Here is a 55,873-nt window from a genome sequence, read left to right as displayed (position 1 = left end):
TGAAGCGCACGTTCCGCATCGCCGCGACCGTGGCGGGCCTGATTGAACGCAACAGCCGTCAGGGGCGCAAATCTGGGCGGCAGGCCACGTTTTCTAGTGACATTCTTTATGACACCTTGGCCAAATACGACCCCGATCATCTGATGCTGCGCATCACCCGCGAAGAAGCCATGCGCGGGTTGGTCGACTTTGGTCGCATCGAAGACATGTTGCAGCGAACAAAGGGGCAAGTCGATCATATCGTCGTTAACCGCATCACGCCGCTCGCGGCGCCGTTGTTTTTGGAACCGGGGCGCATTCCGGTATTTGGCGAAGGGCGTGACAAACTCCTGCAGGACAAAGCTGCGGCTTTGATGCGCGAGGCCGGCTTATCCGATCTCTAAGACAACTGGACGCGCTCGTGCATTTCGGGCAGGCACGGTGACATGTCGGATTTTGCGTTCACCCTAAGCGACGCTGACTTTGTCGCGCGATCAGATGGCACCCTGTGGTGGCCAAGCAAACGGTTGCTGTGCGTCTCTGATTTGCATCTGGGGAAATCCGAACGGATTGCGCGGCGCGGTGGCACGCTCTTGCCCCCTTATGAGACCCGCGAGACCCTTTGGCGACTAGACGCCGCGATAACGGCCACTGACCCGTCTTGCGTTATTTGTTTGGGTGACAGCTTTGATGATTTGACTGCGGCGGAAAACGTTTCTGACGACGCACGTAAAACGCTCACTCAGCTGCAAGCGGGTCGGGATTGGATATGGATCGAAGGCAACCATGATGCGGGGCCTGTGGACATTGGCGGCACCCATCGCGGAGAGGTCGTTGTAGACGGGATCACATTTCGCCACATAACCGACAAAGCGACGCGGGGCGAGATTTCGGGGCACTACCACCCCAAAGCAGGGCTTTCCGGTCTATCACAACGCGCTTGTTTTCTGTTGGACAAGACGAAACTGATCCTGCCCGCGTTCGGCGCTTATACGGGCGGGCTCTCAGTTCGAGATCCAGTTTTATCGGGGCTATTTGACCCGACAGGGCTGGCGATTTTGACCGGAAAAACAGCACTAGCTGTGCCGATCTCGGCTTGCCTCAAGCGCTGAGTTTTCCGGCATTCACAAGGTTGGACCGATATTTGGGCCCAACCGGAAGCTTCGAGCCGCACGGCAAATTCACATGCTCTCGCCCGTCATCGACCACGACCCCTTCAATCTGCGCAAGAGCGACCCAATGGGAGCGATGCACGCAAATCCCCGGCTCGACGTTGATGTCCGCGATCGCATCTCGGAACCTCATCAGCTCACGATATTCTTGATGGTCTGTCGTCTTGATCACGATGTGATGGTTGTCAGAACTGACCCGCTCTATACGCACACCTTGAGGGGCATTGATACGATCCAGTAACCGATCCCGTTCTATTGTTGGGCGTTTGAATTTCGGTTGGATGAGACGGCGTACGCCAATCGCTCCCACGCCAATTGTAAACGCAACGGTGCTAATGAAGACCCAGCTGATCTCACGCGCATCCCCAGCCCAAAGTATCCTATTGGTCAAAATCACGGCCGGCCCCATAAACGTCGACAACGATATGACGACCGCTATGTCCTCTAACCAAGCAGGGTTGTTTTTGATGATGAGCCGCCAGAAGATACGAAAGCAAATCGAAACGAATATCGAAACGGCTATAACCCCGCCCCAATAGCCAACCCGTTGCCCTAATGAGAGAGCCTCGAAGGTTCCAAAAGGGCCGGAAACCGAGACAACAACCGTCAACATCAGCCAGATGACCAGAAGCACCGGTGAAGCCACTTCTTTTACAGTCGCAACGACATCATTTTTTCGAAACTGCACCCAAAGTCCCCCCCAGAGACCCCAACACCACCGAGAATCAAACTCGGTTCATAGGAGGCTACACAAAGGACAGGTCGTGGGGAAGTCTTAGGCGGTCAAACCGACTGGTTCGGGCAAATTATTTGCGCGGCAACAAGCGGTTAGCGTGTTGGCCAGCAGGCAAGCGATTGTCATCGGCCCAACGCCACCCGGAACGGGTGTGATGGCGCCCGCTACGGCCGCACAGCTGTCATAATCAGCATCGCCAACCAATCTTGTTCCACCTTCGGGTTTTTCAATGCGGTTGATGCCCACATCGATCACAGTCGCACCAGGTTTGATCCAGTCGCCCTGCACCATTTGAGGGCGACCAACAGCGGCAACCACGATGTCGGCTTGACGCACGACCGCAGGCAAATCTTTGGTCCGAGAATGGGCAATGGTGACGGTACAGCTATCGCCCAGCAACAACTGCGCCATAGGTTTACCAACAATATTGGACCGACCAATCACAACCGCATTCATGCCGGACAGGCTGCCATGATGATCCCGCAGCATCATCAGAGATCCCAGTGGTGTGCACGGCACCATAGATTTTTGTCCGGTGCCCAAAAGGCCAACGTTTGAGATATGAAACCCGTCCACATCCTTTGCTGGGTCGATCGAATTGATCACCAAATCACTGTTAAGATGGCCCGGCAACGGCAGCTGCACCAGAATACCGTGGATCGTCGGGTCTTCATTGAGGCTGTTCACAACCGCGAGCAACTCAGCTTCCGATACAGTGGCATCAAGACGGTGCTCTACCGACTTCATGCCAACTTCGACTGTCATCTTGCCTTTGGATTTAACGTAAACTTGGCTCGCGGGGTCTTCGCCCACCAACACAACAGCCAATCCTGGCGTAATGCCGTGTTCGGATTTCAATTTGGCGACGTGATCACCTACTTGGCCGCGTACATTGGCTGCAAAGGCTTTGCCGTCGATTATTGTAGCTGTCATTTCAATCCCTCAATGTTATCCCGAATGGGAAGGTGGGCGGGGCGCCTTTGGCATCCGCCAAATAGCGACGTCCCACCTTTTACGTGTTAGAACAAGCCTTCAATTTGGCCATCATCGTTCAAGTGAATATTTTCCGCAGATGGCACCCGCGGCAACCCTGGCATCGTCATGATTTCACCGCACACAACGACAACGAATCCAGCACCCGCGCTCAAGCGCACTTCACGAACCGGAACCGAGAACCCCGTAGGAGCCCCACGCAAAGTCGGATCAGTCGAGAACGAATACTGGGTCTTTGCCATGCAAACCGGCAGATCGCCGTAACCCTGTTCTTCCCACAGCTTCAGCTGATCGCGGATCTTCTGATCCATCAGGGCTTCGTCAGCGCGGTAAATGCGCTTGCAGACAGTCTGAACCTTATCAGCCAAAGACATTTCATCACGGTAAAGCGGAGCGAACTGGCTGATGCCGCTGTCCGCAATTTCTGCAACGCGCGTCGCCAATGCTTCGGACCCTTTGGACCCATGTTCCCAGTGTTGGGACAAGATCGCTTCGGCCCCTTGTGTTGCAACATAATCCTTTACGGCCTGCACTTCGGCATCTGTGTCGGTCACGAAGTGGTTGATCGCTACCACAACAGGCACGCCAAATGATTTCAGGTTGCCGATGTGACGTCCAAGGTTGGCGCAACCATTCTCAACTGCGACAACGTTCTCGGCCCCCAGATCGCCTTTGGCGACACCACCGTTCATCTTCATCGCACGCACCGTCGCGACCAGCACTACGCAATCAGGGGAAAGTCCTGCTTTGCGGCATTTGATGTTCAGGAACTTTTCGGCACCAAGGTCAGCGCCAAAGCCCGCTTCCGTGACCACATAATCAGCCGTCTTCAGCGCGGTGGTCGTGGCAATAACCGAATTACAGCCATGGGCGATATTGGCGAACGGGCCGCCATGCACGAAGGCCGGATTGTTTTCCAGCGTCTGCACAAGGTTCGGCTGCATCGCGTCTTTCAGCAACACAGTCATCGCGCCGTCCGCCTTGATGTCGCGTGCAAAAACAGGGCTGCGGTCACGGCGATAGGCCACGATCATATCGCCCAATCGTTTTTCAAGGTCTTTCAAATCTTTGGACAGACACAGGATCGCCATCACTTCGGATGCCACTGTAATGTCAAAACCTGCTTCACGCGGGAACCCGTTGGCGACCCCACCCAAAGACGCCGTGATCTGACGCAACGCACGATCGTTCATGTCAACGACACGGCGCCATACAACGCGGCGTACGTCGATTTCCAGCTCGTTCCCCCAATAGATATGGTTGTCGATCATCGCGCTCAGCAGCGAATGCGCCGAGGTGATCGCGTGGAAATCACCCGTAAAGTGAAGGTTCATGTCTTCCATCGGAACGATCTGTGCGTAGCCGCCTCCCGCGGCGCCACCTTTCATCCCGAAGTTTGGCCCAAGCGAGGCTTCGCGAATACAAACCGCAGCCTTCTTGCCGATACGGTTCAGGCCATCCCCAAGACCCACCGTCGTCGTTGTCTTCCCCTCGCCTGCTGGCGTCGGGTTGATTGCAGTGACAAGGATCAGCTTACCGTTTTCATTTTTCTGGACGCCGTTGATAAAGGCTTGGCTGACCTTTGCTTTGTCGTGCCCATAAGGCAAAAGATCATCGCTCCCGATGCCAAGTTTCGCACCAATCTCTTGGATTGGCTTTTTGTTCGCTTCCCGTGCGATCTCGATATCGGTTTTATACGCCACTTCAACTTCTCCCTAATGAGCAAAATTGCCCGTCTTATTCCTGCGCCAGTAAGCACGTCGATACCCAAGCAGCCCAACGCAGTTACGACATTTTGGATACCGGAATCGTCGGGCTGGCGGTCACAGGAAAATTTATTCAGCAAAAAACCTTATGGGACAAATGAAATCGTGAAATTTTGGGATTTTTTTTCACGGCCGCATTTCAGTGGCCTTTATACCCTTCTGCGGGTGTAACTGGTTAAGGGGCCCAAACAGGTTGATCTGGGACGTGCAGCGTCAAGATATCACCAAGTGCGATACGGCCTTCAGCGGCGACCCAAGCCGTGACGCCGCGCCGGTTCTTTGCTGCGGGCTTGAACCCCTTAGCAAGGTCCCCATGATCCAGCACCAGTGATTTAGCTGGGAATTGGCAAGGACGATTTTCCATATCAACCGTCACAGTTGCCCCGCTCGCGGCCTGCAACCGTGACGACGGCGGCACATGGCTGAAATCAGGGATTCCCTTCACGACAATTGACGCCCCCATCCGAACCGGATCAACCGCATCAACACCCATTTCCTTGGCGATCTGATCAAGTTCTTCTTGGCTTACAATGCTGAGCTGGCGTTCGTTCTTGATCGGGGTGCCGCGCTCATACTGTGATTTCACGCGACTACAACTTGGTCGCGTAAGCCCCGCGTGAAATGCGCCTGCGACGCCCTCAAATGTCAGCTCAAGGTTTTCTCGGGCTGGGGCGGTCAACTCATCACGGTCGCCATTCATAACGGCCCCGAGCCAGACGATCTCCGCAGTGAAATGGGTGGGTTTTAACGCAGGCATGGCAGGTCTCCTTTAGGGAGGAGAGTGCCGCCAGTTACCGACGGGTTCAAGCGACCATCTGTGATATCTTGTATGATGCATCGAAATGAAAAACCCCGCAGGCGTGTTGGCCTGCGGGGTTTAGATCGTGTTTCTTATGTCGCTTCCGGTTCAAGGTCTGGATCGGGCGACTTTGGCTTGCGCGGCTTGGTCTTTGGAACCGCAGTCACCGAACTGCCTGATGTTGGCGGCACGTCTGTGCCATCATCACTGTCATCACTGGGCAATTCACCTGCCATCACGCGATTGATCTCAGCACCCGTCAGAGTTTCGTATTCCAGCAAACCTTGGGCCAGACGTTCGAACTCATCGTTCTTGTCTTTCAGGATGCTCAGCGCACGTTGGTAGCCTGCCTCGATGAAGTCTTTCACTTCTTCTTCGATCAACCCCTTGGTTTCGGCTGAGACCGAGAAACCACCCGTGCTGCCAGAGTATCCCTCATGGGCCTCGGCATAATCAATGTTGCCGACCTTATCAGACATGCCCCAACGCATGATCATCGCGCGGGCCAATTGGCTGGCCTGTTGAATGTCACCTGCAGGACCGTTGGAGACTTGGTCTTCACCGTATTTGATAACCTCAGCCGCTTTGCCAGCCATCGTCATCGCAAGACGTTGGTGGCACTCGTCGCGGAACATGTTGAGGCGATCCATTTCGGGCAAAGACATCACCATGCCCAACGCACCGCCACGTGGAATGATCGTCGCCTTATAGACCGGATCACATTTCGGTAGCGAGATGCCAACAATCGCGTGGCCCGCTTCGTGATAGGCCGTCATTTCTTTTTGTGCGTCGGTCATAATCATGGAGCGGCGCTCGGCCCCCATCATGATCTTATCCTTGGCGGATTCGAAATCAGCCATCGCTACGAAACGCCGACCAATACGGGCCGCGGTCAGTGCTGCTTCGTTCACAAGGTTCGCCAGATCGGCACCAGAAAATCCGGGGGAGCCACGGGCAATAATGCGCAGATCAACGTCAGGGCCAAGCGGCACTTTACGCGCATGCACGCCGAGAATTTTTTCACGGCCTTTGATGTCTGGGTTGCCGACAGTAACCTGACGGTCAAAACGGCCCGGGCGCAACAGGGCTGGGTCAAGCACGTCTTTACGGTTGGTGGCCGCGATGATGATGACGCCTTCGTTGGCTTCAAAACCATCCATCTCAACCAGCAGTTGGTTCAACGTCTGTTCGCGTTCGTCGTTACCGCCGCCCATGCCGACACCACGGGCACGGCCCACGGCGTCAATCTCGTCGATGAAGATGATGCAGGGCGCGTTTTTCTTGGCCTGCTCGAACATGTCACGCACACGGGATGCACCGACACCCACAAACATTTCCACGAAATCAGAACCGGAAATAGTAAAGAACGGCACACCCGCCTCGCCCGCGATGGCGCGTGCCAGCAGGGTTTTACCCGTTCCCGGAGGACCCACCAAAAGCGCGCCTTTAGGGATCTTGCCGCCGAGACGCGAAAATTTCTGCGGATTGCGCAGGAATTCTACGATTTCTTCGAGCTCTTCCTTGGCTTCATCAATGCCGGCGACATCATCAAACGTCACGCGACCTGCTTTTTCAGTCAGCATCTTGGCTTTGGATTTACCAAAACCCATAGCCCCGCCTTTACCGCCGCCTTGCATGCGGTTCATGAAATAGATCCAGACCCCGATCAGCAGCAGGAACGGAAGAAGACCCACAAGGAATGTTGCAACGCCAGATTGCTCTTGCGCCTCCGCAGACATGGGCACACCTTTTTCGATCAACAGGCTCGTGACTTCGGCATCTTCCGGAAGGATCACAACGTAAGTGCGACCGTCGGCGCCCCGATACGTCAGGTTTTCACCGTCAATACGCGCTTCGGCGACGGCGCCGGCATCAACTGCCTGCACAAACTCTGAATAGCTCTTCTCGTTGGTTTGCGTACTGCTTTGGGTGTTCCCAAAAAGGTTAAACAGCGAAATAACAAGAACGAATAGCACGACCCAAAAGGCCAGATTGCGTGCGTTGCCCAAGGCGACACTCCTTTAGAAAATCATTTGGCTCACAAATCCTAAGATTTAGTGAGCACTTGCCTAAGATAGACCCTTAGCTGCCGAGTTCAACGGGAAAGCAGTAAAGACGTGAAATCCGCGACAATGCGCGCGATAAATCCGTTATTGAGGCCCGCAACAGGGGCCGAAATAAGGGTTTCACCCTCAAATACGGCAGGACTAGCCATGAGAGATGCCCGAGGTAGCCCCGTTTCACGCCAATCAGGCACGTCCTTAATGTGTTCACCCAACGCACCGACGGTCAATTCCCCCATGTTAGGGGTCTCTGATTCCTCGCTCACAAGCCACCGCGCGTCCCACAAGAGGCCAAGCGTCCGATTGCGCCACTCAATCGTCGGTTCCGTCGCCTTAACCTCGCGCGCAAACCGCAAGGCACCTTCTTCTTTGCTAACAATACAGCCGCCAACCGTGTGACGGTCCTGCTTCGTCAAAGCCACGTCCAGATTGATCAACGCGCTTTCCCTTGGGGCATAGCCATTGCCATTGATGTATCGCACCGCCGCAAGCCGCAAGCGGCGTTCCACATCGGGGTGCACGGGCGGGCGTGGCCGGGATTGGATCAAAACATCGCCGCGATCCACAATGACCAGCCGCCGCGCCTCTTCGCATGTGTAGCCTTGAATTGCGCTTTTGGCAGACGCCAACGCCGCTGCTGTCGATTTCAAACTCTCGATATCAATGCCAAGCGGTTCAAGAGCCGCCAAAATCTGACGCGCTTTGGGACGGGTTTGCGTTAAATCTTCGTTGCTGGGGTCATCGACCCAAGACACATCATGACGCCGCAGGTAGTTCCGCAATTCTTCGCGGGTTTGTTGCCACAGAGGCCGTACAAATATCGAACGATGAAGGCTAAAGACAGGCGGCATCGCAGCCAGCCCATCCAGTCCCGCCTTGCGCCCTAAGCGCATCAGGAATGTTTCAGCCACATCATTGGCCGTATGCCCTAAAGCAATCGTTTCAGTGCCGTTGTCCCACGCCCAATCGGACAAAAGTTGATACCGCGCATCCCGCGCGGCGGCTTGCACGTTTCCGGTGGCCTTTGTGCCATCCCAGTTCAGAATACTGTGGGGAATTTGATGTTCTTCGCAAAACGCCCCGACAAAAGCCGCCTCGTCAGCGGCGGCGGCCCGCAATCCGTGATCCACAGTCGCCGCGATAACCGGAACACCCGTTTGCTCTGACCAGCGCATATAAAGATGCAGCAACGCCATCGAATCCCCGCCGCCGGACACGGCGATGGCGACCTTATCGGGCTGCTCTCCAATGAGGATCGTATCAATAAAATGCAGCAAAGCAGCATCTTCGCCCTGCGTCATCAACCAGTCTTGGTCTAACCGCACCCGAGCGTCGCCATCGCGTTTTGTGCTTCACCAACCTCTGGTGTTCCGGGGAAGCGCACGTTGACTTCGCCCAATGTAACGCAAGCATCTTGTGTCTGGCCCAAGGCCCCGAGCGTTACGCCCAGTTTCATCAATGCAGCGGGCGCTATGGACCCTTCGGGATTGCCCGAAAACGCTGAAAGATAGGCGCGGGCGGCATTGCTCGTCTCGCCCAAGTTCTCAAATGCTTGGCCACGCAGGAAATGCGCGTCAGCGGCTACTGGGCTACCGGGGTAATTCTCATTGAAGGACGCAAGGAGGTCAGCGGCGCCGCGAAAGTCACCGGAGGCGAGCGCCTCCTGCGCCCGCGTGAAATCCTCTTGCTCGGCCACGGCCAAAGACGGCGCATTCGTCACAGGCGTTTCAACGACGGGCGCAGTCGGCTCAACGTCTACGCCACCAAGGCTGGGTGTTTCACCAAGCGCACCGATGTCACAGCCTGCTTCAAGTTCGCACAGGCGGAATTCCAGATCGCCAATGCGATTGGTCCCATCGCGCGTCAGACGCGTGATGCGGAACTCTAGCTCTTCGGTTTTTGAGGTCAGACGTGTGAGTTCGGCCTCGATGGAGTTAAGACGGTCCAAAGGGGTCGCGCCCGCCGTGCCCTGCCCTGATTGGCCGGAAGCCACCAGTTCATTGCGCAATCCCGTCACATCAACATAAAGCGTTGTCAGCTCCGCACGGATGTCAGCCAATGTCTGATCTTGCGCAAAGGCCGCGCTGGACATCAGTCCGGCGGGTGCGGCCAGTGCCAAACACAAAGAAATCGTTCTCAGCATGTCTTCCCCCAAGAAGAGTTTAGCTACCTTGGCCGATCGAAATGATCGTCACGGCACGACGGTTCTGCGCATAACAGCTTTCGTCCGAACAAACAGCCAACGGGCGTTCTTTACCGTAAGATACGGTGCGGACGCGGCTGGAGGCCAGACCTTTCGAGATCAGGTATTCCCGCACAGCATTGGCGCGGCGTGCACCGAGCGCAAGGTTGTATTCACGTGTGCCCTGTTCGTCAGCGTGGCCTTCGATCACGGCAAGGTAGTCGGAATTTGTTGCCAACCATCCGGCCTGACCATCCAAGGTTGCACGGCCTTGGGCCGTCAGTGTGGATGTATCGACTTCAAACAACACACGGTCGCCGATGGTTTGGCTGAAATACTGTGGGCTGGCAGGGTTATTGGCCCCCGTCAGTGCTGTCTGGTCGATGCCTGTGTTCGCTGCGGCCATGTTCTGGGCGTTCAGATCAACGGCGTCCGCATTGTCGAAGCGGTCCGCGTTCGTACAAGCGCCAAGCGCAAGTGTCCCGACCAGTAGAATGGCTTTGGTAAGATGTGTCATGGGTCTGTCCCGTTTTTATTATATGCTCGTTTGGGGCTATCGTAACACGCCCGACTTGAATTGAGAATCGCGAATGCGTGATCTGCGAGTTTACTGCTGCAACGGCCCCCATGACGGGTCAGACCCGCCTTGCGGTGTTGTAACGCGACGCAAATTGCGGCCCGTGATATCAACCGAATAAAGCGCGGTCGTACCGTCTGCCCCTTGGGTTTCACGGGCAAACATGATGACGCGCCCGTTCGGAGCCCATGTCGGACCCTCGTCCAAGAATGACGACGTCAAAAGGCGCTCTTCGGTGCCATCCGTGCGCATTACGCCAATATGGAACCGTCCGGATTCTTGCTTGGTAAATGCAATCAAATCGCCGCGTGGGGACCAGACAGGTGTGCCATATCGCCCATTTCCAAAGGAAATTCGCTGCGGTTCACCGCCATTGGCGGACATGATGTAAAGTTGCTGGGTACCGGAACGATCGCTTTCAAACACGATCTGGCTGCCATCTGGGCTAAAGCTCGGCGCGGTTTCAATCGCGGGTGTGTTCGTCAAGCGTTGGTGCTGTCCCGTCGCCAAATCCGTGCGGAAGATGTCCGTGTTGCCGCCTTGGATCAGCGAATAGATCACCTGTCTCCCATCAAGGCTAAACCGAGGCGAAAACGCCATATCGCCTTCTGAGGTGGTCAATTGCTGGCGGGTTACAGATGCGACATTCAAGACATTAATGCGCGGAAAACCGCTTTCGTAGCTGGTATAAAGGATGCGATCGCCGTTCGGGCTGAACCGCGGGGCCAAAACGATTGCAGAGCTGTCGGTGAGGTACTGAACATTCGCGCCATCATAATCCATAATCGCAAGCCGTTTAGCGCGGTCATCTTTGGGGCCTGTTTCGGCAACAAACACAATGCGGCTGTCGAAATAACCTGCCTCACCCGTGATGCGGCTGTAGACCACATCGGCCACTTTATGCGCCATGCGACGCCAGCCGTCCGTGGTACCAACGAACTGCAGGCCCTCGCCCATTTCAGAACCCGAGAACACATCATAAAGGCGGAACTTAACCGTGATCTGCGATCCGTTAACCGCCACAGCGCCCGTCACCAAGGCCTGCGCATTGATCGCGCGCCAGTCGGCAAAAGCAACTGGCGTCCCAAAAACACCCGGCGTGGAGATAAACGCCGACGATGGGATTTGGCGGAACAGGCCCGTGCCGTTCAAATCTTCCGCAATCACGCGGCTGATATCGTTGGCCATCTGTTCTGATCCGGCGACCTCAGCTTGAAGGGTCGGGATCGCAAAGGGCAAGGCTTCTATCACGCCGTCCCGCAAGGTTAGCCGAAGCGGTTCTTGCGCCTGCGCCGAAGTGGTTGCGGACAATGCGATCATCATCGCAGCGAGGAAGGTCATAAATTTGGTCATCATGGCGCGTATACTCACTTAATTATCCCTCTTTTCAACGGGGAGTTTTTTGTTCGGCGGATCACTGCGACCCTCATTGTCTTACAATCTGGGTCGGATCGACGGTCATTGCGACGTGCTGCCACAACTCGAAGTGTTCGGCAGGCAGATCATACCCGTCCATCCCACAGCGAAGAACGGCACGACGGGCCGAGGCAAAGGCTGCTTGTGTCGCGGTCTCGCTTGCCGCGGACGCCTCGGTCATCACAAAGCTGTCAGGCAGGGGAACCCCTTCGCGGGTCAATTCAAAATTGATCTCTATTACCGGCCAAGGATCGTCCGCCTGCGTAATGTTCCAGCACTGCGATACATCGTGGATAAAACCAGTCATCCATGCCGGTCGGTCCTCGGCTGCAACACCGCCTGCCAAAAGGGCAAAACATATCGAAGCCACCCCCTTCATCGTTGACGCATCGCGGTTGGATCAACGGTCAGAACGACCCGTTGCCATTGGTCATATTGGTCTTGTGGCAAATCGTAACCACTGTCGCCCGTGCAGCGGATCAGGGCGCGGCGCGCCGCCTGAAAAGCCGCGTCTGCATCTGTTGCGTTGCCGCCGGAAAACCCGTCCAACTGGATAGATCCTGTGACGGGGCGGCCGTCTGGCGTCATGTCAAAGACCATATCGATGATCGTGTTCTGGGCACCTGTAGACAGCGCGCCCGTATTCCAGCAGCCGCCAACCTGACGCAAGAAGCCCGATTTATCACCATCCGAAAGCTGCCCACCCGACAAACCAGCCGTCGGCGTAGAAGACGGCGCAGGTTCCGCAGGTGTGCTGGTTTCTCCAGCCAAAGCAGCGGCCAATGCATCATCCACCGCCGTTTGATCTGCCTCTTGGGCCGCGGCAGCTACACTTGCAGGTCGTGACGGTGGGCGGCTGGAAATTTCGGGCGCGAAAGATGGCTCTTCAGCTTCAGTAACGATCTGATCGGCGGCAGCTTCTGGCGCTGTGGTCTCTTCCGCTGGCTCGGTTGTCTCTTCAACAGGTGCCTCGACCTGATCACTGGCCGCAGTCGTTTCCTCTGGTGCGACGGTCGCATCAGGTTCTGGAGGAGCAACGATTTCTGGCGCAACACGCGGTGCAGGACGCGGCACAGGGCGCAAGCTGCTGCCCAGTTCCGCCGATTGTGGTGGGGTGATAATCTGCGGCGTATCCGGAACGTCCGGCGGGGTGTCCGTCACGACGGTTTCCGGCACTGTCAAGTCTGGCGCTGCGGGCGGCGTTTCAACCGCTGGCGGTTCAACAGGTGCTGGGGCTTCTGGCACAACGGGGGGTGTTTCGACCTCTGGCGCTGGTGGCGTTTCGTCAACGGGGGGCTGTTCAATCGCGGCAGGTTCGCTTGGTGGCAATTCGGGCTGCGCACCTTGCGTCATCGCAGCGAAATCTTCGCCGGAGACTACGGACACTTCGGTGATCTCGAACGGCAACGGCTCAGAGGACATGCCCCAGCCGACAACCATCCATACGATTAGTGCCGTATGCCCGATGCCTGAAATATAGGTGCCAGCGCTCATTCGCGATTACCGCCCTAATTGCCTGAACCGCCGTCGAGCGTCGGCCCGCCGATATCCGTCACCAAGCCGATGTTGTTGAACCCTGCAGCATTCAGCGCCCCCATGACCTGAGCCACTTCGTTCCACGCATTCACGCCATCTGCCCGTAGGAAAATCTGGTCACTGTCACGTTCAGCCGCAATCCCGCGCAGACGGCTGACCAATTCAGCCCGCTCTACTTCGGTCTCTTGAATGAAAACACCACCGTCGGCGTTCAACGTAACTGTCAGCGGTTCTTCTTCTGGTGTCGGCAATGCATTGGCTGCTGTTTCTGGCGTGTTCACAGGAACGCCAACAACCGACAACGGGGCCGCCACCATGAAGATGATCAGCAATACCAACATGACGTCAACAAACGGCGTGACGTTGATTTCCGACATCGGCCGAGACCGACGGGATCGACGCCGCGCGCGGCGCCCGCCCCCGTCGTCTTTTTGAATAACACCCGCGCCCATGGCTCAGGAATCCAACTGACGGCTAAGGATCGTTGCAAACTCATCCGCAAACGCCTCGTAGCCATTGACGATGCTATCTGCATCCGCGCTGAGCTTGTTGTAAAAGATAACCGCAGGAATAGCCGCCAAAAGGCCAAGGCCGGTCGCCAACAAGGCCTCGGCGATGCCAGGTGCGACAACGGCGAGGTTGGTGTTTTGTTGTTCTGCGATCTCGATGAACGCGTTCATAATCCCGAACACGGTCCCGAGCAGCCCGATAAACGGAGCCGCCGACCCGACCGTCGCCAGAACGGTCAGCCCGCGCTGCAAGCTTGCGGTTTCCTTGGCAATCGCCACATCCATATTCCGGTCGATCCGTGCCGTAGCACCCGCGATCAATCCGCCGTCTTGGCGGTGAGACCTGCGCCACTCCAACATGCCAGACGCAAAAATCTTTTCGGACTGGCCCTTTGGCGTCGCACCGATTTGGTCGAACAGCTCATCCAGTGGATTGCCGGACCAGAAAGCGTCGTCAAAAACACGCGCTTCAGCGCGGGCCTTGCGATATTGAATATACTTGTCCACGATCACTTTCCACGACCATAGGGACGCGACGATAAGGATGATCATGACGATTTTTACGGTAATGGTCGCGCGGGCGAACAACGCCCACATCGTGAAATCTTCTACCATTTGATACTGCCTGCTCTGCGTTTTGGACCGATTTTGGCCTCTGTTGGATACATATGTAACGCAGCTTGCACAGAATTGCCAACAAAACGCGCGTAAACTGGCTGTTAAGTGCAGTTTCTAATGTAGATTTCGGCGAAAAGCCGCCGGAAGCCGTGCGGGTGCCCCAGCGTCATTAATCGCAACGATGGTCACGAGCGCCGTGAACAACACCTTGCCATCGCGTTCAACATTTTGACGCACGATCAATCGCGCGCCGGTTACCGCATCGACTTCCGTCGTCACGACCAGCTCATCATCATACTGAGCTGGGGAATGATAATCGGCTTCAACACGGCGCACCGCGAACACGACACCCTCGTCGCGCTTCATCGCCGCCTGATCAACGCCCAGTTCACGCACCCACTCACTGCGGCCGCGTTCAATGAACTTCAAATAGTTTGCGTAATAGACGATCCCCGCAAGATCGGTGTCTTCGTAATAAACGCGGATTGGAAAACGGTGTGTCATTCTGCAACCTCTACGCGGGCTGACAACCGCAATGCATGACTTGGGTCCTGCGCGACGGCAGGCATGACCGGATCATAAACCGCGCGGATCACGCCTGCGATATCGGGCCGCACAACAGCCGTCCCATCTATTAGTGCCAATGGAGACTGGTTTTTGAATGCGTTCTCTGACCACAAAACCATCGCGTGCACCGCTTGCGTCAGCGCCAATGCATCCGCTGGCACTTGTTCCAGCGCGGCGTCCATCCGCAAAAATATAAAGCAAGCCTTGATCGCGCCTGTCTCGTCAAATCGGAAAATCCGGTACTGATTGGCATCCGCTTTGATCAACCGCCCCACCAAATCGCGCAACTCGGGCACGAGATGGTCGAGGTCTTTGACACCTGTCAATTCATCCCAATCACGACAGAAGAAGATCATCACGTTCACGCCGAACTCGGGGTCCGTTTCCGCCATCTGATGGCCGGACAACACGCACATCGCCTCAAACGCGCCTTTGAACAGGCTGACAGTGTCATCCTCGACGCCAAAAATCACAGGCACAATCGGGCGGCCCCAACGGGCACACAAATAGCTGCCATCGGCGCGGGTAAAGAACGGTTCGATCTCGGATAGGTTCATCATGGCGCCTTGATACTCAAAAAGCGCGCAAATTGAACCCCTAGCTGCCATCAATCAGGCGTTCCATCATCGGCGGCATCTCACGATCCAGATCGCCCCAACCTTGGATTGATCCGTCACTCTCGCGAACCGCCACCAAAATGCGCCCATCCGTGAGGTGCAGCGCGAGAACACCGCGTGTCTCGCCGGTGACGCGCGGGTTAGAACCTGCGCCCACCAACCATTCGCCCTGCGTCTCCATGCCAGATGACATCGCCATGATTTCGCCCACACCTGCGTAGTCATCTTCCCCCATCAGCGCGACGAAATCAGCCCGCCAATCCGCATCCGCGAGGAGTTCGAACGGGCCGCGACCGACCCAGTCCATCGGGTCACGTCCAACATTGGCAGACACCTGCCCCAGCACGACCTCTTCGACGGTTTTACCGTCATAGATATAAGCGATGCGCCCGTCGGCGGCCAATCTTGCGGGCACAATCACGGTGACTGTCTCTGCATCTGACAGAACCTCGCTCTGGTAGGCACAATTGCCCAGATTTTCGGTAACACGAGGGGGATCTTCGGTGTGCAGCCACGCATAAACCGCCGCGCAGGCATTGCCGCCCGACATCAGCTCAACCAGATACAGGCTGCCGTGTTGGTCGATCACGTTGATGTATTGAAATTCACCCCCAAAGCCGAAGCGATGCGGCCCAAGGACAAGAACCTGCGAAAACCCGTCACCGCTGTCCTCGATCGACAAACGCCCCGACGCGGTTTGAACGTTGACCTCATCTGCAATGAAGTCTGCCTGCGCCGCCGCCGCCAAACACATCATAATCGTCGCGATCAATCTCATCTTGCCTCTCCTCACTCACCAACACGGACCGCCCAACAAGGCCGATCAGTCAAACATATCACCTTGTCCTTTGGGCGGCGGCATTCCCAAATGGGTCCATGCCTTTTGCGCCAACATGCGCCCGCGCGGGGTGCGTTGAATCAGCCCTTGTTGCAGCAAATAGGGTTCAACCACGTCTTCCAATGCGTCGCGCGGTTCAGACAACGCCGCAGACAGGGTTTCAATCCCAACTGGTCCGCCTTGATAGTTCTCTGCGATCAACGTCAGATAACGGCGGTCTGCACCGTCCAACCCCAGCTCATCCACGCCCAAACGCGTAAGCGCTCGGTCTGCAATTTCATGGGTGACGGTCCCGTCCCCTTCGACGATTGCGAAATCAACAACGCGGCGCAGCAGACGGCCGGCAATCCGCGGCGTGCCCCTCGCTCGTTTGGCGATTTCTTGTGCACCGCTTTCTGTTGCTGGCGCCCCCATCAGGCGCGCACCACGGGTGACGATGTCATGCAGCTCGGGCACGGTGTAAAACTGCAACCGTGTCGGAATGCCGAAACGATCCCGCAAGGGGGTCGTCAACAGCCCCATGCGCGTGGTCGCCCCGATCAGGGTAAATGGTTGCAACTCGATCCGAACAGTCCGCGCGGCGGGCCCTTCCCCAATCACAAGATCCAGCTCAAAATCTTCAAGGGCGGGGTAAAGCACTTCTTCAACAGCCGGATTGAGCCTGTGAATTTCGTCGATGAACAAGACGTCGCGCGCTTCTAGATTGGTGAGGATGGCGGCCAAATCGCCCGCCTTGGCCAACACAGGGCCAGACGTCATCCGAAACCCGACCCCTAATTCCCGCGCCATGATTTGCGCCAATGTTGTTTTGCCCAACCCCGGGGGCCCATGAAACAAAGTGTGGTCCATCGCCTCGCCACGTCGCTTGGCGGATTCAATGAACACTTTCAGGTTCGCCCGTGCTTCGGCCTGCCCGATAAATTCGTCCAAGACCTGTGGCCTTAGGGCGCGGTCCCCCTCATGGGCGAAATCCTCGGATTGTCGTTCCGGCTGCATTGATGGGTCTGTGTTACTCATAGGTGTCTTATGCCTCACTGCTGCGTGCGGGACCAGATGCACCATTGCTAGAGTGTATCGCTAATAGGCCCGCCAGAACGATCAGGGCCATCCCGATCACGGTTTGCGTGTCAGCCCGTTCGTCAAACATCACCCATCCCCAAATGATCGCAAAGGCCAGATAGCTGAAATCGAACGACCCCAACAACGGCGCAGGGCCGCGTTGATAGGCAAACGCAGTGCCCAAACCACCTATCAGAATTGCCAAAGAAGAGATCGCCATCATGCCCCAAGCCTGCCCGTTCATCGGCACCCACTTCGATTGCCACAAGTCCATCGGCGCGCCGTTGGGAAGCGCGAGCACCCCAACGGCACCCACAATCACAAAGACAATATTAAGCCAGAGCGCCAACCCGACCACACTATCGCCCGCACATCGCGTCCGCGTCAGGATCATCGACAGCGCATAAAGAACCGCGGCCGAAAGCGGCAGGATCAGCCACGGATTTGCGCCATTGGCGTCAGGGCGCGTAATCACCAGAACTCCTATGAACCCAAGCACAACCGCGATCACTCCCAGCGGGCCGATCCTGTCCTTGGTCAACAGGGCTGAGAAGAGCAATATAAATAAGGGCAACGTGTAGTATGCTGCCGCCCCGACGGCCAAAGGCATGTGTTGCAAGGCCGCGTAATAAAGCAGCCACATCAAGACCAACATCCCGCTCCGCAGGACGATCCACAGGCTGGGTCGCACCCCGCCAAATCGCAGGGCTAACGCCAGTAGGACAGGCAAGATCAATCCTGATCGTAACAGGAATATCTGCCATAGGCTTAACTGTTCTTGCGCCGATAAGCCCATCTTGCGCACAAGGGCGTCGCCAAACGACAAGGCAAAAACCGTGCCAACCAAGACGACAACCGCCAGCTTCGGGGTATCTTGAACGGGGGGCGGCACGCCCTACCCCTTCGGCGCCAACAGCTTCAACGCGGCCCGAATGAGCACCTCTGCATTGGCACCCTCGTTTTCGCCCGCCGCTTGCGCCACGGCACTTGCAGCATCAGACGGCCCGTAGCCAAGGTTGCCCAAAGCCGACAAAGCATCCGACTGCGCCGCGCCGTCTGTAGCAATAGATCCGGACATCGGTTCGAGGACCGCGTCGTCCGCCGCGTCAGCGGTGGGCGACGCGCGCCCGCCCGCCGCAGGCGCAGCACCGGTTCCCGCCATCGCCATCACCGCATGGGCTTTGTCTTTCAATTCCAAAATCACCTTCTTGGCCGTCTTTGGCCCGACACCTTTTGCCGTTGCTACTGCAGCCCAATCTCCAAGCGCAATCGCGCGGCTGACGCCATCCGCGCCAAGACCGCCCAATATGGCCATCGACGCCTTAGCGCCGATCCCTTGAACTGACATCAACAGTCGGTGCCATTCCTTTTCCACCAATGTTGAGAAACCGAAAAGTTGTAACAGGTCTTCGCGCACCAACAGATCGGTATAAAGCGCCACAGCCTCGCCATTGGCCGGCAACGTCGCCATCACACGTTCGCTGATGAAAACAATGTAGCCCACGCCCTTAACGTCAATCAAAACGTGATCCGCTGTGCGGTATTCAAGCCGGCCTGCGATACGTCCAATCATGCACTCACCCTTTTTGAAATTCTGTGGGCTGTTTGCGCGTGATGCGCGTGGCAAATCGCAATCGCCAAAGCATCTGCTGCATCTGGCCCCGCCAGATCAACCCCCGGCAACTGCAGTTTAACCATATGTGCTATCTGCGCCTTATCGGCATGGCCCACACCAACAACAGCCTTTTTCACGCTGTTGGGGGCATATTCCCCGACGCTCAGGCCCGCCTGAGCAGGCACCAACATCGCAATGCCACGCGCTTGGCCAAGCTTCAGGGTTGCGGCACCGTTGGTGTTTACAAATGTTTGCTCGACCGCCGCAGTATCGGGCGCATAGGTCGCCACCACTTCGCTTAGGGCGGTGTGAAGCCGCATCAGTCGCTGCGCGAGATCGCCTGTACCCGACACACAAACTCCGTTCGCCACATGGCTTAGCCGTGATCCATCAACGTGAATCACCCCCCAGCCCATGTTTCTGAGACCTGGATCAATGCCCAAAACCCGCATCAGCGCCCCTCATTTTGCTCGTTTTATTCTTTGTTAACATCTGACCTAGCACAAAAGGCGAACATCCGCCTAGCCCTTTTAGCAGCCCATCCAAGGGCACAATCCGCAGCCGAGGCAGAAAAACGCCATCCAAAGCGCTATGAGCGACACTTTTTTAGGCGGAAATTAGATATATAAAACATTCCGTTAGGGAAATTTAGGGCTATGCGGAAACTGCATATCGCCCTTGTGATTATTGCATTTGCAGTCACGAAACGGACCCCCTAAGTGGGCTTTAGAACAAGCCCTTTTATTCGGCGCCAGCCCACATCAATCAGGAGACTTTCCATGGCCGCCATCGACATCCGCACCACATCCACGAAATCCGGTTCTCCGTTGTTTTCGTTCTTTGGCACACTCGCCACTTGGAACGACGAGCGCATGACTCGCAAAGCGTTGAACAAACTGTCCGCTCGTGAACTCGACGACATTGGTTTGAACCGTGGCGATATTGAAGTCATCGCCAAAGGTAACCTGATCCGCTGATCCGGCTTACCTCGCCTCGATAGATTGAAGCAGCAAACACAAAAAGACGCCGCGCCCGATTATCGGACGCGGCGCTTTTTTTGCTTAGGGCGAACCGGATAACCGGTGAGGAAACGCCCGAACTTTATCAACCCAACACGCCACCCCGTTAACAACACACGACGGGGTGTAGAATTCTAATTAGCGCTGAAAGAAGAACTGCTTCAAGAAACCACCCGTCGCGACGGTAATTGGTTCTTCTTGCATCAGCACAGCGCCCGCCTGTTCGACCATCGTTCCCTGGCGTAGCTCTTCGACTTTAAGCGCGTAGTTTCCGGATCCGATCTGCGCAAACATCAAAGATTTGAACGCGATCAAAAGGCCCACCATGATGAGCGCACCTTTAAGAGGGAAACGCGGGCGGATCAAACGAGGGCGCGACCGGATCAAACCATCGCGACCAACACGGTGAACGACGCCATTGCGACGCATCTTGTTGTGCGTCCGCACAACTTTTTCCAAACGTTTATCTAGCGAAGCATCGATCGTCATAAAACAGCCTAAATTAACTCGGCCCCCACCGAACAAAACCAAATTCCACCCCAAATGAGGCAGGAATAAGGCAAACCCTTCAAATTCAGGCAAAAACCACTTCAAATGCGTTTAAACTATGTTTCTTTCCCTAGGGTCAGCGTCGACCATTCACCAATCTGGTCATGATGCAAAAGATTGTATCCGTTCTGTGCATAAACAGCGGTGATTTCTTCGGCCTGTTCGTTCAAAAGCCCAGAGAGAATCGCGATTCCTTTTGGTTTTGTGTGCGCCACCATGTCAGGTGCCAGCATGATAAGCGGCCCCTTCAGGATGTTGGCAAAGATCAAATCAAACGGAGCGGCCTTGGCAAGGGCGGGGTCATCAAACCCTGCTGCGGTCACACAGGTCACCGCGTCGCCCATATCGTTGGCTGCCATATTTGCCACAGCCACATCCACCGCGACAGGATCGATATCGCTGGCAATCACATTTGCAGTTCCGGTCTTGGCGGCTGCCATTCCCAAAACGGCCGTTCCACAGCCTACGTCGGCAACATCGCCAAAAAATTGCCCGTCGCTTAGCAAACGATCATAGGCCTTTAGGCAGCCCAGCGTCGTTCCGTGGTGCCCCGTGCCGAATGCCATCGCAGCATCAATCAACAGACCAATGCGCCCGTCAGGCAATTGATCCGCGTCATGGGTGCCATAAACAAAGAAGCGTCCAGCCTCGACTGGTGGCAATTCCCGTTTCACATGGGCCACCCAATCGGTTTCCGGCACTTCGGACACCACAAAAGGCTTGGCGCCAAATGTCGCCGCCAGCAACGCGAGGGCCACCTCGTCGGGCTTACCTTCAAAGTAGCCGCCCACTTCCCATAACCCGCTGTCATCTTCGACCTCAAACACGCCGACGCCCGTTGGGGTCGGGTCCATGTCCTCCATCGCGGCGCCCAGCGCATCTGCGGCAGGTTTTCCTGTCAGGGTGGTAAGGGCTGTAAAGGTCGTCATGGCTTACTCCGCCGGTCTAGCGCGATTGGCGCGGTCAATAATTGATTCATATCCTGGCTCTGGGTGGCGCGGGATCAACAAGGCCAGCAGCAGCGACACTATCGCCATTCCTGCTGCTGCCAAGAACACCAATCCGGGTGATGTCAGCCAGAGGTATCCTAACAATGCGGGCAAAAAGACTGCTGCGATGTGATTGATTGTGAACGCCACCGCAGCTGTTGGTGCAATATCTTGCGGGTCGGCGATCTTTTGAAAATAAGTCTTCAGGGCCAGCGCCAGACTGAAAAAGATGTGGTTGAACACATAAAGCGCCGAGGCCAGAACCACGCCCCAGCCGAAATAATATAGCCCGCCATACAGGAAGAAGATCACCGCAAGGCCAACGTATTCAAACACCAATGCATTGCGTTCCCCGAACACACCAACCGCACGCCCAACCAACGGGGCGGAGATGATATTGGCGAGAAGGGTAATCAAGAAGAGCGACGTGACTTCGTGCACCGCAAAGCCGAACTTTTCGACCATCATAAAGCCGGCGAAGACCACAAAGATTTGCCGTCGCGCACCCGACATGAACTGCAGCGCATAATAGAGCCAGTACCGCCTGCGCAGCACGAATTGGTTGCGCTGGGGGGTGGGGCTTTCGAATTGCGGATAGGCAAACATACAAAACAACCCGATCGCTGCTGTCAGCCCGCCGGATGCCCAAAAGACCATTGAGTACGACAAACCAAGGGCTTCCCACGTCAACACAATCAAAACATAGGCCACGAACGTCGCACCTGATCCAGCGGCAATGATCCAACCCAAAAGCTGCGGCGCGCGCTGCTTGTCGATCCATTGCAATTGTAGCGATTGGTTTACGGTTTCGTAATAGTGGAACCCGATGGAGCTCAGCATCGTGATCGTCAAAATCCCGCCCATGGACGGGAACTGTGCGGTTACCGCTGTCGCGACGCCCAGCATGACTAAGGACACCAGCCCCAAGACTTGTTCACGAAAGAACATCAAAAGGGCGATCACGCCGATTGCAAAGAAACCCGGAATTTCGCGGACAGTATGCAGCCAGCCGATGTCAGCACCGTCAAAATTAGCGACCTCGATCACGAAGTTATTGATCAGCGCTAACCACGTCGAAAACGCAATTGGCATCGCCGCTGCCATCAAGAACAACAGCGTGACAGGACGGCGCCAAACTGGCAGATTTCGAGTTTCTGAGAGCGGCAGGGTTTTCATACTCTCCGCCATACGCCTGCCCCTATGATTTGTCGAACCCGCATTTTTGCACAGTTGGCCTGACGCCTTGATCAATAAAAGCTCTGCGGGTCGATATCGATCGCCATGCGCAATTCGCCACGCAGTTTGAATTGCGCCGCCCAAGCGGCCAATGCCTGCTGTAAAGGCGCGGTTTTCTCCGCCTTCACCAACAACCGCACACGATGCCGTCCCCTTATGCGCGCGATCGGCGCTGGCGCTGGCCCAAAGACCTGCGCACCGATTTTGCGCAGCGGTCCGTCTTGGCGCGCCATCGCTGCGCCAAGATCAAAGACCTCTTGCACGTTCGGACTGCTAAGCACGATGCCCGCCATGCGCCCGTATGGCGGAACGCCTGCTGCCCTACGCTCTCCGGCCTCGGCGGCCCAAAACGCTTCTTCGTCGCCGCCCAGAATTGCGCGGATCACGGGGTGTTCTGGCTGAAACGTCTGCATCACAGCCTCGCCTTCGATTTCCGCGCGCCCTGCACGGCCCGCAACTTGGCGCATCAATTGAAACGTGCGTTCAGCCGCACGAAGATCGCTGCCTTGCAGACCAAGGTCGGCATCAATGACCCCAACAAGCGTGAGCTTCGGAAAGTTATGCCCTTTGGCAACCAATTGCGTCCCCACGATCACATCCGCCTCTCCGCGTGCGATGCTTTCGATATGCTCTTTGAGCGCCCGCGCCGATCCATAAAGGTCCGAGCTTAGCACTGCGATCTTTGCATCAGGGAACAGCTCTTGGGCCTCTTCGGCCATGCGTTCCACACCAGGACCGACGGGGGCCAGTTTGTCTTCGGCTTCACACGACGGACAGACGGATGGCATGGGTTTGGTCTCACCGCACTGGTGGCACATCAGGCGCTTCAGGAACCGGTGTTCCACCATCGTCGCATCGCAATGATCACAGCCGATCTGATGGCCACAGGCCCGACAAATCGTCACCGGCGCATAGCCGCGACGGTTCAGGAACAGCAACGACTGCTCCCCTTTTTCCAGCCGCGTCTGGACCATGCGTTGCAATGACGGCGACACCCAACGACTTCCGGGGAGGTCCTCAACCCGCATGTCGATCGCTGACATTTTCGGAAGAACCGCAACTCCATAACGCGACGCAAGGGTCACGCGGGCATATTTTCCGGCCTCGACATTGGCCCAACTTTCAAGACTGGGTGTCGCGCTTGCCAGCACCACCTGCGCGGAGTTCAGCGAGGCCCGCAGCACCGTCATATCCCGCGCGTTATAAAGAACCCCGTCTTCTTGTTTGTAAGACGTGTCATGTTCTTCATCGACAATGATCAGCCCCAAATCCTGAAACGGCAGAAAGAGAGCCGAGCGCGCGCCGACAACCAATTGCGCCGCGCCCTGCCCAACCATTTTCCAGCAACGGCGACGTTCTGTCATCGTCACGCCGCTGTGCCATTCGGCAGGCTTCATACCGAAACGTGCCTCGACCCGTGTGATAAATTCGGACGTCAGGGCAATCTCGGGCAGCAACACGAGCGCTTGTCGCCCACTGCGCAAACATTCCGCCACGGCTTCGAGGTAGACCTCGGTTTTGCCGGACCCCGTAACGCCCTTAAGCAAGGTCGTGCCATAGGCGCCTGAGCGGACGGCCTCGCACAGGACTTTCGCGCCAGCGCGTTGGTCTTTCGTCAGCTCTTTGCTGCCGTAATCAGGGTCCAGCTTGGGATAGGGCAGATCGCGCGGGCTGTCTTCTTCGGACACCGCGCCGAGTTTGACTAAGCCTTTGACCACCGAGGACGTAACCCCAGCCATGTCTGCAACTTCTTTCAGTGTAAACGCCAACCCGCCGTATTCGCGAAGAACCTCAAGCACTTTGGTGCGGGCATCGGTCATGCGGGTCGGCGTTTCGCTGCCCAAGCGGTAGACCTTTCGCATGGACGGTGCATCGCCCAAACCCGGCGCGCGGGTCGCAAGACGCAACATCGCAGACATAGGCGTCAGCGTATAATCCGCCGCCCTTTGCAAGAACTGCTGCATCTCGTCCGCCATGGGCGCGACATCCAAAACGCGGATGACTTTGCGCACCTTGGCATAGTCGAAATCACCCTGCCCTTTGCCCCAGACGACGCCCAGCACTTTGCGCGGACCAAGGGGCACTTCTACGAATGCGCCCAAATGGCAGCCGCCTTCGGGGGCTTTGTAGTCCAACATGCGGTCAATCGGTTGCGTCGTGAGAACGCCCACCAAATCACCTTCATGAAAGAAGTCCTGCGTCATCCTAGGCTGCTTTTCGCAACGTGGCGGTCAGCACGCCCATGGCGATCAAGACGCCGCCGCCAATGCGGGTCATCCAACCCAGCACAGCGGGTTTGCGGATCGTGCTGCGCAAACGGTCGGCCAGCACCGCATAGATCACGACGTTCAACGCCGCCAAGCCAACGAAGGTTGCGATCAGAATTGAAAACTGTGGCAACAACGCCGCCTCGGGCCGAATAAACTGAGGAACGAAGGCGATGAAAAAGGCGATGGATTTGGGGTTCAGCGCAGTTACAATGGTGGCGTTGCGAAAGACCGCCCCGGCACTAAGGCGTGGTGCGTTCTCTATTTTACCCAAGGTTGCGCCGCCCGCGCTGCGGATCATGCCAATCCCCATCCAGACAAGATAGGCCGCTCCGATCCATTTAAGCGCGGTGAACAACGTCGCCGATGCCAGAACCAAAGCCCCAAGCCCCACCAGTGAGGTCGTCATGGCGATGAAGTCCCCCAACGCAACTCCAGCAGCAGAGGCCACAGCCACACGCCGCCCTTGGGTCAGTGCATAAGTCAAAACCAGCACGATCGTCGGGCCCGGAATGATCAGCAAGACGACTGTCGCCGCCACAAATGTCATCCAAAGTGATAGGTCCAAGGGAATCTCCTATGTCCGCCCCAAGACCGCATTAGACACTTGCCGCCCCTGTCATTCAACGGGCATTCAGCACCCCTTTCGAAGCGTCGCGCATTAGGGTATCCCTGCGCCAAATTCATGAACCCGGAGTCGAACACATGAAATTCTTCGTAGATACCGCAGATATCACCGCAATCACCGAACTCAACGATCTGGGTATGGTAGATGGCGTTACAACAAACCCTTCCATCATCGCCAAGTCTGGCCGCGATATCCTTGAGGTGACAAAAGAGATTTGTGACCTCGTCAGTGGTCCGGTATCCGCAGAAGTTGTTGCAACAGACGCCGACGACATGATCGCCGAGGGCCGCAAGCTCGCTAAAATCGCAGATAACATCGCCGTAAAAGTGCCTTTGACTTGGGACGGTTTGAAAGCCTGTAACGTTCTGTCCAGCGAAGGCAACATGGTCAACGTGACGCTGTGCTTCTCTGCAAATCAGGCGCTTTTGGCGGCCAAAGCAGGTGCGACATTCATCAGCCCGTTCATCGGTCGTCTTGATGACATCAACCTTGATGGCCTTGAACTGATCGAAGACATCCGCACGATCTATGACAACTACGGCTACGACACGCAGATCCTTGCGGCGTCTATCCGCAACGCAAACCACATGTCTGAATGCGCCAAGATCGGTGCGGACGTCGCGACAGCGCCGCCGAATGTGATCAAAGCTATGGCGAACCACGTCTTGACGGACAATGGTCTGGCCGCGTTCCTTAAGGACGCCGCAAAAGCGAACATCAAAATCGTTTAACGCCTGCGGCGGGCGTGGGAGGGGGGCTAGCCCCCCGTCCTTCGGACTCCCCCCAAGGTATTTTCGAAACAAAGGCATGAGCGGGGCGGCATTCTACATGAGTGTCGCCCTGCAACACTTTGGATTCATCATAAATATACCTAGCGCGAGGGTGCGCCCGTCTGCTAGGTACGGTGCCAATCAATAAGAGAAGACCAAAATGAGCAGTGATCCCCTCCTGAACGATGACGTTCGGTCCAAAATCATGTCCGACCCCGAAGCCTTGCTTGAGGATCAGGATATTATGCGCGCGCTGGTCGCTGCGAATGAGAAAAACCTTGGCGGCAACATCGTCGATCTTCGCGGTATCGCGATGGAGCGTTTGGAAGGTCGTCTTGACCGCCTTGAGGACACCCATCGCAACGTTATTGCAGCGGCTTACGAAAACCTTGCAGGGACCAACCAGATCCACCGCGCGATCTTGCGGATGATGGATGCGGGCAAGTTCGAGAGTTTCTTGAATGATCTGCGAGGCGACGTCTCTGACATTTTACGTGTGGATGCTGTGCGTTTGGTGTTGGAGTCTTCGACGACCGATGCAGACCCAGCGATTGCACGGCTCAGCGATGTGTTGTCGATTGCCGAACCGGGGTTTGTGCAAAACTATATCAGCCATGGGCGTTCTGCCCCTGCGCGCCAAGTGACTTTGCGCCAAGTGAAGACCGACGACGTTGAAATCTTTGGTGACAAGGCGGAGTACATCCGCTCTGAGGCCTGTTTGCGCTTGAACCTTGGCGATGGCCGTTTGCCGGGCATGTTGATCTTTGGCGCCGAAGATCCGCACCAGTTCACCCCCCAGCAAGGCACGGACCTGCTAACATTCTTTGCTGGCGTTTTTGAACGCGTCATGCGCCACTGGTTAAGCTGATGGTATCGCCAGCCCTATCCCGCGCATTGGCGGATTGGCTGGACCATCAACGCGCGCTCAAAGGGGCTGCGCAAAACACACTAACGGCCTATCAAACCGACGTTCTTGGATTTTTGTCATTCATGACCCAGCACCACGGTGAGGCGCAGGGACTTGGGCCGATCTCAAAAATTGCTGTGACCGATATGCGCTCTTGGATGGCACATGAACGGGGGCGCGGTGTGTCGGCGCGGTCGTTGGCGCGTTCCTTGTCGGCAGTAAAATCATTCTATCGGTGGCTGGCCGATCGCGAAGGGTTTGAACCGACTGCCGTCTTATCTACGCGTTCACCGAAATTCCAAAAGAAGTTACCGCGCCCGCTTGCCGTGGATGCCGCCCGTGCAATGATCGACACCGTTGAACTGCAAGCCCGCGAACCGTGGGTCGCACAACGCGATGTCGCGGTTGTAACGCTTTTATACGGGTGCGGCTTGCGTATCTCCGAGGCGCTGGGGTTAACCGGCGCGGACGTCCCCCTACCCGCCACGTTGCGCATCTTGGGTAAGGGCGGCAAAGAGCGCCTGGTGCCGGTGATCCCCGCGGCACGTGCCGCAGTAGATGCTTACTTGCGCGCCTGCCCGTTTCCGCCAGAAGACGACCAGCCGGTTTTTCGGGGGGCGCGTGGCGGTGCGCTTTATCCCAAAGCGATCCAGTCGGTGATGGCGCAGGCGCGGATGCAATTGGGTTTGCCCGCCACAGCAACGCCCCATGCCATGCGCCACAGTTTTGCGACGCATTTGTTGAATGCGGGGGGCGATCTGCGATCCATCCAGGAACTGCTGGGTCATGCGTCGCTGTCGACAACACAAGCCTACACGGCCGTCGACACGGCCCGCCTGATGGAAGTCTATGACGCAGCCCACCCAAAGGCCGCCGGATAACCCAAGCGTCATGCTGCGGTTGCCCCGCTGCTTCAAATCCGTCATGACACGGGAATGACTTCAATGACCTCCGCACAAACCAAAGCGCTTGGCGTTCACTTGTTTACCGCCACGGGCGCCGTTTTTGCGATGCTGGCGATGTTGCAAGCAATCCAGAAAGACTGGGCGATGATGTTCGTTTGGTTGATTGTGGCCTTCGCAGTGGATGGCGTCGATGGCCCGATGGCACGCCATTTCAACGTTAAGAAATATGCTCCGCAATTTGATGGGGTCTTGTTGGATCTTATTATCGACTACCTGACCTATGTGTTTATTCCAGCCTATGCGCTTTATGCGTCGGGCTTGATGGATGGTTGGTCTGGCTGGGTGGCAATCATTGTGATCACCTTTGGATCAGCCTTATATTTTTGCGATACACGCATGAAAACAAGCGATAATTCGTTTTCCGGCTTTCCTGGATGCTGGAACATGTTGATCCTTGTTTTGTTTGCATTGACGCCCCCGTGGTGGGCCTGTCTTGCGATTATCGGTGTGTTAACGGTGACAATGTTCGTCCCCGTAAAGTTCATCCACCCTGTCCGGACTAACCGCTGGCGCGCGATTTCTTTGCCGATGGCATTGGCTTGGACTGTGTTTGCGGGTGTTTCAGCGTGGGTCGGGTTTGAACCATCCGCGCCGGTCTTTTGGGGGCTGATGATAACATCCCTCTACCTTCTCGGCGCAGGAGCAATGCAACAGGTGTTGCACGGGCCAGACGGTTAAGCCCTTCTTTGGTTCTTAAGTATCCGCGCCGCAGGCTTCTGCCCTAAATCAGAAACCCACCCGCGCCTTCATGGCGCAACAGCGCGACTTTGGTTTCAACACCGCCCTTGCCGGAAAATCCGGTAAGCCCCTTTGCGCCCATAACCCGATGACATGGAATGATGACAGGGATCGGGTTGCCGCCACAGGCAGACCCGACCGCCTGTGCCGATTGGCCCAGCGCCTTGGCGATATCGCCATACGTCACTGTGTCGCCAAAGGGGATCGCTGTCATCTGATCACAAACAGCACGTTGGAAATCTGACCCAGCAACACGCAGCGGAAGATCAAAATCCTGCAGTTGCCCAGCGTCATAGGCCCGCAATTGTCGCGCGGCGTCGCTTAACAATGGCGTTTCGTCAGACCCGTCCCCGTCCCAGTCAACGCGCACAATCGCGCCGTCGTCTTCCCAAAGGGTTAGTGGGCCGAATTGGGTGGGGATGGTGAGTCTAGGCATAATCCTACCCTCACCAATTCTCATCGTCTCGGCAATCCGAAACCTGCGCTTTTAGCTCAGGGCTACGTCAGTACAAATTGCGTTCATCACCGATCAGTGCGGCCTGAACGAAACCTTCAGGATCATCCGTAAAGGCAGACGTTAGCCGGAAATGCTCCGTATCACGCAGGTCAATCGGCCTGATGCTACGGTGAGTGATCTGCAACAAAGTGGCATTGGGTACCGCCATCAAAATAGGGGAATGAGTTGCCATGATAACCTGTGCATCCGCACTTTCCTGAATTTCGTTCAAGAAAACAAGCAACTCGACCTGACGTGACGGCGACAACGCAGCTTCTGGTTCATCGAGAAAATAAACACCCTGCCCTGACATGCGATCCCCGATCATATTCGAGAACCCCTCACCATGGGACATCGACAGATAGCCCCCTGCGGTTTGTCGTGATACCGCAGCGAAGCTCTGGGCTTTCAGGAACCATCCCTTTTTCATTTTCGGCAGCCAGCCTGCACGCAGACGATTGGCGAGCGCAATTGCCCCACCCTCGGACGTATCTGTGCCTGCGTCCGTCCATGCGCCGCCGCCCGTGGTCGAAAACCCTGCCAGTGTCGCCATCGCCTCAAGTAACGTTGACTTCCCCGCGCCGTTTTCTCCCATCAGGATCGTAACCGGAGAGTGAAAGTCCAGCTCGAAATCCGGCGTCAGCCACGGAAGATCGAACGGATAGCCTTCGGGAAAGGCCTCCTCTGGTTCATCCACACATATAGAACGTAGATAGGGCGCGGACAGCTTTGTATCCCGTCCGCGCACCATCTTATTGGCTCAAAGCCTCGTCACAGCGCCCGCAAACGCCCGCGTGGCTGTGGCTGCCTACATCTGGCAAGATCTTCCAGCATCGAGCGCATTTTTCGCCGTCGGACACGGCGAAGACAACGCCAACACCTGCTACATCGTCCAATGCAAACGCACCGTCTGGTGCATCGCCTTCCACAATCGTGATCTGGCTGGTGATGCAAAGGTCCGCAAAGGTATCGGTGTTGGTGATGATCGCCGCCAGCTCTGGTGACAGATACACGGTTGGCGCTGCTTCCAGAGAAGACCCAATCACTTTGGCCGTACGCTGTTCTTCAAGCGCACCCGTTACCACACGACGCACAGCGCGCACGGTTTCAGCACGGGCGGCCAGCACATCATCACGCCATTCCGTTGGAGTGTCCGGGAAATCGGTCAGGTGGACAGATGTGTCGCCACCATTGCGTTCCAGCCAAACCTCTTCCATCGTGAAGATCAGGATCGGCGCCAGCCAGCTTGTTAGACGCGTATAAAGCGCATCCAGAACCGTCAGTGCAGCACGCTGGCGATCCGTATCACCGTCGCAGTACAACACATCCTTACGCACGTCGAAATAGAACGAGCTGAGGTCCAGCGTTGCGAAATCGAATACCGCGCGGAACACGCCTTGGAAGTCGTATTTTGCGTAGCCTTCGCGTACGACACCATCCAACACGGCCATCTTGTGCAAGATCAACTGCTCAAGCTCTGGCATGTCGTCCCGGGCCACGGCCTTGGACGCATCAAAATCACCGAGTGATCCAAGCATATAGCGCATGGTGTTGCGCAAACGGCGGTAGCTGTCTGCCACACCTTTGAGGATTTCATCCCCGATCCGCTGGTCATTGGTGAAATCAACCTGAGCCACCCAAAGACGCAGGATGTCCGCGCCGTATTGCTGCACGACCTTTTCGGGAACGATTGTGTTGCCGATGGATTTGGACATCTTCATGCCCTTCTCATCCAGCGTGAACCCGTGTGTCAGCACACCGCGGTATGGCGCGCGGCCAATGGTGCCACAGCCCTGCAACATAGATGAATGGAACCACCCGCGGTGCTGGTCAGTGCCCTCAAGATAAAGATCAGCAAGCCCGTCCTCAGATCCGTCTTCGCGGTCACGCAATGTGAACGCGTGTGTAGACCCAGAATCGAACCATACATCCAAGATATCCATCACCTGATTATAGTCATCAGGGTTGTGGTCGCCGCCCAAGAAACGCTCTTTGGCGCCCTCTACATACCATGCATCCGAACTTTCGACCTCAAACGCTTCCAAAATCCGCGCGTTCACTTTGGGATCGCGCAACAGGTAATCCGCATCCGTAGGCTGTGCGCCTTTCTTGGTGAAACAGGTCAGTGGAACACCCCAAGCCCGCTGACGGGACAGAACCCAATCAGGCCGCGCTTCGATCATGGAGAACAGGCGGTTACGACCCTTTTGCGGGGTCCATGTGACCAATTCATCGATAGAGCGCAAAGCGCGTTCACGGATCGTGGTGCCGTAGGTGTCTTGGCCATCGCCAACTTCTTTATCAATCGCGGCAAACCACTGCGGCGTATTGCGGAAGATGATCGGCGCTTTGGACCGCCAGCTGTGCGGATAGGAGTGCTTGATCTTGCCACGCGCCAACAACCCGCCCACTTCGGCCAGCTTGGACATGACTGCGCCGTTGGCATCGCCTTCCCAATCACCCTTCTTGGCCTTGGCCCGCAGAATGCGCTTGCCGCCAAAGAACGGCATGTCTTCGCGGAAGGTGCCGTCGTCCATAACGTTATAGGTGATGACTTCGGCCAACATGCCCAGATCACGATAGAGTTCGAACTCCTCCATCCCGTGGGACGGCGCACAGTGCACGAAACCCGTGCCTTCGTCGTCAGTCACGAAATCAGCCGCGCGGAAATCGCGAAGATCATCCCATTCGCCATTGCCGCCTTCAACACCGTTGAGCGGGTGCTTCAGAGACAACCCTGACAGCTCATCCGCCGTCACATCGCGAACCCGCTGCCATTGGCCTTCCTCAAGACGCGCCTTGGCGAAAACATCACCAGCCAGCTTATCAGCCAACAAGAATTTCTCGCCAACCTCGGCCCAACATTCATCAGGTGTCGCTGTGACTTCGTACAAGCCGTAGGAATAGTCGGCCCCGTAAACAACCGCCTTGTTGGACGGAATCGTCCAAGGAGTTGTCGTCCAGATCACAACTTTAGCGCCAGCTAAGTCGCCTGCATCCACAGCAAACTTCACCCAGATCGCAAAGCTATCCTTGTCGTGATATTCCACCTCGGCCTCAGCCAACGCGGTTTCCTCAACGGGGGACCACATCACAGGCTTTGAACCTTGATACAGCGTGCCGTTCATCAAGAATTTCTGGAATTCCTCAGCGATCACTTTCTCGGCGTGGAAGTTCATCGTCAGGTAAGGGTCGTCCCATTTACCGGTGATGCCAAGGCGCTTGAATTCATCACGCTGGATGTCGACCCAACCGGCCGCAAAATCGCGGCATTCCTGACGGAACTCAACAACATCAACGTCGTCTTTGTTCTTACCCTTTTCGCGGTACTTTTCTTCGATCTTCCACTCGATCGGCAGACCGTGGCAATCCCAACCAGGGATGTAGCGCGCATCTTTGCCCATCATCTGCTGGGACCGCACCACCATGTCCTTCAGGATTTTGTTCAGCGCGTGGCCGATGTGCAAATGGCCGTTCGCATACGGGGGGCCATCGTGCAGCGTGAACGGCGGGCGGGTCTCGCCCTTGGCCTTTTCACGTAGCGTTTCATAAACATCGAGCTTGTCCCAATGGGCCAGCCACTCGGGCTCGCGCTTTGGCAATCCGGCCCGCATCGGGAAATCCGTTTTCGGCAGGTTCAACGTTGTTTTGTATTCGGGTGTTTCAGTCGTATCGGCGCACATTTGGGGCGTCCTTTAGATCGGTCAAATTGAAAAGGCTGGGACGGTGCGATAACTCAACACCTCTGCTCCGACGTGTGGGGGTCACAGCGTCGGGGATATAATTCGAATAATCTGGATCATGCGAGTGTCCATAGGGCGGCTTATAGGGCCGCCTGCGCCTAGGGTAAAGTGCAGCGTTTGCGTCCTGCGACCTTGCCCCGCAGGTGCCATTTACCCATACGGTTTCTACATCGATTCTATCTGCAGACCGTAAGGGGTTTATTGTTATGCACATCGCCATAATCGGGGCCGGAATGGGTGGCCTGACGGCTGCATGCCTCCTTGCGGATCAAGGCCATAAGATCACGATCTTCGATCAATTCGACACACCGAAACCTGTCGGTTCAGGTCTGGTCATTCAACCCGTCGGCCAAGACGTGTTGCGCGAAGTCGGTGCCTTGGAGACTGCCCTTGGATATGGCAACCGTATCACCGACATGCTTGGGATCGAGGCGCAGAACGGTCGGCGCGTGCTGGATGTAAAATACGACCTTGTCGATCCAAACGCTTATGGTCTCGCAATTCACCGCTCGGCACTGTTTGACGCACTTTGGCAAGCGATGCAGAAACGATCCGGTATTGAGGTTGTGACCTCTGCCGATGTGACCTCCGTGCGCCAAGATTCCGAAAGCATCGAGGTATTCGCGGCCAACCACGACGTTCACGGGCCGTTTGATCTTTGCATCGACAGCTCTGGCGCGGGGTCCCCCATATCCCCGATCAAATCCAAACCCCTTGGCTACGGCGCGATTTGGGGAACTGTCGATTGGCCCGAAGACACAGACCTACCGAAAACCCATCTAAGTCAGCGCTACCTCGGCGCGTCTCATATGATCGGCGCGCTGCCAATCGGTTCATTTGCTGGCGAAACCGGATTTAAGGCGGCGATCTTCTGGTCTCTCCCCCGCGACGCCCATTCTACATGGTGCAAAAACGGCATCGACGCATGGAAGATAGAGGCCACAACCCTTTGGCCCGCGCTTACCCCCTTCCTCAATCAAATCACTGACCCCGATCAAATGACAATGGCTCGTTATAGCCACGGCACCCTGAACCGCCCCTACAACAATCGACTCGTCCATATCGGCGACGCCGCGCACCGCGCATCCCCTCAGCTTGGCCAAGGGGCAAACATGGCCTTGCTCGATGCACTGGCCCTGTCCCGTGCTCTTGCGACGCGCCCAGTGGCACGCGCCCTGCCCGCCTATGCCCGCGCTCGCCGCCTGCACACCAAAATCTATCAAGCGATGTCATGGGGCTTCACACCGATGTATCAATCCGACAGCCGCCTTTTGCCTTTCCTAAGGGACCGCGCTCTGTTTCCAACCTCACAGATCCCTCCGGTCCCGCGCATCCTCACAAGCCTTGTCTGCGGCACCATGGTTCCACCCATCGGACGCCTCTAGCCCTTGCCTTTGTTTCTAAAATACCTCGGGGGAGCGTAGCGGGGGCAGCGCCCCCTCCTTCATCTCGCCCCTCTCAGCCATTAAAAAAGGGCCACCAAACGGCAGCCCCCATCAAATCAAATATCACGTGCGGCGAAGCCGCTCCGCTTACTTACCTTCAAGCGCCTCGATACGCGCCAAAAGTGCTGCGTTCTCTTCGCGCGCCTTTTGCGCCATGACGCGCACTGCATCAAATTCCTCGCGGGTGACAAAATCGCGATCGGCCAACCAGCGGTCAACCATGCCAGACATTGCAGTTGATGCTTCATCCTTGGCGCCTTGCGCGACGCCCATGGCGTTGGTCATCAATTGCGACAGGTCGTCAAAAACTTTGTTGCGGGTTTGCATGGTACTCTCCTTGATCTCTCACCCCTATATGGGCAGCCCTTCCCCCCATAACAACCCCGTTCAAACGGTTGACATCGTCGCACCCTGAGGCACTAAGGGGCCCATGTTGACCTCGATCCCCTTCCCCGAGATTTCACCCGTGATCTTTTCGATCACGCTATTTGGTTTCACCTTTGCGCTGCGCTGGTATGCGATGGGGTATATTGTCGGCATCCTAATCGGCTGGTGGATCGCGGCGCGCGCAATCAAACGCCCAAGCCTTTGGCGCAATGACACAGCCGCCCTGACCCGCGATCAAATCGAAGACCTGCTGACATGGATTGTCTTAGGCGTCATTTTCGGCGGCCGCATCGGGTATGTCTTGTTTTACGGTGACGGGCAATTCCGCCAAGACCCCTTATCGATCATTCGTGTGTGGGATGGCGGCATGTCATTTCATGGCGGTTTTATCGGGGTTTGCGTTGCCGTCATTGTCTGTGCACGCAAATACGGTTCGGCATTGGGCGACGTTGCAAATGTCCTAGCTCTGACCGCTACGCCTGCGATTTTCCTTGTTCGGATAACCAATTTTATCAACGCTGAACTTTACGGCCGTGCGACAGACCTCCCTTGGGGTATGAAATTCCCCAGCATGTGTGTTGATCCAGTCTATCAAACCTGCGCCGTCGCGGGTGACTGGTTCTACACTGGCACCGAGGTCCCACGCCACCCCAGCCAGCTTTATGAAGCTGGTCTTGAGGGCCTTTTGCTGGGCGCAATTATCCTGTTCCTCGCCTTTTCGCGCGGCTGGTTGAAACGCCAATGGTCTCTCGTAGCTGTGTTCTTGATGGGCTACGGCTTGTCGCGGTTTGCGATAGAATTCGTCCGCCAGCCAGACGTGCAGTTCACCTCTGCGGACAATCCAATCGGTTGGGCTTATGATTTTGGCAACTGGGGTTTGACCCAAGGCCAAGCGCTGTCCCTGCCGATGATCCTTGTGGGCCTCGCGCTTGTGATCATCACGCGCCGCATGGCCAAGTCATCCACATGACGGCGCTCTCGGATCTACTAACCGCGCGCATCGCAGCGGACGGGCCAATGAACTTGGCCGACTATATGGCCGAAGCCCTGATGCATCCCGAACACGGCTATTACAGCACTCGCGATCCACTTGGCGCTGCGGGAGATTTCATCACGGCGCCGGAAATCAGCCAGATGTTCGGGGAACTCATCGGGCTTGCTCTTGTGCAAGCGTGGATCGATCAAGGCCAGCCAAATCCGTTTTGCTTGGCTGAACTCGGCCCGGGGCGCGGAACGTTGATGGCAGATCTTTTGCGGGCCACGGCCAAAGTACCCGGTTTTCACGCGGCAGCGCAGGTCCACCTTGTCGAAACTTCGCCCACGTTGCGGGCTGAACAGGCAAAGCGTGTTAGTGCGACTTGGCACGACGGCACCACGACCCTGCCCGATCAGCCCCTCTTTCTAATCGCCAATGAATTCTTTGATGCCTTGCCAATCCGACAGTTCCAACGCGATGGTTCTGGCTGGCGCGAAGTCATGGTCACAGCTCAGGGCGATGCTTTGGCAAAAGGCCTGTCCCCGACCAAACCCATTCCGGAACTTAAGCACCGTTTGGACGACACCAGAGACGGCGACATAGTCGAGATTTGCCCAGCGCTCCCTCCGATAACGTCCACCATTGCATCCCGCATCGACACCCACGGCGGCATCGCCCTCATAATCGACTACGGCGATTGGCGTTCGCTCGGGGACACGGTGCAGGCCGTGCAAAACCACGCCCCCGTTGACGCGTTCACGACCGTTGGTGAGGCAGACATCACCGCCCATGTAGATTTCGAGGCTATCTCACTTGCCACGTCCCCCGCCAAATTCACGCGCTTGACGCCGCAAGGGGTCTTTCTTGAACGCCTCGGCATCACGCAGCGGGCCCAAACTTTGGCCGCGCCCCTAAGCGGAGATGCTCTCGACACGCTTGTTGCTGCACACCGCCGCTTGACGGATCCCGCCGAAATGGGTTCCCTGTTCAAAGTAATTGGGATTTACCCCAACGGTGCACCACCACCCGCAGGACTTGAGCCATGACACTCGAAATCATCACGACTGACAGCCTTTCACCGATCCGCCACGGGTTCTTTACCCGCCGTGGTGGCGCCTCTTCGGGTGTGTTCGAAGGATTGAACTGCGGAACGGGCAGCACCGACCAGATCGAAGCGGTTACGATCAACCGCGCGCGCGTGGCCGATGCGATGGGCGTGGGCGAGCATGATTTGATGGGCGTTTATCAGGTACACTCGCCAGATGTGGTCACCGTCACCAGCCCGAACACAGATCGCCCGAAAGCGGACGCCATGGTCACCGCGACCCGAGGCGTTGCGCTGTCCGTTCTTTCTGCGGACTGCCAACCAGTTCTCTTTGCGGACACAGAGGCTGGTGTTATTGGCGCGGCCCATGCGGGTTGGAAAGGTGCATTGGACGGCGTCCTCGAAGCGACACTAGACGCGATGGAAAACCTAGGGGCCTCGCGCGCAAACACCTGCGCTGTCATCGGGCCCTGTATTTCGCAACGTGCATACGAGGTCGGGCCCGAGTTTTTTGAAGACTTCATCGCACAAGACATGGCCTTCGCCCGTTTCTTTGCCAATGGTGAAGATGGCAAGTACCAGTTTGACCTGCCCGCTTTGGGGCTGCACCGCTTGCGTGAGGCTGGAGTTGGCTCAGCGGAATGGACGCGCCACTGTACCTATAGCGACCCGGAGCGGTTCTATAGCTACCGCCGCGCGACCCATAACAAGGACGCCGACTATGGCCGCTTGATCGCGGCAATCACATTAGGCCCAGCGGGCTGAATTTGACACCAATTGGGCTTTTATGGCCCAAACCGTGCCACAGTCGATGCGAAACAATCCCTATGATGGATGTAGGATTGTTGCCAGATCCCTGAAAAATTGGGGTTTACGCACCATGATCATGTCCGCTGTAGCGGTCACATTCGATGGACACCGCCACCGCCCTTTTCTAATTTTTCCCTGATCTGGCCCCACTCATGCCCGTTTGCGCCGTCAATTTGTATCCATCGAGCAAGCATACAAAACCATGAGGCAAATCCCATGACCAAACAAAACCGTTGGATCAAATCCACCATCCGTGAAGCACAAAACTGCACGACGAAAATGCCATGGGAACGTGGCCTGCGCCGCGAAGCGTTTATCGCAAGCCGCCGCGCTGTTGAAGCCCTTACGTCCGCGCCGTCCCGGACACTGCGCCCCGCCGCCTAAACCGGCAGGTTAATCCCCAAACATCGCTGGCCACTACCGCCAGCATTAGAATCGCCGTCCCTGTCGCATTCTCCGGGGGCGGCGATTCTCGTTTCAGCGCCAAATCGCCTGCCCTGCGAAGCCCCAAATGTGGCGGCGCTGTTATCGGGCCGCGAACAATCCATACCAAGACGTGTCGATTGATCCCAATACTCATTGATTTTCCAAATATGTTTGACGAAACGAGGCGCTATCAGCCACATTTCAGTCAACGCAACTCTCCTCAGATGTTGTTGGCGGGGGCCAACAGATGATGTGACCAACCAGAACTAGGTGATCGCATGATGAAAATGACCCCCTCCGCCACCGCAGGCCTCGCGGCGGCACGAAATACAAAAGCACCGGTGGCCTCCTCAGCCCGGCTTGCTCAGTTAGAAGGACGACCTCAGCGCGCCCAGCCTCTTATGCGCCAATATGAGGTCGTCCATCTTACTCCCAATGGCGACATTGACGACTTTACCCGCATTGCACCTGCAAATTCTTCTTTCGAAGATAGCTTTGGCGCGCTCGCTCGTGGTGCCCTTTTGAAAACAGATCGCGGCATGGTCGCGATCGAAGACATCCTTCCGGGCGACAAAGTGAAAACCGTCACCAACGGTTTCCAAACGGTTTACTGGCGCGGATCAATGACGCTGGTTCCCCGTGCGTCTGGTCAAACGTCTCGGATGGGCAAACTAATCCGTGTGGCGGCAGATGCGCTTGGTGTTGGTCGCCCGATGCCCGACCTTTTGCTTGGACCATCCGCGCGTCTCTATCACCGCTCACCACAGTTGCAGCGCGTGACGGGCCACGAAGCGGCTTTCGTCCCTGCCGTTGATTTCGTGGACGGTGTGAACATCGTCGAAATCACACCCCAAACGCCGGTTCAGGTGTTCCAGATTGGCTTTATGTCTCACGAGCGGATCGTTGCGAACGGTGTCGAAATCGACAGCCACAACCCCGGCGCGCGTCATGAACTTGGCCTGCGCGGTGATCAACTGGCGTTGTACCTTACACTGTTCCCGCATGTTGAACGGATCGAAGACTTCGGGATGCTGATGCACCCACGCTTGTCCCTACATGATCTCGATTTCGGAGTGGTCGCCTAACCTTAGGCGTCCCTCCTCAGCCGTTCTTCGAGCACGTCGAACGGCACGCCGGGTTCATCTTTTGCACCGCGAATAACCAACGAGGTTTTTACACTGGCGACGTTTTCGGCGCTGGTCAGGTCTTCTGTGAGGAAGTTCTGGAAGGTTCGTAGGTCCGGCGCCACGCATTTCAGAACGAAATCCACTTCGCCGTTAAGCATGTGGCATTCGCGGACCAGCGGCCAGCCTTGGCACTTTTGCTCGAACGCGCTGAGGTCCACTTCGGCTTGGGACACGAGCCCGACCATGGCGAAGACCTGCACCTCAAAGCCCAGCTCGCGGGCGTTCACGTCCGCATGGTAGCCGCGAATGAACCCCTGTTCTTCTAGCGTGCGCACACGACGCAAGCACGGGGGGGCGGATATTCCGACTCGTTTTGCCAACTCTACGTTGGTCATTCGCCCGTCTGCTTGCAGTTCAGCAAGAATCATCCGGTCGATCTCATCCAGCTTCTGTCCTGGCATAATGGCGCAAATCCCCTGTGGTTGCGTCGATTCATACGTCAGACACAAACCTTGCGCAACAATATTTCGCGCCTCGGTAATTTTCCATCATACCGTCACGGGTTGGTGACATTGTATCACGCCCCCTTTTACCCGCCCCAGTTGCTGCGTATATCCATCCCAACCAAAGAGGATTTACAGCCATGGCCGATACCCGCAAAACCAAAGTTCTTATCATCGGCTCCGGCCCGACAGGCTACACCGCTGGTGTCTATGCCAGCCGCGCCATGCTGGAACCGATCCTTGTGCAGGGCATCGAACCGGGTGGCCAACTGACCACCACAACCGAAGTTGAAAACTGGCCCGGCGACAATGAAGTGCAAGGCCCTGACCTGATGGTCCGCATGGAAGCCCACGCAAAAGCCATGGGCACTGAAATCATCGGCGATATCATCAGCTCCATCGATTTTTCCAAACGCCCGTTTGTCTGCCAATCCGACAGCGGCACAGAATACGTCGCCGACGCGATCATCCTAGCAACTGGCGCGCGCGCGAAATGGCTTGGTCTTGAGACCGAAGAGAAATTCAAAGGCTTCGGCGTGTCTGCCTGCGCCACCTGCGACGGCTTTTTCTACCGCGGTCAGGAAATCGTTGTTGTTGGCGGTGGTAATACAGCCGTTGAAGAGGCCCTGTTCCTCACCAACTTCGCATCCAAGGTTACATTGGTGCACCGCCGCGATGAACTCCGCGCAGAAGCGATCCTTATTGATCGTCTGATGAAGAACCCAAAGATCGAACCGCTTTGGGATAACCAGCTTGAAGAAGTCTACGGCACCGATAGCCCGCTTGGCGTTGAAGGCATCAAGACAAAGAACGTCAAAACGGGCGAGATCACAGACATCGCGTGCAAAGGCGTATTCATCGCAATCGGCCACGCGCCTGCGAACGAACTGGTCAAAGACCACCTTGAAACCCACATGGGCGGCTATGTTGTCACCAAACCTGACAGCACCGAAACATCCATCCCAGGCATTTTCGCGGCGGGCGATTTGACCGACCACAAATACCGTCAGGCCGTTACGTCAGCAGGCATGGGTTGCATGGCCGCACTTGAGGTTGAACGCTGGTTGGCTGAACAAGAGTAAGTAATGAGGTAGCCCAAATCTTGCTTTGCTCAGGGATTTTGGATCGGCTCAACACTCCAAAGTGACAGCAAGTCTTGGGCGCCGTTGGCGGGTGACAGTCGGAAAACCGTTAAGCGAAATTGCACCATCGATAGTGTGATTGCCACAATGCGCACAAAAAAACGGCGGCACCGATAACCGGGCCGCCGTTCTATTTTTCGCTAAACTAAAACTTAGCTGTTCTTGCGGCGACCTACTGCGGCCATTCCGCCAAGACCTGCCAAAAGCATCCAGCCAGCGGCAGGCAGTGGCACCGGAGATGGATCGATCACTGCCGTCGCTTGTGAACTATAAGATATGTCGGAAATACCGACGTTCCAAGAATCTGGGCCGAAAAGGATCTCAAAGCCAGCGCTTGATTGAGCGTTGAGAACGTAATCAAGACTGCCGTCATATGTTGTTTCAAAATTTCCAGTATCCAGAAGCACGGAACTATCCGCCAGGTCGACGACGGTAATGCTCGTTGTCACCACTCGGTTGGCATATCGTGCGATGCTGAACCCATCGAGCAAGGCATCGAAACCAGCTGCCGCGGCGAAAGTAATCGACATCCCCGTCCCAGAACTGAGCGAGTACGCAACCGATCCCAGGTCCTCATAGTTGCCACCCCAATAAAATACGTTCTCATCGGCAGCGGTCGCGGTGTTAGCATCCCAAACAACATCCAGCTCACCAGCAATGTCGCCATAAGTTTGGTCAATCTGCAGGCCATTAGAGCAGCTACCGCCCCCCGTACAAATGTCGCCGGTAAAATCGAGGGTTGCAGCAAACGCTGGTGACGAAAAAGCCACCAATGCAGCAGCTGTAGATATCAATCTCATCGTAATTCTCCATAACTTTAAAAACTTATCCGATTTATCCGTAAAATTTACCATTAAATGATGCTTTTGTAAATTCGTTCGAACTCTGCGCAAACCCAGTTGGAAATCGTGGAAACATTGACGGGGCTGACCGCTCAATAGGCGAATTTTCGAAACAATACCGCCATCACCCGCCCAGTTTCAGGAAAAACCCAGCATCGGCGCAAGTTTGTTCTTGCATGAACAAACTTTGGTCCTATGTTCACGCTTGAACAAATAGTGAGTCGCGCCTGATGGCCATGTCGCCCGCCAAAATCACAACCGAGCAAGAGGACCAAATGTTCCGATTGTTACGGCAGTTGGACCTCGCGCCTGACGCGTCCCAGCGGGTGACCGCAGAGGCGATCGGCGTCTCTTTGGGTCGACTTAACGCACTGTTGAAACAAGCCACCGAAGCGGGCCTTGTAAACGTCGAAGACCGCAACGGCCCAGACAAACGCGCGCGCCATACCTATGCCATCACGGCACGTGGCGCGGGCGAGAAGAACCGCCTTACAACTCAATTTCTAACTCGAAAACTTGCCGAATACGACGCGCTACATGCCGAACTTACGGGCAGCGCATCCGGCCTCACGTCTCTTAGTAACAGGACCAAACTTATGGAACACAACCTTTCTCCGATCCCAGAGCTGTATGTCTCCTACGATTCAGCACAGAAGCTGAAAGTTGAAGCTGGCGAACTCGTCAGCCACGACCTGACACCGCGTCAGATCTGCGACCTTGAATTGCTGATGAACGGCGGCTTCAACCCACTCAAAGGGTTCCTGACCGAAGCCGACTACGACGGCGTCGTCGACAATATGCGCCTGACAACAGGCGAACTTTGGCCAATGCCGATCACTTTGGACGTCTCTGAGGACTTCGCAGCCTCTCTTGAAGCTGGTCAAGACATCGCCCTGCGCGACCAAGAAGGCGTTATTCTGGCGACCATGACTGTCACCGACAACTGGGTGCCAAACAAAGCCAAAGAAGCTGAAAAAGTCTTCGGCGCTGATGATGATGCGCACCCAGCCGTCAACTACCTGCACAACCAAGCTGGCAAGGTGTACCTTGGTGGTCCAGTCACCGGCATCCAACAGCCAGTGCACTACGATTTCCGCGCCCGTCGCGACACGCCAAACGAATTGCGCGCTTACTTCCGCAAAATGGGCTGGCGCAAAGTGGTTGCGTTCCAAACACGTAACCCGCTGCACCGTGCGCACCAAGAACTGACATTCCGCGCAGCACGCGAAGCACAGGCTAACCTGTTGATCCACCCTGTTGTGGGCCTTACAAAGCCGGGCGACGTTGACCACTTCACACGCGTTCGTTGCTACGAAGCAGTGCTGGACAAGTACCCACAGTCCACAACTGCGATGTCCTTGCTGAACCTTGCCATGCGTATGGCAGGCCCACGCGAAGCAGTTTGGCATGGCCTGATCCGTAAGAACCACGGCTGTACACACTTCATCGTTGGCCGTGACCACGCGGGCCCAGGTTCCAACTCCGCTGGTGAAGATTTCTACGGTGCTTACGACGCACAAGACTTGTTCCGCGCCCACCAAGAAGAAATGGGCATCGAAATGGTCGATTTCAAACACATGGTTTGGGTTGACGAACGTGCGCAATACGAAGCGATCGACGAGATCGAAGACAAAGACAAAGTCACGATCCTCAACATCTCTGGCACAGAATTGCGCCGCCGTTTGGCTGAAGGTCTGGAAATCCCTGAGTGGTTCTCCTTCCCTGAAGTTGTCAAAGAATTGCGCCGCACAAAGCCGCCACGTTCCAAGCAGGGTTTCACAGTGTTCTTCACTGGATTCTCCGGTTCAGGAAAATCCACAATCGCCAACGCTTTGATGGTGAAACTGATGGAAATGGGCGGCCGCCCTGTGACGCTTCTGGATGGTGACATCGTTCGCAAGAACCTGTCCTCCGAACTGGGCTTTTCCAAAGAGCACCGCGACCTGAACATCCGCCGCATCGGTTACGTTGCATCCGAGATCACCAAGAACGGTGGTATCGCGATCTGTGCGCCAATCGCGCCATACGCAACCACACGCCGCGCCGTTCGTGAAGACATTGAATCTTTCGGTGCATTCATCGAAGTTCATGTCGCAACATCCATTGAAGAGTGTGAAAAGCGCGACCGTAAGGGTCTCTACAAGCTGGCCCGCGAAGGAAAGATCAAGGAATTCACAGGGATCTCTGACCCTTATGACGTTCCGGTTAACCCTGAGCTGTCCGTGGAGACTGAAAATGTCGACGTAGACAACTGTGCGCATCAGGTGATCCTGAAGCTCGAAAGCATGGGTCTGATTGCCGCTGAGTAAAGCGGCGAGGCTGAAACTTAGCCTTTCAAAATTGACTAACAAAAAGGCGTGAGCATCAAGCTTGCGCCTTTTTTTGTTTTAGGTTTGCTTCGCGTGGCACACTCACCCTTTAGTTGATCCAAATCGTAAATTGTCTGTTGCGTTAACCTTTGAACCTCGCGACTACTGCCCAGAACACGTGTTTCAATCTTTTGCGTCGCGCGTTCATTCTACGACTGTTCTTGGTAAATAGATTTCGGCCCATCTTTATGAGTAATGACATTTTGATCACGACACTAATCGATGACACTGTCCGCTACATTCACTTACTTTCAGTAGCGATCGGGATTGGCGCATCGTTCTTTGCAGACTTCAATGTCCTGCGCCGTATTCGCTCCACTGTTAACCAGCCGTTACTCGACACGCTTGATTGCTGTCATCGCATTGTATGGGCCGCGATCGTTGTGATGTGGGCCTCTGGCCTCGCACTCATCTATCTGCGCACGGGCTTTGTTTTGGAAAACTTCAGCCCAAAACTGTTCACGAAAATACTGGTCGTAACGGTTCTTACCGCCAACGCTTTGGTCATTGGCCTCTATGCAGTGCCCTGCCTTGAGCAGCGATTGGGCAAACGCATTTTGAATATGCCAAATTCCCTAAGGCTGCCGATGGCCTGCATCGCAGGTGTTTCAACACTCAGCTGGCTTTTTGCATTGGCGCTCGGCAGCAGTCGTTTCTTGGCGAAAGGCTCAGCCGAGTTGTTTTACACGCTTGTTCCATTTGCGTACGGAAGTTGCATTGCCGTAGCATTGCTATCGGCCATCGCAATTGGCACGTCACAACGCAAACCGAGCCTCGACTAGGGCTTAATGAACCGTCACCGGCTGCATGTCGTTTTGTCGTGCGAGAACGAAAGCCATCTGACGGTCCGCCACCAAAGCCAGTTGCTGCCCCTCGCTGTCATGCACCGCAAACAGTTCTTCACGATCGCCCGCAGCTTCGCGAACCTCTTCGGGCAGTTCAGCGACATTTACAGATTTCACGTAAACAACGCGGTCGCCCATATCGGCAAAATTGAATTTCGTATCCATGACTTAGCCCTTTCTGATATTGATCGTTTGCACCACAGACTCCGGCACTTCACGGGAGAGATCCACGTGCAGCAACCCGTTTTCCATGATTGCTTCACCCACATCGACCCCTTCAGCCAGCACAAAAGACCGCTGAAACTGACGCGCGGCGATTCCACGGTGCAAGAATACGCGTCCTTCGCTGTCGTCTGATTGCCGTCCACGGATCACCAACTGATTGTCCTCAACCGTGATCGCAAGATCGCCTTCGCCAAAGCCAGCCACAGCCAGTGTTATGCGGTAGGACGTCTGCGAGGTTTGCTCGATGTTATAAGGGGGGTAGCCCTCGTTGCCGGACTTAGCGGTCCGTTCAACCAAGCGCTCTAGCTCTTCAAAGCCAAGAAGGAACGGATGCGTTCCCAGTGATAGTTTCGTCATGCGACACGTCCTTAGGTTAAGCGACAGTCAAAATTCCGGCCCCAATACTGGCGGCCTGATTAAAATATGGGGGGTCATCTGCCCCGTTGCAAGCGTATGTGTGTGGTTTTGCTTTGTAAAAACGTCGTTTGCACATACATCTATGGCCAACGACACTGACAATATGGATTCGCTCGTGAACAGCAGCACCCCTATGAAAACTGACGAAGTGCTGCTCATTCAATTGGGCGTGCTACGGCAAGACCACCGCGACCTTGATGAGGCGATCCATGCGCTGCAAGAAACCGGAACGGCTGACATGCTCACGGTCAAACGTCTGAAAAAACAGAAGCTCAAGCTGAAAGACAAAATCGCCGTGCTTGAGGATCGAACAACCCCTGATATCATTGCTTGAACGGCGGGGCTGATTGCACCTCCCCGCCTGCTCGCTATAAAGCCCCTTCAGAATGAAAGGCGCACAAACATGACCCCATCCGTCGGCATTATTATGGGCAGCCAGTCCGATTGGCCCACCATGCGCGAAGCAGCAACGCTTCTGGATGAATTGGGTATTTCATACGAGGCTAAGATTGTCTCGGCCCATCGCACGCCTGACCGCCTGTGGACCTACGGCAAAGAAGCCGCTGGACGTGGGCTGCAAGCAATCATCGCAGGCGCCGGGGGCGCTGCGCATTTGCCAGGCATGATGGCCAGCAAAACCCGTGTGCCAGTGATCGGCGTACCTGTGCAAACCAAGGCCCTCTCTGGTGTCGATAGCCTCTATTCCATCGTGCAGATGCCCAAAGGGTTTCCCGTTGCCACCATGGCGATTGGCGCCGCTGGGGCCGCCAACGCCGCACTCATGGCCGCTGGTATTTTAGCCTTGCAAGACCCCGACCTTGCTGAACGCTTGGATGCGTGGCGCGATGCCCTCTCAGCTTCTATTCCGGATGAACCAAGTGATGACTGATATTCAATCTCATATGCTGAAAACTGGTGCCACCATTGGTATTCTTGGCGGTGGCCAATTGGGCCGTATGCTCTCCGTCGCGGCCTCGCGCCTGGGCTTTAAGACCTGCATCTTTGAACCGCAAGCTGACTGCCCTGCATCCCATGTCGCCCACACGCACATCAAGGCCGAATATTCGGATGCCGAGGCGCTCACCGCCTTTGCTAACACCTGCGATGTGGTGACTTATGAATTTGAAAACATCCCGACCGAAGCGCTCGACATTGTCGAAGCCATCGCCCCGATCCACCCGAACCGCGACGCATTAGCGACATCCCAGGATCGCTTCATCGAGAAGAATTTTCTGACCCGCATCGGCCTGCAAACGGCCCCCTATGCGGCCGTGGAAACCGCAGAAGACCTTGAACGCGCGATCGATCAAATTGGTATTCCAGCGATCTTGAAAACCCGCCGTCTGGGTTATGATGGCAAAGGCCAGTCTCGCCTGATGTCGCCAGATGATGCCCCACAAGCACTGGCTGACATGGCAGGTGCGCCATCTGTCCTCGAAGGTTTCATCGACTTCAGCATAGAAGTCTCGGTGATCGGAACCCGCAGTGCCGATGGCGCGATCTCTTGCTTTGACCCCGGTGAAAACGTTCACCGGGATGGCATCCTTCACACCACAACATTGCCTGCAAAACTGACACCCGCGCAACGCACTGATGCTGTCTTGCTAACAGCCAATATCCTGAACGCGCTGGATTACGTCGGCACTATGGGGGTCGAACTTTTCGTCACGCCCCACGGTCTGATCGTCAATGAAATCGCGCCACGCGTGCATAATTCCGGCCACTGGACCCAAGCCGGCTGCACGGTCGATCAATTCGAACAACACATCCGGGCAATTGCGGGCTGGCCCTTGGGTGACGGCACGCGCCACTCAGACGTTGTTATGGAAAACCTGATCGGCGATGACGTAGATCGCCTGCCCGAGATCGCAAAAACAAACACGGCGATCCACCTTTATGGTAAAGCTGACGCCAAAAAGGGCCGTAAAATGGGCCACATCAACACCGTCACAGGCCCCGCCAAATAGGACCTCAGGCCTTTGCCTTTGTTTCTAAAACACCTCGGGGGGAGCCGCACAGCGGCGGGGGGCTGGCCCCCTCTTTTGGCGCCCCGCAGGGGCGCCCCCGCTCGCCGCAGGCGCAGCTTATTGAAACCCGAACATCACACCACTTAGGCTAAGCGATCGATCAAACCGCCCCTCGGCGATAAACTCCATCGCTTGGCGCATCGCCAGCGGGTTGTTCATCATGAACGTGTGCGTCACAGGCAAAGTGATATGGTCCTGCATCCCGTCCAGCCGCGTTGATGCCACGCTGACCTTGCCGTCATCAGGCCCATCAATCAGACTCGAGTAATAGGCGTTCAGGGATCGATCCCCCGCAATGATCCCCAATTCATACCCCAGCCAAGGCAGGCTCAGCGGCGCCCCCTCTTGATCAATTTCTTCCGTGCCAAGCTGCATGCCTGCGGGTCCATTGATCCATTCAAACGGTTCCAAATCACCAAGCACGTCAACCAGTTGCGATCCATCGTTGGGTGGTCCGAACATCACGACACGGCCCATAATCTCTGGGCGATCGGTGGATAGATACACCCGCACCAAAATACCCCCCATGGAATGGGTCACGAAATGCACGCGCCTGTTTCCACAGGCTGCAACTGCTTGTGGCACGTTTTGATCCACCAACGTGCGAATGTCCGCGCTGGTTGACGGGTAGCCCTCATTGACGACGTGGTAGCCGTCAAATTCCAGCAGTTCCTGCAATGGCAAAAACGACGTCTCGGATCGCGCCAACCCGTGCAACAACACAACGCAATCTTCCGCCGCCGCCGAGACGGGGACCAAGGCCAACATAGCTATCGTAACAATCCGTTTCATGCCCTCTACATAACCCACCCGCAAGAAATAATAAGGTCAGACTTGCCTGACCTTTCGCACCGCGTCACTCTGCCCCTATGACACGCCCAATTCGCCTCGCTGTACGCGGCATTCTTATGCACAATGACCGCTTATTGTTGGTGAACGCCTACAAAGGGCGCGGCGACCTCTGGTGTGCGCCCGGTGGAGGGGCAGAAATCCACCAAAGTCTGCCGGAAAACCTCGCCCGCGAAATCCACGAAGAAACGGGACTAACCGTGCAGGTCGGCACGCCTTGTTTGCTCAATGAGTTTCACGACCCAGACGGCGACTTCCATCAGGTCGAGGTGTTCTTTCGCTGCACCCTGGCGGGCGGTAAATTGGAAGACACATGGCAAGACCCTGAACACATCGTCAGCCTGCGCCGTTGGGTGACTCGTGAAGAGTTGGATGGGATGACCGTACGGCCAAGATCCCTCGCGGCTGTGGCTTGGGGTGATCGCGACGCGCCGGTTTATGACGCTCTTGAGGTGATCCTGCCGTGATGGCAATTGACTGAGGAAGCCATGTCTGCTGTGCGGGCCGCAGTTGCCGTTCGCGGTTACACTACGAATGGCTGGTTATGGCGGGCATTGGTTGACAGATCTGAACGGCGCTGGCATCGCTCTCGATGCTCATGACAATGACAATGACGCGCACCCTACCAATCATCGCGACAAACGACATCTAAATCGGATCATCCATGACCACGAAAAACCAAACAGATCGCAGAACGAACTTGCTTGGTAGCATCTGGATGGTTGCTGCGATGGCTATATTTGCCATTGAGGACGCATTTGTGAAAGCGGCTTCCTCCACCCTGTCGGTTGGGCAGATCCTGATAATCTTCGGTTTAGGCGGGGCCGCTGTGTTTGCCAGTTTGGCACGCTTCAATGGCAAACCGCTATTCGTGCAAGATGTGGTATCGCGCCCGATGCGCATCCGCGTCGTATTCGAAATTGTCGGCCGCTTGTTCTATGTCCTTGCCATAACCTTGACGCCATTATCAGCCGCTACGGTTATCTTGCAGGCAACCCCGCTAGTTGTTGTCGCTGGTGCCGCGTTAGTTTTCGGCGAAAAGGTCGGGTGGCGCAGGTGGTTTGCGATTTTCGTCGGTTTGATTGGCGTGGTAATTATTATCCAGCCAGGAACAGACAGTTTTTCGGTGCTGTCGATCCTTGCTATTGTCGGCATGTTTGGTTTTGCAGGGCGTGACCTCGCGAGCCGTGCTGCACCTGCTACGCTCAGCACAAATATCCTTGGTTTGTATGGATTCTTGTCGATTGTGGTCGCTGGCGGGATGTTCTCGATCTGGGAAGGGGCGACATTTCTTTACCCTGACATTGAGACGTCCTTATACCTGTTAGGGGCAATCCTCGCGGGTGTCGGCGCCTATTCTTGCCTTATGAAGGCAATGCGCACCGGCGAAGTCTCTGCGGTAACACCCTTCAGATACACAAGGCTGCTTTTCGGGATTGCGCTGGGTGTTGTGATATTCGGAGAGCAAATGAGTTCCGCAATGGTGCTTGGTTCCAGTTTGATCGTATTTTCTGGCCTATTCATCCTTTGGCGCGGAAAATCGGTGGGTCGTTGAACTCAAAAGGGCGCCCCAAACGGGACGCCCTTTCTATCTTTAGGCGATAGGCTTCAAAGCTCTCATTGTTTCTTCGAAACAACTGCCGCTTTGTAGTCTGATCACAAACCCATTGGGTTTGTGATTACATCATGCCGCCCATGCCGCCCATGTCTGGCATGCCGCCGCCTGGCATGCCGCCACCGTCTTTAGACGGCTTGTCAGCAACCATAGCTTCGGTTGTGATCAGCAGGCCAGCAACAGATGCCGCATCCTGAAGAGCTGTGCGTGTGACTTTCGCAGGGTCGATAACGCCGAAGCCGAACATGTCGCCATATTCTTCTGTCTGCGCGTTGAAACCGAATGCTTTGTCATCGGATTCGCGGATTTTGCCAGCAACGACGGACCCGTCGACACCAGAGTTTTCAGCGATCTGACGCAGTGGCGCTTCGAGAGCTTTGCGAACAATGTTAACACCGATTGTTTGGTCAGCGTTTGCGCCTTCGAGGTCAGCCAAAGTTTTAGCCGCCTGAACCAGAGCAACACCACCGCCAACAACGATGCCTTCTTGCACAGCTGCGCGTGTCGCGTTCAAAGCGTCGTCTACGCGGTCTTTGCGTTCTTTCACTTCGATTTCGGACATGCCGCCAACGCGGATAACAGCAACACCACCAGCAAGCTTGGCTACACGTTCCTGCAGCTTCTCACGGTCGTAGTCGGATGTTGTTTCTTCGATCTGGTTACGGATCTGCTGCACGCGTGCTTCGATCTCGGCCTTCTCGCCAGAACCGTCAACGATTGTTGTTTCGTCTTTGGTAATGGAAACGCGCTTAGCAGAACCAAGCATGTCGATTGTGACGTTCTCAAGCTTCATGCCGAGGTCTTCGGAGATAACCTGACCGCCAGTAAGGATCGCGATGTCTTGCAACATGGCTTTACGACGATCGCCGAAACCAGGTGCCTTAACAGCTGCGATTTTCAGACCGCCGCGCAGTTTGTTCACAACGAGTGTCGCCAAAGCTTCGCCTTCAACATCTTCAGCGATGATCAGGAGTGGCTTACCGGATTGGATCACGGACTCGAGAAGTGGAACCATTGGCTGGAGGGAAGAAAGCTTCTTCTCGTGCAGCAAGATGATTGCGTCTTCGAGCTCTGTTGTCATCTTGTCAGGGTTCGTGACGAAGTAAGGGGACAGGTAACCGCGGTCGAACTGCATGCCTTCAACAACGTCAGTCTCAGTCTCGAGACCTTTGTTTTCTTCAACAGTGATAACACCTTCGTTGCCAACACGCTGCATTGCGTCTGCGATCTGGCCACCGATTTCGGCTTCGCCGTTTGCGGAGATTGTGCCGACTTTTGCAACTTCTGCAGAGTCCGCAACAGGACGTGCAGCAGCGACGATTGCGTCAACAACTTTTGCTGTCGCGAGGTCGATGCCGCGCTTCAGGTCCATTGGGTTCATGCCAGCTGCAACAGCTTTCATGCCTTCTTTAACGATGGCTTGAGCAAGAACTGTTGCAGTTGTTGTACCGTCGCCAGCTTCGTCGTTGGTGCGGGACGCAACTTCTTTAACCATCTGTGCGCCCATGTTTTCGAACTTGTCTTCAAGCTCGATCTCTTTGGCAACAGATACACCGTCTTTGGTGATGCGTGGCGCGCCGAAGGATTTCTCCAGCACAACGTTGCGGCCTTTAGGGCCGAGTGTAACTTTAACCGCGTCAGCAAGGATGTTCACACCCTTGAGCATCTGGTTACGGGCGTCTGTCCCGAATTTTACGTCTTTAGCAGCCATTGATTAGCTCCCTTTGAATTTCGAAATATAAATCGGTCGACTTAGGACAGGATGCCCATGATGTCGGATTCCTTCATCATCAGCAGCTCTTCGCCGTCGATGGTGATTTCTGTGCCGGACCATTTGCCGAACAAAACGCGATCGCCAACTTTGACGTCCATCGCAATGCGATCACCGTCGTCGTCACGTGCACCTGCACCAACGGAAACGATTTCGCCCTCAGCAGGCTTTTCTTTAGCTGCATCTGGAATGATCAGACCGCCAGCGGTCTTTTCTTCGCCTTCAGTGCGACGAACAACGACGCGGTCGTGAAGCGGTGTAAAAGCCATTTCTGTAGCTCCCTAGCTTAACAGTTTTAATTCTCCGGCCCCTTTTTCGGGGCCGTTAGCACTCACGTCATATGAGTGCTAGCAGCGGATAGGTAAGGAAGCAAAATGGGTGAGTCAACAACTACGGGAAAATAATTGGTGCGCCCCGCTCAAAAGGCGCGTGTCAGGCGTTATTGAACTGGGGTTCGGCCGTTAGACGTAAAACAAGTTACCAACGCCGTAAGCCAACCCAGCCGCAGCGCCGCCGATCAACATCGTTTCCAATGCGGACCACCACCAAGGTGTCAGCGACCAATGGCTTTTCAGGGCGCCGATGCAAAAGAACGTAAACATGGTCATCCATGCGGACAGTTGAAACGCGTTCTCTAACCCAAACAAGAACGGCGCAACCGGAACCATCCCCGCGACAAGGAACGCCGCGAACGTTGTAAGTGCAGCGCGCAGAGGACGCGGATCAATTCCGCCCAATCCGTACTCGCCCTCCATCATCAACTCGATCCAGCTCTCTTTGTCTTGCGTCACCGCGTCCGTTGCCTGATCCAGCACACGGCCACTTAATCCCTTACGCGACAGGATTTCCCGCACCTCAAGCCATTCGCCTTTTGGGTGGTCCTTGATGTGTTGTTCTTCGATCTGGCGAATACGTTTGTAGTTGTCTTGTTCGGCTTTGATGCCGGAATAGTTCGCCGCCGCCATGGAAAACCCATCCGCCAACACATTGGCAAGACCCAGCACGACCACCACAAACGGTGACAGCCCAGCACCCGCCACCCCCGCAACGATTGCAAAGGTCGTGACCGTTCCGTCAATCGCGCCATAGATCGCATCCCGCAGAACGCCGCGCCCCTTGGGTTCGCCGATCCGCGCTGCAATGTCGTGTGGCTCATGTGAATGATCGCTCATGTGATCTCCTTTTCGACCTCAAGTTAACACGCCGCGTTGACTCCGCCTTGCGTTGGATCAAGCCATTTTCCTAGCATAAATGCCGTGCTCCGTTGCACGGCACACGCCCGCACCCTAAGTTAAACAGGCAACCACCCAAGGGGATACCATGTCGCGTTTGCTTGCTACCATTTTTGCGTTTGTCCTGCCGCTTCCCGCCCTTGCACTGTGCAACGGGGACCGGTTCGAGACCTACCTTACGCCGCAAGACTTGGTCGAGATCAACGAAACAGTGGCGGCGACACCCTATGCCTTGGGCAATTATTGGCAGGCGCAGAAAGATGGTCATACAGTTACCATTCTTGGCACGATGCATTTGCCAGACCCCCGCCATGCCGTGACCCTTGATGTTGCACTGCCGCGCCTGACGGCCGCCGATTTACTGCTGGTCGAAGCCACGCAGCAAGACCAAGCCGACATGCAGACCTATATGGCGCAAAACCCTGACATGCTGGTGATCACCGATGGCCCCACCCTGCCCGACCTTCTGGACGACGCCACATGGGACACGATCCGCATCGCCGCCGAGCAGCGCGGCCTTCCGGGTTTTATGGTCGCAAAAATGCAGCCTTGGTTCTTAGCGTTGACCTTATCCATTCCAACCTGTGCTGCCGCCGAAATGATGAGCGGGCAAGGCGGGCTTGATGCGCTTTTGATGGACCAAGCCGCGACGCTCGACATACCGGTGGCCCCGCTCGAATCGTGGCAAGAGATGTTCGCGCTGCTGACGTCGGGCACTTTTGACGAACAGGTAGATGCCCTGCGCATGGGGTTGCTTGAGCCTGACTTGGCCGACGCGTTGATGGTCACGCTGGTGGAAGACTACTTTGCGGGTCAAACCGCCCACGCTTGGCAGATGACTTATTACACACAACACTTCCTACCTGACGTGGACCCAGCGGTGTTCGATGAACAAATGGCGATGATGGAAGAGATGTTACTGACCCAGCGCAACGCCAACTGGATTCCTGTGATCGAAAAAGCCGCACTCGATCATAAAAATGTCTTCGTGGCCTTCGGAGCGGCGCATCTGATCGGCGAAAACGGAGTCTTACGTTTGCTTGAAACCGAAGGCTGGACGATCTCGCCGCTCTAACCCTCAGCCGAGGACATCGCCCCAATCCTTGACGCCTTGCTGCCCTTTGGGCGTCAGGGAATAGACACCCTTTTCGACCTTTTCAAACCAGCCATAGTGATTGTCGCGCATGATTGTCGTGGCCACGGTGACGCCTGTGGCCTTCGCTACGATCGCGCCTTTCTCGGCCCCTGAATTCACCAGATACAAAGCGCACTTAAGCGCATCTTGCCGATAGCCTGTCACGATTCCGTGCCGCGTGGCCCCACCCTCGTTCGGGTCGCCATCCAATCGGTCAAAGGCGCGTAACATCTTGGTCTTCTTCTTCTTGATCTTGCGCGCCGCGTACGGCCCCGGATCGGCCAATGCCTCAACGAACCCGTCCCGCAGCCGCACCGTCAAAACACCAAGCCCCAAACGGCGTGCCAATTTCACGTTGGATCGCAGGGCTTTGTCTTTTCCGCCCGCAGGCACAGCAACATATACGTCATCCGTCACCGCCAGCCGCTCGATCCCCTGATGAAACAGCGCCAGCGAGAACCCGACCTTGAGCTCGACGATAACCACCTCGTCGCCACGCCGCCCGACAACGTCGGCGGCCCCGACCTCGCCTTTCACGTCATAGCCTTGCCGCTGAAGGTAGGCTTTTACGGGGGCGTATAGATCTGCTTCGCGAGGTTTGCTCATGGGGTAAGATTAACAGCATTTACACCTGCGAACCAAGCCAGCAAACTGCCAACATGAACCGTGAAGCCATCAACGCCTTCTGTGCATCCCTCCCGCAGGCGACCCATGTCGTTCAGTGGGGCAATTCGGATGTCTGGAAAGTTGGCGGTAAGTTGTTCGCCGTCCTTGGGTGGAACAACGGCGACACGGCGGTGACGTTCAAAGTCTCGCCAATCGCCTTTGAAGTACTACCTGACATGCAAGGCATTCGCCCCGCGCCTTACCTCGCCTCGCGCGGGATGAAATGGCTGCAAGACACCCGCGATCCGGGGCTTTCGGACGTGGAGCTGCAAAACCACATCACCTATTCCCACGAAATGGCCGTCGCCGCCCTCACCAAAAAGAAACGTACCGAACTGGGGCTGTAGACCCCCAGTCCGAGACTGGGGCCCCTTGTTTTAACGCCCGCCTTGGCGTCCTGGGAATTTGGTCGCGCGCGCGGCGGTTTGCCCACTGCGCCCGCGTCGGCCCAGATCGTTTGGTCCCTTGGCTTGTTTCGGGGTGGTGGCGCGGCGATTGGAACGCGCCACTGGTGCGCTGGCCGCAGTCTTGCGGCGCGGTTTTGAAGAACGGGGCATAGTTTGCCTCCTGATGTATCTGGAAAATTGGCCACACGATAACGCGCAGCGCGAGCGGATTTATCCGGTCTGCTCCATTGTCAGGGTACTCCTAAAAGAAATGCGGCAGGCGG

The 55,873-nt window shown here is 56.0% G+C and carries 62 protein-coding genes (1 of these 62 only partly in view); 23 read left to right on the top strand and 39 right to left on the bottom strand.

The window, feature by feature from the left end; translation table 11 throughout:
- Both KO486_RS02070 and pdeM read left to right on the top strand, forming a co-directional pair.
- Positions 1-383 carry the final stretch of a ligase-associated DNA damage response DEXH box helicase gene (locus tag KO486_RS02070; protein ID WP_216035561.1) on the top strand. The gene continues 2,017 nt to the left of window position 1, outside the view, so only the last 383 of its 2,400 coding nucleotides appear in the window; its start codon lies beyond the left edge, outside the window; the stop codon is at positions 381-383.
- A gap of 42 nt (positions 384-425) precedes the next feature.
- Positions 426-1,091, top strand: coding sequence for a ligase-associated DNA damage response endonuclease PdeM (gene pdeM, locus KO486_RS02065; RefSeq protein WP_216035560.1), 666 nt, complete (start codon positions 426-428; stop codon positions 1,089-1,091).
- On the opposite strand, the gene KO486_RS16570 is transcribed toward pdeM, so the two are convergent.
- From KO486_RS16570 to ruvC, 20 genes are all read right to left on the bottom strand, one after another.
- Positions 1,081-1,839: a LytTR family DNA-binding domain-containing protein gene (locus KO486_RS16570; protein ID WP_216035559.1), complete on the bottom strand. Its 759-nt coding sequence runs from the start codon at positions 1,837-1,839 to the stop codon at positions 1,081-1,083. The genes pdeM and KO486_RS16570 overlap by 11 nt on opposite strands.
- 87 nt (positions 1,840-1,926) lie before the next feature.
- Positions 1,927-2,820, bottom strand: coding sequence for a bifunctional methylenetetrahydrofolate dehydrogenase/methenyltetrahydrofolate cyclohydrolase FolD (folD, locus tag KO486_RS02055; RefSeq protein ID WP_216035558.1), 894 nt, complete (start codon positions 2,818-2,820; stop codon positions 1,927-1,929).
- An 86-nt stretch (positions 2,821-2,906) separates the two neighbouring features.
- Positions 2,907-4,583: a formate--tetrahydrofolate ligase gene (locus KO486_RS02050; protein WP_216035557.1), complete on the bottom strand. Its 1,677-nt coding sequence runs from the start codon at positions 4,581-4,583 to the stop codon at positions 2,907-2,909.
- A gap of 238 nt (positions 4,584-4,821) precedes the next feature.
- Complete coding sequence (locus tag KO486_RS02045) at positions 4,822-5,403, bottom strand: MOSC domain-containing protein (RefSeq protein ID WP_216035556.1); 582 nt, start codon at positions 5,401-5,403, stop codon at positions 4,822-4,824.
- Positions 5,404-5,537: 134 nt separating this feature from the next.
- On the bottom strand, positions 5,538-7,454 hold the full coding sequence (ftsH, locus tag KO486_RS02040; protein ID WP_216035555.1) for an ATP-dependent zinc metalloprotease FtsH: 1,917 nt from the start codon (positions 7,452-7,454) through the stop codon (positions 5,538-5,540).
- Between the two features lie 86 nt (positions 7,455-7,540).
- Complete coding sequence (tilS, locus tag KO486_RS02035; protein WP_216035554.1) at positions 7,541-8,833, bottom strand: tRNA lysidine(34) synthetase TilS; 1,293 nt, start codon at positions 8,831-8,833, stop codon at positions 7,541-7,543.
- Positions 8,824-9,651 carry a tol-pal system protein YbgF gene (gene ybgF, locus KO486_RS02030; RefSeq protein ID WP_216035553.1) on the bottom strand — a complete coding sequence of 276 codons (828 nt, stop codon included), beginning with the start codon at positions 9,649-9,651 and terminating at the stop codon, positions 8,824-8,826. Before ybgF ends, tilS begins: the two co-directional genes overlap by 10 nt.
- Positions 9,652-9,670: 19 nt before the next feature.
- Entirely contained in the window at positions 9,671-10,207 is a 537-nt protein-coding gene (gene pal, locus KO486_RS02025) for a peptidoglycan-associated lipoprotein Pal (protein ID WP_216035552.1), read from the bottom strand.
- A 90-nt stretch (positions 10,208-10,297) separates the two neighbouring features.
- A complete protein-coding gene (gene tolB / locus KO486_RS02020) occupies positions 10,298-11,620 on the bottom strand; it encodes a Tol-Pal system beta propeller repeat protein TolB (protein WP_216035648.1) in 1,323 nt (440 codons plus the stop codon).
- A gap of 73 nt (positions 11,621-11,693) precedes the next feature.
- Positions 11,694-11,990, bottom strand: coding sequence for a hypothetical protein (locus KO486_RS02015; protein ID WP_216035551.1), 297 nt, complete (start codon positions 11,988-11,990; stop codon positions 11,694-11,696).
- A 68-nt stretch (positions 11,991-12,058) separates the two neighbouring features.
- A complete protein-coding gene (locus tag KO486_RS02010; RefSeq protein ID WP_216035550.1) occupies positions 12,059-13,177 on the bottom strand; it encodes a cell envelope biogenesis protein TolA in 1,119 nt (372 codons plus the stop codon).
- Positions 13,178-13,191: 14 nt separating this feature from the next.
- Complete coding sequence (locus KO486_RS02005) at positions 13,192-13,671, bottom strand: ExbD/TolR family protein (protein WP_216035549.1); 480 nt, start codon at positions 13,669-13,671, stop codon at positions 13,192-13,194.
- A 3-nt stretch (positions 13,672-13,674) separates the two neighbouring features.
- Positions 13,675-14,343 (bottom strand): protein TolQ, encoded by a 669-nt coding sequence (gene tolQ, locus KO486_RS02000; protein ID WP_235262298.1) that lies wholly within the window; start codon positions 14,341-14,343, stop codon positions 13,675-13,677.
- Positions 14,344-14,460: 117 nt separating this feature from the next.
- Entirely contained in the window at positions 14,461-14,850 is a 390-nt protein-coding gene (ybgC, locus tag KO486_RS01995; protein WP_216035548.1) for a tol-pal system-associated acyl-CoA thioesterase, read from the bottom strand.
- A complete protein-coding gene (locus KO486_RS01990) occupies positions 14,847-15,470 on the bottom strand; it encodes a hypothetical protein (RefSeq protein ID WP_216035646.1) in 624 nt (207 codons plus the stop codon). Before KO486_RS01990 ends, ybgC begins: the two co-directional genes overlap by 4 nt.
- A gap of 40 nt (positions 15,471-15,510) precedes the next feature.
- A complete protein-coding gene (locus KO486_RS01985; protein WP_216035547.1) occupies positions 15,511-16,308 on the bottom strand; it encodes a hypothetical protein in 798 nt (265 codons plus the stop codon).
- Positions 16,309-16,353: 45 nt separating this feature from the next.
- Entirely contained in the window at positions 16,354-17,385 is a 1,032-nt protein-coding gene (ruvB, locus tag KO486_RS01980; RefSeq protein WP_216035546.1) for a Holliday junction branch migration DNA helicase RuvB, read from the bottom strand.
- A gap of 7 nt (positions 17,386-17,392) precedes the next feature.
- Positions 17,393-18,319: a DMT family transporter gene (locus tag KO486_RS01975; protein WP_303435623.1), complete on the bottom strand. Its 927-nt coding sequence runs from the start codon at positions 18,317-18,319 to the stop codon at positions 17,393-17,395.
- 3 nt (positions 18,320-18,322) lie between these two features.
- On the bottom strand, positions 18,323-19,000 hold the full coding sequence (gene ruvA / locus KO486_RS01970; protein WP_216035545.1) for a Holliday junction branch migration protein RuvA: 678 nt from the start codon (positions 18,998-19,000) through the stop codon (positions 18,323-18,325).
- Positions 18,997-19,494: a crossover junction endodeoxyribonuclease RuvC gene (gene ruvC, locus KO486_RS01965; RefSeq protein ID WP_216035544.1), complete on the bottom strand. Its 498-nt coding sequence runs from the start codon at positions 19,492-19,494 to the stop codon at positions 18,997-18,999. The genes ruvA and ruvC overlap by 4 nt, the downstream gene beginning before the upstream one ends.
- Positions 19,495-19,821: 327 nt before the next feature.
- Between ruvC and KO486_RS01960 the strand changes: the two genes are divergently transcribed.
- Positions 19,822-20,019 (top strand): DUF1127 domain-containing protein, encoded by a 198-nt coding sequence (locus KO486_RS01960; RefSeq protein ID WP_216035543.1) that lies wholly within the window; start codon positions 19,822-19,824, stop codon positions 20,017-20,019.
- Between the two features lie 180 nt (positions 20,020-20,199).
- Here the strand turns inward: KO486_RS01960 and KO486_RS01955 are convergent, their stop codons facing one another.
- The 5 genes from KO486_RS01955 to KO486_RS01935 all read right to left on the bottom strand — a co-directional run bounded on the left by KO486_RS01955 (position 20,200) and on the right by KO486_RS01935 (position 25,670).
- Positions 20,200-20,550 (bottom strand): hypothetical protein, encoded by a 351-nt coding sequence (locus KO486_RS01955; RefSeq protein WP_216035542.1) that lies wholly within the window; start codon positions 20,548-20,550, stop codon positions 20,200-20,202.
- 116 nt (positions 20,551-20,666) lie between these two features.
- A complete protein-coding gene (locus tag KO486_RS01950) occupies positions 20,667-21,539 on the bottom strand; it encodes a 50S ribosomal protein L11 methyltransferase (protein WP_216035541.1) in 873 nt (290 codons plus the stop codon).
- Between the two features lie 3 nt (positions 21,540-21,542).
- Positions 21,543-22,775 carry an MFS transporter gene (locus KO486_RS01945; protein WP_216035644.1) on the bottom strand — a complete coding sequence of 411 codons (1,233 nt, stop codon included), beginning with the start codon at positions 22,773-22,775 and terminating at the stop codon, positions 21,543-21,545.
- Between the two features lie 71 nt (positions 22,776-22,846).
- Positions 22,847-25,039 carry a primosomal protein N' gene (locus KO486_RS01940; RefSeq protein WP_216035540.1) on the bottom strand — a complete coding sequence of 731 codons (2,193 nt, stop codon included), beginning with the start codon at positions 25,037-25,039 and terminating at the stop codon, positions 22,847-22,849.
- 1 nt (position 25,040) lies between these two features.
- On the bottom strand, positions 25,041-25,670 hold the full coding sequence (locus KO486_RS01935; protein WP_216035539.1) for a LysE family translocator: 630 nt from the start codon (positions 25,668-25,670) through the stop codon (positions 25,041-25,043).
- A gap of 137 nt (positions 25,671-25,807) precedes the next feature.
- On the opposite strand from KO486_RS01935, the gene fsa reads away from it, so the two are divergent.
- From fsa to KO486_RS01915, 4 genes are all read left to right on the top strand, one after another.
- On the top strand, positions 25,808-26,461 hold the full coding sequence (gene fsa / locus KO486_RS01930; protein WP_216035538.1) for a fructose-6-phosphate aldolase: 654 nt from the start codon (positions 25,808-25,810) through the stop codon (positions 26,459-26,461).
- A gap of 199 nt (positions 26,462-26,660) precedes the next feature.
- Complete coding sequence (locus KO486_RS01925) at positions 26,661-27,368, top strand: DUF484 family protein (RefSeq protein WP_216035537.1); 708 nt, start codon at positions 26,661-26,663, stop codon at positions 27,366-27,368.
- Entirely contained in the window at positions 27,368-28,288 is a 921-nt protein-coding gene (locus KO486_RS01920; protein ID WP_216035536.1) for a tyrosine recombinase XerC, read from the top strand. Before KO486_RS01925 ends, KO486_RS01920 begins: the two co-directional genes overlap by 1 nt.
- Before the next feature lie 63 nt (positions 28,289-28,351).
- Positions 28,352-29,050, top strand: a complete 699-nt coding sequence (locus tag KO486_RS01915) for a CDP-alcohol phosphatidyltransferase family protein (protein WP_216035643.1) — start codon at positions 28,352-28,354, stop codon at positions 29,048-29,050.
- 43 nt (positions 29,051-29,093) lie between these two features.
- Here the strand turns inward: KO486_RS01915 and KO486_RS01910 are convergent, their stop codons facing one another.
- The 3 genes from KO486_RS01910 to ileS all read right to left on the bottom strand — a co-directional run bounded on the left by KO486_RS01910 (position 29,094) and on the right by ileS (position 33,289).
- Positions 29,094-29,546 carry a methylated-DNA--[protein]-cysteine S-methyltransferase gene (locus KO486_RS01910; protein WP_216035535.1) on the bottom strand — a complete coding sequence of 151 codons (453 nt, stop codon included), beginning with the start codon at positions 29,544-29,546 and terminating at the stop codon, positions 29,094-29,096.
- Between the two features lie 67 nt (positions 29,547-29,613).
- On the bottom strand, positions 29,614-30,357 hold the full coding sequence (locus KO486_RS01905; protein ID WP_216035534.1) for an AAA family ATPase: 744 nt from the start codon (positions 30,355-30,357) through the stop codon (positions 29,614-29,616).
- Position 30,358: 1 nt separating this feature from the next.
- Positions 30,359-33,289, bottom strand: a complete 2,931-nt coding sequence (gene ileS, locus KO486_RS01900) for an isoleucine--tRNA ligase (RefSeq protein WP_216035533.1) — start codon at positions 33,287-33,289, stop codon at positions 30,359-30,361.
- A 266-nt stretch (positions 33,290-33,555) separates the two neighbouring features.
- On the opposite strand from ileS, the gene KO486_RS01895 reads away from it, so the two are divergent.
- Complete coding sequence (locus KO486_RS01895) at positions 33,556-34,734, top strand: NAD(P)/FAD-dependent oxidoreductase (protein ID WP_216035532.1); 1,179 nt, start codon at positions 33,556-33,558, stop codon at positions 34,732-34,734.
- Between the two features lie 147 nt (positions 34,735-34,881).
- Here the strand turns inward: KO486_RS01895 and KO486_RS01890 are convergent, their stop codons facing one another.
- Positions 34,882-35,121: an accessory factor UbiK family protein gene (locus tag KO486_RS01890; RefSeq protein WP_216035531.1), complete on the bottom strand. Its 240-nt coding sequence runs from the start codon at positions 35,119-35,121 to the stop codon at positions 34,882-34,884.
- Positions 35,122-35,224: 103 nt separating this feature from the next.
- On the opposite strand from KO486_RS01890, the gene lgt reads away from it, so the two are divergent.
- From lgt to KO486_RS01865, 5 genes are all read left to right on the top strand, one after another.
- The gene (gene lgt / locus KO486_RS01885) at positions 35,225-36,151 is read left to right on the top strand and encodes a prolipoprotein diacylglyceryl transferase (RefSeq protein WP_216035530.1); all 927 of its coding nucleotides are present in this window, start codon (positions 35,225-35,227) and stop codon (positions 36,149-36,151) included.
- Entirely contained in the window at positions 36,148-37,203 is a 1,056-nt protein-coding gene (locus tag KO486_RS01880) for an SAM-dependent methyltransferase (RefSeq protein WP_216035529.1), read from the top strand. The genes lgt and KO486_RS01880 overlap by 4 nt, the downstream gene beginning before the upstream one ends.
- Complete coding sequence (pgeF, locus tag KO486_RS01875) at positions 37,200-37,967, top strand: peptidoglycan editing factor PgeF (RefSeq protein WP_216035528.1); 768 nt, start codon at positions 37,200-37,202, stop codon at positions 37,965-37,967. The genes KO486_RS01880 and pgeF overlap by 4 nt, the downstream gene beginning before the upstream one ends.
- A 261-nt stretch (positions 37,968-38,228) precedes the next feature.
- Positions 38,229-38,396 (top strand): hypothetical protein, encoded by a 168-nt coding sequence (locus KO486_RS01870; protein ID WP_216035527.1) that lies wholly within the window; start codon positions 38,229-38,231, stop codon positions 38,394-38,396.
- Between the two features lie 329 nt (positions 38,397-38,725).
- The gene (locus KO486_RS01865) at positions 38,726-39,523 is read left to right on the top strand and encodes a Hint domain-containing protein (RefSeq protein ID WP_252734458.1); all 798 of its coding nucleotides are present in this window, start codon (positions 38,726-38,728) and stop codon (positions 39,521-39,523) included.
- 2 nt (positions 39,524-39,525) lie between these two features.
- On the opposite strand, the gene KO486_RS01860 is transcribed toward KO486_RS01865, so the two are convergent.
- The gene (locus tag KO486_RS01860) at positions 39,526-40,026 is read right to left on the bottom strand and encodes an Lrp/AsnC family transcriptional regulator (protein WP_216035525.1); all 501 of its coding nucleotides are present in this window, start codon (positions 40,024-40,026) and stop codon (positions 39,526-39,528) included.
- Between the two features lie 182 nt (positions 40,027-40,208).
- Between KO486_RS01860 and trxB the strand changes: the two genes are divergently transcribed.
- Entirely contained in the window at positions 40,209-41,150 is a 942-nt protein-coding gene (trxB, locus tag KO486_RS01855; protein WP_216035524.1) for a thioredoxin-disulfide reductase, read from the top strand.
- Between the two features lie 212 nt (positions 41,151-41,362).
- Here trxB and KO486_RS01850 read toward each other — a convergent pair whose 3' ends face one another.
- Positions 41,363-42,010: a VPLPA-CTERM sorting domain-containing protein gene (locus KO486_RS01850; protein WP_216035523.1), complete on the bottom strand. Its 648-nt coding sequence runs from the start codon at positions 42,008-42,010 to the stop codon at positions 41,363-41,365.
- Positions 42,011-42,282: 272 nt separating this feature from the next.
- Here KO486_RS01850 and KO486_RS01845 point away from each other — a divergent pair, with 272 nt between their 5' ends.
- Both KO486_RS01845 and KO486_RS01840 read left to right on the top strand, forming a co-directional pair.
- On the top strand, positions 42,283-44,361 hold the full coding sequence (locus tag KO486_RS01845; RefSeq protein ID WP_216035522.1) for a bifunctional sulfate adenylyltransferase/adenylylsulfate kinase: 2,079 nt from the start codon (positions 42,283-42,285) through the stop codon (positions 44,359-44,361).
- A 248-nt stretch (positions 44,362-44,609) separates the two neighbouring features.
- Positions 44,610-45,203 (top strand): hypothetical protein, encoded by a 594-nt coding sequence (locus KO486_RS01840; RefSeq protein WP_216035521.1) that lies wholly within the window; start codon positions 44,610-44,612, stop codon positions 45,201-45,203.
- A gap of 3 nt (positions 45,204-45,206) precedes the next feature.
- Here KO486_RS01840 and KO486_RS01835 read toward each other — a convergent pair whose 3' ends face one another.
- Both KO486_RS01835 and KO486_RS01830 read right to left on the bottom strand, forming a co-directional pair.
- Complete coding sequence (locus KO486_RS01835; RefSeq protein WP_216035520.1) at positions 45,207-45,431, bottom strand: DUF1150 family protein; 225 nt, start codon at positions 45,429-45,431, stop codon at positions 45,207-45,209.
- A gap of 3 nt (positions 45,432-45,434) precedes the next feature.
- Positions 45,435-45,848 carry an Hsp20 family protein gene (locus tag KO486_RS01830; protein WP_216035519.1) on the bottom strand — a complete coding sequence of 138 codons (414 nt, stop codon included), beginning with the start codon at positions 45,846-45,848 and terminating at the stop codon, positions 45,435-45,437.
- A gap of 163 nt (positions 45,849-46,011) precedes the next feature.
- On the opposite strand from KO486_RS01830, the gene KO486_RS01825 reads away from it, so the two are divergent.
- The 3 genes from KO486_RS01825 to KO486_RS01815 all read left to right on the top strand — a co-directional run bounded on the left by KO486_RS01825 (position 46,012) and on the right by KO486_RS01815 (position 47,875).
- Entirely contained in the window at positions 46,012-46,242 is a 231-nt protein-coding gene (locus tag KO486_RS01825; protein WP_216035642.1) for a DUF465 domain-containing protein, read from the top strand.
- A gap of 69 nt (positions 46,243-46,311) precedes the next feature.
- On the top strand, positions 46,312-46,797 hold the full coding sequence (purE, locus tag KO486_RS01820; RefSeq protein WP_252734456.1) for a 5-(carboxyamino)imidazole ribonucleotide mutase: 486 nt from the start codon (positions 46,312-46,314) through the stop codon (positions 46,795-46,797).
- Complete coding sequence (locus tag KO486_RS01815) at positions 46,790-47,875, top strand: 5-(carboxyamino)imidazole ribonucleotide synthase (RefSeq protein ID WP_216035518.1); 1,086 nt, start codon at positions 46,790-46,792, stop codon at positions 47,873-47,875. Before purE ends, KO486_RS01815 begins: the two co-directional genes overlap by 8 nt.
- 117 nt (positions 47,876-47,992) lie before the next feature.
- Here KO486_RS01815 and KO486_RS01810 read toward each other — a convergent pair whose 3' ends face one another.
- Positions 47,993-48,727 (bottom strand): alpha/beta fold hydrolase, encoded by a 735-nt coding sequence (locus KO486_RS01810; RefSeq protein ID WP_216035517.1) that lies wholly within the window; start codon positions 48,725-48,727, stop codon positions 47,993-47,995.
- A gap of 77 nt (positions 48,728-48,804) precedes the next feature.
- Here KO486_RS01810 and KO486_RS01805 point away from each other — a divergent pair, with 77 nt between their 5' ends.
- Positions 48,805-49,251 (top strand): NUDIX hydrolase, encoded by a 447-nt coding sequence (locus KO486_RS01805; RefSeq protein WP_216035516.1) that lies wholly within the window; start codon positions 48,805-48,807, stop codon positions 49,249-49,251.
- Between the two features lie 197 nt (positions 49,252-49,448).
- Positions 49,449-50,339 (top strand): DMT family transporter, encoded by an 891-nt coding sequence (locus KO486_RS01800; RefSeq protein WP_216035515.1) that lies wholly within the window; start codon positions 49,449-49,451, stop codon positions 50,337-50,339.
- A 124-nt stretch (positions 50,340-50,463) separates the two neighbouring features.
- Here the strand turns inward: KO486_RS01800 and groL are convergent, their stop codons facing one another.
- The 3 genes from groL to KO486_RS01785 form a co-directional block, all read right to left on the bottom strand.
- On the bottom strand, positions 50,464-52,110 hold the full coding sequence (groL, locus tag KO486_RS01795; RefSeq protein WP_216035514.1) for a chaperonin GroEL: 1,647 nt from the start codon (positions 52,108-52,110) through the stop codon (positions 50,464-50,466).
- A gap of 41 nt (positions 52,111-52,151) precedes the next feature.
- Positions 52,152-52,439 carry a co-chaperone GroES gene (locus KO486_RS01790; RefSeq protein ID WP_216035513.1) on the bottom strand — a complete coding sequence of 96 codons (288 nt, stop codon included), beginning with the start codon at positions 52,437-52,439 and terminating at the stop codon, positions 52,152-52,154.
- Between the two features lie 192 nt (positions 52,440-52,631).
- Positions 52,632-53,342, bottom strand: coding sequence for a VIT1/CCC1 transporter family protein (locus KO486_RS01785; protein ID WP_216035512.1), 711 nt, complete (start codon positions 53,340-53,342; stop codon positions 52,632-52,634).
- A gap of 148 nt (positions 53,343-53,490) precedes the next feature.
- Here KO486_RS01785 and KO486_RS01780 point away from each other — a divergent pair, with 148 nt between their 5' ends.
- Positions 53,491-54,477 (top strand): TraB/GumN family protein, encoded by a 987-nt coding sequence (locus KO486_RS01780; RefSeq protein ID WP_216035511.1) that lies wholly within the window; start codon positions 53,491-53,493, stop codon positions 54,475-54,477.
- Positions 54,478-54,480: 3 nt separating this feature from the next.
- Here the strand turns inward: KO486_RS01780 and KO486_RS01775 are convergent, their stop codons facing one another.
- A complete protein-coding gene (locus KO486_RS01775) occupies positions 54,481-55,143 on the bottom strand; it encodes a DUF2161 family putative PD-(D/E)XK-type phosphodiesterase (protein ID WP_216035510.1) in 663 nt (220 codons plus the stop codon).
- Positions 55,144-55,196: 53 nt separating this feature from the next.
- On the opposite strand from KO486_RS01775, the gene KO486_RS01770 reads away from it, so the two are divergent.
- Entirely contained in the window at positions 55,197-55,550 is a 354-nt protein-coding gene (locus KO486_RS01770) for an MmcQ/YjbR family DNA-binding protein (protein ID WP_216035509.1), read from the top strand.
- A 30-nt stretch (positions 55,551-55,580) separates the two neighbouring features.
- Here the strand turns inward: KO486_RS01770 and KO486_RS01765 are convergent, their stop codons facing one another.
- A complete protein-coding gene (locus KO486_RS01765) occupies positions 55,581-55,760 on the bottom strand; it encodes a hypothetical protein (protein WP_216035508.1) in 180 nt (59 codons plus the stop codon).
- Positions 55,761-55,873 lie beyond the last annotated feature (113 nt).

The organism is Octadecabacter sp. B2R22 (genome assembly GCF_018861045.1).
Taxonomy (GTDB): Bacteria; Pseudomonadota; Alphaproteobacteria; order Rhodobacterales; family Rhodobacteraceae; genus Octadecabacter.
Note: the sequence above shows the minus strand (reverse complement) of the source record. Positions and strands in the feature narration are given on the sequence as shown.

Bases quoted from the DNA above. Each gene is read 5' to 3' on its own strand.
- KO486_RS01865 (WP_252734458.1), top strand. From the start codon at position 38,726: ATGACCCCCTCCGCCACCGCAGGCCTCGCGGCGGCACGAAATACAAAA.
- KO486_RS01800 (WP_216035515.1), top strand. From the start codon at position 49,449: ATGACCACGAAAAACCAAACAGATCGCAGAACGAACTTGCTTGGTAGC.
- KO486_RS01910 (WP_216035535.1), bottom strand. From the start codon at position 29,546: ATGCCTAGACTCACCATCCCCACCCAATTCGGCCCACTAACCCTTTGG.
- purE (WP_252734456.1), top strand. From the start codon at position 46,312: ATGACCCCATCCGTCGGCATTATTATGGGCAGCCAGTCCGATTGGCCC.
- KO486_RS01835 (WP_216035520.1), bottom strand. From the start codon at position 45,431: ATGGATACGAAATTCAATTTTGCCGATATGGGCGACCGCGTTGTTTAC.
- groL (WP_216035514.1), bottom strand. From the start codon at position 52,110: ATGGCTGCTAAAGACGTAAAATTCGGGACAGACGCCCGTAACCAGATG.
- KO486_RS01915 (WP_216035643.1), top strand. From the start codon at position 28,352: ATGACCTCCGCACAAACCAAAGCGCTTGGCGTTCACTTGTTTACCGCC.
- KO486_RS02005 (WP_216035549.1), bottom strand. From the start codon at position 13,671: ATGGGCGCGGGTGTTATTCAAAAAGACGACGGGGGCGGGCGCCGCGCG.
- ruvC (WP_216035544.1), bottom strand. From the start codon at position 19,494: ATGCGGGTTTTGGGCATTGATCCAGGTCTCAGAAACATGGGCTGGGGG.
- KO486_RS01775 (WP_216035510.1), bottom strand. From the start codon at position 55,143: ATGAGCAAACCTCGCGAAGCAGATCTATACGCCCCCGTAAAAGCCTAC.
- KO486_RS01830 (WP_216035519.1), bottom strand. From the start codon at position 45,848: ATGACGAAACTATCACTGGGAACGCATCCGTTCCTTCTTGGCTTTGAA.
- ruvA (WP_216035545.1), bottom strand. From the start codon at position 19,000: ATGATTGGACGTATCGCAGGCCGGCTTGAATACCGCACAGCGGATCAC.
- KO486_RS01770 (WP_216035509.1), top strand. From the start codon at position 55,197: ATGAACCGTGAAGCCATCAACGCCTTCTGTGCATCCCTCCCGCAGGCG.
- ybgF (WP_216035553.1), bottom strand. From the start codon at position 9,651: ATGCTGAGAACGATTTCTTTGTGTTTGGCACTGGCCGCACCCGCCGGA.
- KO486_RS02015 (WP_216035551.1), bottom strand. From the start codon at position 11,990: ATGACTGGTTTTATCCACGATGTATCGCAGTGCTGGAACATTACGCAG.
- trxB (WP_216035524.1), top strand. From the start codon at position 40,209: ATGGCCGATACCCGCAAAACCAAAGTTCTTATCATCGGCTCCGGCCCG.
- KO486_RS01880 (WP_216035529.1), top strand. From the start codon at position 36,148: ATGACGGCGCTCTCGGATCTACTAACCGCGCGCATCGCAGCGGACGGG.
- KO486_RS01985 (WP_216035547.1), bottom strand. From the start codon at position 16,308: ATGAGATTGATCGCGACGATTATGATGTGTTTGGCGGCGGCGGCGCAG.
- KO486_RS01955 (WP_216035542.1), bottom strand. From the start codon at position 20,550: ATGACGATCGATGCTTCGCTAGATAAACGTTTGGAAAAAGTTGTGCGG.
- pal (WP_216035552.1), bottom strand. From the start codon at position 10,207: ATGACACATCTTACCAAAGCCATTCTACTGGTCGGGACACTTGCGCTT.
- KO486_RS01895 (WP_216035532.1), top strand. From the start codon at position 33,556: ATGCACATCGCCATAATCGGGGCCGGAATGGGTGGCCTGACGGCTGCA.
- KO486_RS01815 (WP_216035518.1), top strand. From the start codon at position 46,790: ATGACTGATATTCAATCTCATATGCTGAAAACTGGTGCCACCATTGGT.
- KO486_RS01905 (WP_216035534.1), bottom strand. From the start codon at position 30,357: ATGGTGCGCGGACGGGATACAAAGCTGTCCGCGCCCTATCTACGTTCT.
- pdeM (WP_216035560.1), top strand. From the start codon at position 426: ATGTCGGATTTTGCGTTCACCCTAAGCGACGCTGACTTTGTCGCGCGA.
- lgt (WP_216035530.1), top strand. From the start codon at position 35,225: ATGTTGACCTCGATCCCCTTCCCCGAGATTTCACCCGTGATCTTTTCG.
- KO486_RS01870 (WP_216035527.1), top strand. From the start codon at position 38,229: ATGACCAAACAAAACCGTTGGATCAAATCCACCATCCGTGAAGCACAA.
- KO486_RS01960 (WP_216035543.1), top strand. From the start codon at position 19,822: ATGGCCGCCATCGACATCCGCACCACATCCACGAAATCCGGTTCTCCG.
- KO486_RS01810 (WP_216035517.1), bottom strand. From the start codon at position 48,727: ATGAAACGGATTGTTACGATAGCTATGTTGGCCTTGGTCCCCGTCTCG.
- KO486_RS01920 (WP_216035536.1), top strand. From the start codon at position 27,368: ATGGTATCGCCAGCCCTATCCCGCGCATTGGCGGATTGGCTGGACCAT.
- tolB (WP_216035648.1), bottom strand. From the start codon at position 11,620: ATGACCAAATTTATGACCTTCCTCGCTGCGATGATGATCGCATTGTCC.
- KO486_RS02010 (WP_216035550.1), bottom strand. From the start codon at position 13,177: ATGAGCGCTGGCACCTATATTTCAGGCATCGGGCATACGGCACTAATC.
- KO486_RS01765 (WP_216035508.1), bottom strand. From the start codon at position 55,760: ATGCCCCGTTCTTCAAAACCGCGCCGCAAGACTGCGGCCAGCGCACCA.
- KO486_RS01840 (WP_216035521.1), top strand. From the start codon at position 44,610: ATGAGTAATGACATTTTGATCACGACACTAATCGATGACACTGTCCGC.
- folD (WP_216035558.1), bottom strand. From the start codon at position 2,820: ATGACAGCTACAATAATCGACGGCAAAGCCTTTGCAGCCAATGTACGC.
- ruvB (WP_216035546.1), bottom strand. From the start codon at position 17,385: ATGAGTAACACAGACCCATCAATGCAGCCGGAACGACAATCCGAGGAT.
- ileS (WP_216035533.1), bottom strand. From the start codon at position 33,289: ATGTGCGCCGATACGACTGAAACACCCGAATACAAAACAACGTTGAAC.
- KO486_RS02045 (WP_216035556.1), bottom strand. From the start codon at position 5,403: ATGCCTGCGTTAAAACCCACCCATTTCACTGCGGAGATCGTCTGGCTC.
- KO486_RS01950 (WP_216035541.1), bottom strand. From the start codon at position 21,539: ATGACGACCTTTACAGCCCTTACCACCCTGACAGGAAAACCTGCCGCA.
- KO486_RS01990 (WP_216035646.1), bottom strand. From the start codon at position 15,470: ATGAACCTATCCGAGATCGAACCGTTCTTTACCCGCGCCGATGGCAGC.
- KO486_RS01860 (WP_216035525.1), bottom strand. From the start codon at position 40,026: ATGCCAGGACAGAAGCTGGATGAGATCGACCGGATGATTCTTGCTGAA.
- KO486_RS01925 (WP_216035537.1), top strand. From the start codon at position 26,661: ATGAGCAGTGATCCCCTCCTGAACGATGACGTTCGGTCCAAAATCATG.
- KO486_RS01890 (WP_216035531.1), bottom strand. From the start codon at position 35,121: ATGCAAACCCGCAACAAAGTTTTTGACGACCTGTCGCAATTGATGACC.
- KO486_RS01805 (WP_216035516.1), top strand. From the start codon at position 48,805: ATGACACGCCCAATTCGCCTCGCTGTACGCGGCATTCTTATGCACAAT.
- KO486_RS01850 (WP_216035523.1), bottom strand. From the start codon at position 42,010: ATGAGATTGATATCTACAGCTGCTGCATTGGTGGCTTTTTCGTCACCA.
- KO486_RS01780 (WP_216035511.1), top strand. From the start codon at position 53,491: ATGTCGCGTTTGCTTGCTACCATTTTTGCGTTTGTCCTGCCGCTTCCC.
- fsa (WP_216035538.1), top strand. From the start codon at position 25,808: ATGAAATTCTTCGTAGATACCGCAGATATCACCGCAATCACCGAACTC.
- pgeF (WP_216035528.1), top strand. From the start codon at position 37,200: ATGACACTCGAAATCATCACGACTGACAGCCTTTCACCGATCCGCCAC.
- KO486_RS01790 (WP_216035513.1), bottom strand. From the start codon at position 52,439: ATGGCTTTTACACCGCTTCACGACCGCGTCGTTGTTCGTCGCACTGAA.
- KO486_RS01845 (WP_216035522.1), top strand. From the start codon at position 42,283: ATGGCCATGTCGCCCGCCAAAATCACAACCGAGCAAGAGGACCAAATG.
- ybgC (WP_216035548.1), bottom strand. From the start codon at position 14,850: ATGACACACCGTTTTCCAATCCGCGTTTATTACGAAGACACCGATCTT.
- KO486_RS01940 (WP_216035540.1), bottom strand. From the start codon at position 25,039: ATGACGCAGGACTTCTTTCATGAAGGTGATTTGGTGGGCGTTCTCACG.
- KO486_RS01945 (WP_216035644.1), bottom strand. From the start codon at position 22,775: ATGAAAACCCTGCCGCTCTCAGAAACTCGAAATCTGCCAGTTTGGCGC.
- tolQ (WP_235262298.1), bottom strand. From the start codon at position 14,343: ATGGTAGAAGATTTCACGATGTGGGCGTTGTTCGCCCGCGCGACCATT.
- KO486_RS01785 (WP_216035512.1), bottom strand. From the start codon at position 53,342: ATGAGCGATCATTCACATGAGCCACACGACATTGCAGCGCGGATCGGC.
- KO486_RS01825 (WP_216035642.1), top strand. From the start codon at position 46,012: ATGGATTCGCTCGTGAACAGCAGCACCCCTATGAAAACTGACGAAGTG.